Origin of the sequence: Campylobacter concisus, from assembly GCF_003048555.1 — a bacterium.
In the GTDB taxonomy this organism is placed as follows: Bacteria; Campylobacterota; Campylobacteria; order Campylobacterales; family Campylobacteraceae; genus Campylobacter_A; species Campylobacter_A concisus_AO.
In genome coordinates this window covers 1-57,671 of the sequence record NZ_PIRR01000001.1, presented here as the reverse complement: position 1 = coordinate 57,671, position 57,671 = coordinate 1, and the positions used below count along the sequence as shown (strand labels likewise).

The following is a 57,671-nucleotide window of genomic DNA, read 5'->3' as shown; positions in this document are numbered from 1 at the left end:
ATTGAAGATGTTTGCACTGCAAATTTTACGATTCACAGTGGCAAAAGAAGTGCGATAGTGGAGCAAGAGAGTAAATTTTGCGATCTAGTAGTGGCCGCTGTGCCACTTGATGGAAAGATCACTGGAACATTTGAGTCAGCTGTTTTAAAAAGCGGTAAAAATGCGATTGTAATCCCTAGAAAAATGCGTGAGTTTAAAGCCGATAATATCCTTGTTAGCTGGACTGGCACGACGCAAAGCTCAAGAGCATTAACAGGCTCGATCGATCTTTTAAAAAAGGCAAAAAAGGTTCAGTGCATTACCTCAAAAGCAAGCCTTGGCGATAATGCTGAACTAAATCTTAAAAAGCTTGAAGAGTACTTTAAAATTCATGGCATATCAGCCACTTTTGAAGTGATTGCTACTACGATGATACCTGGCGAAGCGCTTTTAAAAGCAGCTATTGATAGAAATGCTGATCTAATCGTTGCTAGCAGATATGGTGAAAATGGTCTTATGGAAATGGTGCTTGGTGGCACTTCAAGATTTTTCTTAGAACACACAAATATCCCAGTTTATCTATAATAGATTGCGGCTTAGTCCGCGATCTAATTCTTTTTCACTTTATAGATTTTAAAATTCCATTCACTCATAAGAATTGACTACTAAATTTTGGCTTCACTGACCGCTTAACTCAAATTTTAGAGCCGAAATTACTCGTTTAAAATTTACAAGACCTTAATAGCATAGTGCGTCAGATGACAGCGCGCTTCGTTCTTAGCCACAGACTGAAAAATATCTAAATTTTAAAGTTCCCATTAAGATTTCATCAAGCACCTTATTAGCCAAAATTTTGTAAAATCCACTCATTAAAAAAGGATAAAAAATGAGTGAAAATTCTAGCTTTACGCACCTGCATTTACACACCGAATACTCCCTTCTTGACGGAGCGAACAAGATAAAAGAGCTAGCTCACGTGCTTCATGATAGAGGCGACACAGCAGCGGCGATTACTGATCACGGCAATATGTTTGGAGCGATAGATTTTTACAAGGCGATGAAAAAAGAGGGAATAAAACCGCTAATTGGCATCGAAGCTTACGTTCATAATGGCGAGCAGCTTGATGACAAGAGTACTAAGCAGCGCTTTCACCTTATACTAATCGCCAAAAATGAGACTGGCTATAAAAATTTGATGTATCTTAGCTCCATGAGCTACATCGAGGGCTTTTACTACTATCCTCGTATAAATAAAAAAATCTTAAAAGAGCACAGCGAGGGCTTGGTTTGTAGCTCAGCTTGCTTGCAGGGCGAGGTGAGTTGGCATCTAAATTTAAGCGATCGTAACGTCAAATTTGGCGCAAAGGGCTACGAGAGGGCAAAAGAGGTCGCGCTTGAGTATAAAGAAATTTTTGGAGATGACTTTTATCTTGAGATCATGCGTCACGGCATCGGTGATCAAAAACGCATTGATGATGATATTTTGCGCATCGCCAAAGAGACTGGCATAAAGGTCATCGCCACAAACGATACTCACTACACTTTTAAAGAGCGAGCTGACGCGCATGAGGTTTTTATGTGTATCGCGATGAACAAAACGTTAGATGATCCAAACCGACTTCGCCACAGCGTCCATGAGTTTTTTGTTAAGAGCAAAGAGCAGATGAGCGAGCTATTTTTAGATATCCCTGAAGTGATAGAAAACACCCAAGAGATCGTGGATAAGTGCAATCTTGAGATCAAGCTTGGCAACCCAACTCCGCCAAATTTTAAATTTACACTTGAATATGCTAAAGAGAGAAATTTGACCCTCCCAGAGCCAGAAAACAGATATAGTTTTAAAAACGATGCTATATTTTTTGAATATGAATGTAGAAAGGGCCTTGAAGAGAGGCTAAAATTTGTCCCTGAAAATTTACACGAAGAGTATAGAAAGCGCCTTGAGATAGAGATTGGTATCATAAATAAAATGAATTTCCCAGGCTACATGATGATCGTTTGGGACTTCATAAATGAGGCCAAAAGTAGAGGCGTACCAGTTGGTCCAGGACGTGGTTCTGCAGCTGGTAGCTTGGTCGCTTACTCGCTAAAGATTACTGACCTTGATCCAATCCCATACAACCTACTTTTTGAGAGATTTCTAAACCCAGAGCGTGTTAGCATGCCAGATATCGACGTGGATTTTTGCCAAAGCAGACGTGGCGAGATCATCGACTACGTCACGCAAAAATACGGCAAATTTAACGTTGCTGGCGTCATTACATTTGGTAAATTGCTCGCAAAAGGTGTCATTAGAGATGTCGCTAGAGTCTGCGACATGCCTTATGCGGAGGCTGATGCGATGGCAAAGCTTATCCCTGATGAGCTAAACATCACGCTAAAAGACGCCTACGAGAAAGAGCCAAAGATAGCTGAGCTAATAAGTCAAAATCCAAAGGCGGCTAAAATTTGGAAATTTGCCCTTGATCTTGAGGGGCTAAACAGAAACGCCGGTCAGCACGCAGCAGGCGTTGTCATCTCAAACGAAGAGCTTTGGAACAAAACTCCGCTATTTCGCCAGCCAAACAGCCCAGAAGATCGCTTTGTCACTCAGTATAGCCTCAAATATCTTGAAGACGTTGATTTAATAAAATTTGACTTTCTTGGTCTAAAGACGCTAACGGTTATCGATAATGCGATCAAGCTTGTTAAACAGCGCACTGGCAGAGACATCATCTGGGAGCAGGTCGATAAAAACGACTCTGGCGTTTATAAAATGATACAAAGTGGCCAAGCCATCGGCATCTTTCAGATAGAGGGTGAGGGTATGAGAAAGCTAGGAACTAGCTTGCGCCCAGACTGCTTTGAAGATATCGTCGCGATGCTAGCACTCTACCGACCAGGACCGATGGAGAGTGGCATGCTTGATGACTTCGTCAAAAGAAAACATGGCGAGGCGGAGATAACATACTCATTTAAAGAGCTTGAGCCGATCCTTGCGCCAACATACGGTGTCATCGTCTATCAAGAACAAGTTATGCAAATCGTTCAAGCTATAGGTGGCTTTAGCCTTGGTGGGGCGGACCTTGTGCGCCGTGCGATGGGTAAAAAGATCAAAGAAGAGATGGACAGACTAAAGGGCGAGTTTGTAAAAGGCGCTGAGGCAAAAGGGCTAAATGGACAAAAAGCAGACGATCTTTTCGAGCTAATTGTAAAATTTGCAGGATATGGCTTTAATAAATCTCATTCCGCAGCTTACGCCTACGTCACATTTCAGACGGCTTATCTTAAGGCCTATTATCCGGCTGAATTTATGGCGGCACTTCTTACAAGCGAGGAGAGCAACGTCGATAAGATCGTTCGCTATATCGATGAGATAAAGCGCATAAATATAGATACTTTGCCGCCATCTATCAACAAATCAACTAAAGAATTTAGCGTCGTTAAAAATGGTGATCATGACGGTATTATCTTTGGGCTTGGTGCGATTAAAGGCGTTGGCGGAGCGGCTATTGAAAACATTATCACTGAGCGTGAAGCAAATGGCGAGTTTAAGAGTATGGACGACTTTGTCTCAAGGATCGATCCATTTAAAGTAAATAAAAAGGTCTTTGAAAGCCTCATAAAAGCTGGTTGCTTTGATGAGTTTGGCTTTAGTCGCAAGATGCTTATGCAAAATGTAGAAAATATCATAGAAGCTTGCAAAAGTGCTGCTCAGATTCGTAAAAATGCTGTTGAGAGCTTGTTTGGCGAAGATGAGAGCATGAACGATGTGAAGATAAATTTTGTCACTATAAATGACGAATTTGACATCAAACAGATCTTGAAATTTGAGCAAGAGAGCGTTGGTATCTACCTCTCAGGCCACCCGCTTGATGATTATAAAGACGAGATCAACAAGATAAAATACACTCTAAGTTCAGAATTTGAGAGCTTGCCGCAAAGCGCTGAAATTTTAGTCGTTGGCAAGATCGAAGACTTTAGCACAAGGATAACCAAAAGTGGCAAGAAAATGGGCACTATAAATGTGCTTGATTTTCATGGAAATATCGAGATCGCAGTCTTTGAAAGAGAGCTTGGCAACATCGAAGATATAGTAAAAGATGAAGCAAAACGCGACCTGCCTTATGCTTTTAGGATAAATATCACAAAAGATGATCAATTTGTAAGGACAAATTTAAACGAGGTTTATAGCCTAGAAGATGCGCAAAATTTAGACTTTAAGACAAGAAAGCTAAAACAAAATTCTAAATTTTCTAAAAATGAAGAAGCTAGCACACCTCAAAGAGCAAGAGAATATGCCGAGCTAGAGGTGCTTTTATGCCTTAGTGAGCTTAGCAAAGATAAGATTACCAACCTTTATAATCTTGGCTATAACGAACATATAAAAAGTGGCACGAACAATGATAAGCGTCTTGTTATTAAGATAAAAAATGAAAATACAGCTCAAATTTTTGTCTATAAGACAAAATTTGTTGTAAATGACAGCTTTAAAGAAAAAGCACTTCAAGCAATAGCTTGCTAAGACCTCGGTGAAGCGATGTTTTTAGATAAGCTTGGCGTAGATAAAAGTAACTGGAGCGAGCTTTTTAGCGCATGTGTTGGCAAAGCGACATTACTTCAAAAACGTGCATTTAAGCTACTTGTTGAAGGTAGCAACTGGCAGGTCGATTTTGATAGCGGTAAAATTTACTTTGATGAGCATGAGTTTGATATGCAGTTTATCGGCTCTGAAAGCTTCTCGTCAAATACGTGGCTTTGGGGTTATGAAAATATAAATGGCTTTGATGAGCGGTTGCTCGAGCTTGCAAATAAAGCACGCGAGTTTGGTGAGAAATTTGGACTTAGCGCATTTGGTATGCCACAATTTGAGCTAGATGAAAATTTTAATGGTCACACGATTAGTATGATCCTTTGCACCGCTTTTGATGAGCAAAATTATTATAGGATAGAGTACGAGGGCGGAGCGGCGTATGTGGCTTTTAGATCAAATATGGTCTTTGAAGAGCCAGTGCTAGCAAATGAGCTTTTAAGCGTAGTAAATGAGTGTTTAAGCTCTTACGAGCTAGATCACAAAATCTTTATAAAAGGACTTTTGCTAAGCTGTGATATGAAATTTAGCGAAAGTCCTAATGAGATCATAGTGAATAAAAACGAGCTTAGCTTTAAATTTGACGAGCTAAATAGGCTCATAAATATTTCAAGCAAGCTTTAAAATTTAATACTCTTTACCACATCAGCGCCAAGTGCTAGCTTCATATGAAGAGAAAACATCTCGTGGTAAAAATCGCCATTGTGTCCTGGTATATCGTACGTTTGTGTAAGATCAAACGGTACGATAACTCTTGCTTTTTTATTGTATTCATTGGCTCGTAGTTTAAGATAACTAACGCACTGATAAACGCACATATCAGTGCAATCTCCGGTGACTATAAAGGTGTCTAGCTCCGGACGCTCTTCTAAAAATTCCTCAAATTCTTTATTAAACGCAATGCTTAAAGAGTTTTTATAAAATGTCTTGAACTCTTTAAAAAAGCTTAGATTTTCTATCTCTTTTACGGTTTTTATCTCATTTGTATCAAGTATGGCATGTGGCAAAAAGTTCTCAAATTCTTTTGAATCACTGGTGTGTCTATCTTCTATAAGGATAAAATTTCTAAAACCAAAATCTTTCCATGCTCTATCAAAAAGTGTTGCGATCCCTTTTGATAAGGCGGCCACTCTTTGACTAGCGAGCGCGCCACTACCAGCAAATGCTTCTATCATATCGATACAGATAAATGCAACGTTTTTTACTCCATCGTTTGAAATTTCTCTCAAGTCAAGCATTTGAAGAGAATTTTTAAATGTCTCAAGTTCGTTTTGTATATTCATTTTTACTCCTTTATTGGTAAATTTATGCAAAATGTTTTTGGATTTAGTGTGATCTCGATACTGCCTTTGTGAGCCTCTATGATCTGCAAGCAAAGGTGTAGTCCAAGGCCGTTTCCTTTTAGCTTGCTACTTTTAAATGGCTCAAAGACTATGGCTTTGTCTTTGATAGGCTCGCCACTATCGTAAACGATAAATTTATGCTCACTCGGTGTTTTTTCATAGCTTAAAATGATCTCTCCCTCATCATCATCGCTCTCTTCGATAGCATCAATGGCGTTAAATAAAATGTTTTGAAAGACAATGGCTAGTAGATCAAGATCGCCCATATATTTGCCATCTGGAAATTCTAGGCTAAATTTTATATCCTTTGAATAGTCGTAAAAATTTATAGCCTCTTCGCACTCTTTTTTAAGCTGCGAAAAGTCAAAAATTTGTGCATTTATGTTAAGACCCTTTGTGAAAAGTAGAGTGGCTTTGATTATGCGTTCGACTCGCCATGTAGCTTTTTGTATTTGATTTACGATAGGCTTTGTGCGCTCATCAGCTCTTTTAAGTAGAGTTGAAGCTAAAAGTGAGATAGAGCCCACTGGATTTCTGATCTCGTGGGCTAGGTGAGCTGCTACTTGGCCCATAGATGCAAGACGCTCGGTGCGTTTTTCTACTGTTATGTTTGTTGCAGAGATTATTAGTTTATTGTCTTTGGAGCTTGTTTTAAAAAGATAAATTTTCCCATCTACATTTATCTCACCCTCTTTTTTTGGTATCTCTTTAAAAATTTTACCAAGTCTTACTGCTTCTGAGTTTTGTAAAAAAATCTCATCATTTTCATCCAACACCCAGATAGCATTAGGCAGAATTTCCACAATATCTTTAATGAAATTTTGCAAGTTTGCATAAGATGATGTTAAATTTTTATATTCGTTTTCTATCAGATAAGTCTGCTCTATCAGGCTTTTTAAGCCAGCTTGGATATCGTGTTCGTTCATTTTAAAAGTTCCTCAAAATCGCTAATTTCATAAAGCCTTAGCCTTTCATCCTTTAGATTTCTTAGCTCGCTACTAAATCCACTCTTTGAAAAAAGAGCAATAATATCTGGTCTGATATTTAGTTTTTCGCATTTTTTTAATAGTAAATTTAGCACGTTTTTACAAACCTTTCTCTCTTTGTATTTTGCCTCGCCGACTATTATTTTGCCACCTATATTTAATAGCATATCAAGCTCTATATTCCTGCTCCAAAAGCTACTTAAAAATATACCATTAATCAGAAATTTTTTTGCCATGAGTTCACCGCATAAAATTTCAAATCCAAGGCTTGCATATTCGTCAAATTCTTTTTTTATAATGGCTAAAATTTCATTATTTTTGCCAGCTTTTAGCAAGCTTAAATTTGGCTCTATAAATCTAAACCAAAACCTTGAAAAATTGCTATTAAAATGTATTTTATCCTCAACTTTATAGCCCCTTTCTTCTTTTTTTAGCATTTGATTTTTTGATCTTTTCGGAAGTACTTCTCTACTTTTTTCAAGCAGTAAAAAATTCTTTTCAAAAAGCTTTGCATAGACTTTGCTGGCTAGGCTTTGAGGTAAAATTTTATGTACGTTAAATTTTTTTCTATCGCTTCGTGCGAGTTTTATGAGGGCAGATTTTATAGCATCGTTTGTATCGGATTCGAAGTAAAATTTTGGCATCAAGGCTAAGAAGTTGTTTAGAATTTCAGCCTCGATCGCTTCAAAAACATCATAATATGAGTGCTTTAAATCAAACTCATCAAAGACGAGATGAAATTTAATAAGTTCATTTATATCAAGGTGTTTCATTCGCTCAAATGTTGATTTTAAAGCTTTTATACTGGATCCTTTATTTGGGCATTGTAGTATATTTTAGCTAAAGTAATCTATAATGCTACGCAAAAAACAAGGGTTGTGATTTGGTAAATTTAGAGCATATTAGAGAAAATATAATTTTAAAAAATGGCATTTATTATTTTGACTTTACAGCTTCAGGACTAGCTTATAAACCTATCGAAGATGAGATGGCAAAAATACTTCAAACATACGCAAATACGCACTCTATCAGCTCATCAAACGCCTATAAAACCGCTCAAACTTATGAAGATTCAAGACGTGAATTAAAAAGCTTACTAGGCCTTGATGAGAGCTTTTGTCTTTTTGCTTGTGGCAATGGAGCTACCGGTGCGATAAAGAAATTTCAAGAAATTTTAGGAATTTATGCACCACCAGCACTCAAAAAAAGATATGCCCTAAAGCCAGATGAAAATTCTCCGCTCGTGGTGCTTGGCCCTTATGAACATCATTCAAATGAGATAAGCTTTAGGCAAGCACTTTGTGAGGTTGAGCGTATCAGGCTTGATAAAAATGGAGGGATCGACTTTAATCATTTGGAGCAAATTTTAAGGATAAATATCGGTCGTGAGATCATCGCAACTTTTAGTGTGGCTTCAAATGTGACGGGGGTTTTGAGCGATTATAGAAAAATTTATACTCTTGTAAAATCTTATGGTGGCATTGTGGCATTTGATGCTGCAAGTTTTAGCGCTTATGGAAATATTGATTGTGACTATTTCGATGCTCTTTTTTTATCTCCTCATAAATTACTTGGTGGAGTTGGAAGTTGTGGGCTCCTTGCTATAAAAAAGATATTTGCAAACTCAGATGAGCCGACATTTGCTGGTGGTGGAACGGTAAGTTATGTCAGCAAAAACTATGCTATTTTTGTAAAAGATAGTGAACAGCTAGAAGAGGCTGGCACTCCGCCTATTTTAGGACTTATAAGGGCAAATTTGGCTTATAGGCTAAGAAATGAGATAGGATTTGGGACAATATATGAAAATGAGAGCGAGCTTGGAGAGTATTTGGAAAAAAGACTAGCAGAAATTTCTGAGCTTACGTGCTATCATCCAAATAACATAAAGCGTTTGCCGATATTTGCTTTTAATGTGACTGGTGTTTCGCCTTATGAATTAGCCAAAGTTTTAAGCAAAGAATATGGCATTCAAACGCGTGCAGGATGTTCTTGCGCTGGGCCATATGGACATGATTTGCTTCATTTAAAAGAAGATGCGCTATTTACCCATAAGCCAGGCTGGGTAAGGGCTGGACTCCACTATACGCATACGCTAAAGGACGCGGATTATTTAGTAGATGCATTAAAAAATAGCATTAAGAAGTATTCAAGTAGTTGGAAAGTCGATGATCCTTTTAGTGTTGATAAAATTTCAGGTTGTATGGGAGATAGATGAAAAATATATTAATCATTGCAGGAAGTGATAGTGTCGGCGGCGCTGGCGTACAGGCTGATATTAAGACATGCGAGGCATTTTCTTGCTACGCAGCCACAGCCATTACGGCTCTTACGGCACAAAATACAAATGGCGTTAGCAATATCTTTGCTACAAATGTTACAAATCTAAATGAGCAGATCAAAATGGTAGATGAAGAGCTGAACATAGATGCCATAAAGGTTGGTATGCTTTTTAATAAAGAGCTTATATCTTGCGTTGGTTCTTGGCTTGAAAAATTTCATAAGCAAGGCATTAAAATAGTAATAGACCCAGTTTGCGTAGCAAAATCAGGCTCAAAGCTTCTTGAGGATGACGCGATAGCAAGCTTAAAAGAGCTTTTTAAATTTGCAGACATTATCACGCCAAATATCGATGAAGCCAAAGTTTTGGAGTTTGATAGTAAAAATTTACCTTGCGATATGATCTTAAAGCGAAGCATGGTTGCAGAAATTTGTGAAGATACTCTTTATAAAAAAAATGGTGACGTAATTAAATTTAAAGAGCCACTAATAAAACCAGAGATCATGCATGGGGCTGGGTGTAGCTTTGCAAGTGCGCTGGCCTGCTTGCTGGCAAATGGATACGCCAAAGAAGAGGCTATAAAATTAGCCAAAAAATATATTTTAAATGCTATTAAAAATGCAATTACTACAAAATTTGGCAAACGTCTACTAAATCATAAAGTTGGCATAAGTGATTGAAATTTACGCGATTAGCGACGATGTGTTGATGCCTGAAAATTTAGCCTTGCAATATACTAAAGAAATTTTAGAGTGTGGGGTGAAATTTTTTCAATTTCGCTCTAAAAAAATACCCAAAGATGAGAGGCTAGCTGGTGAAATTTTCAACCTATGCGAAAAATTTGGAGCAAGATTTATCGTAAATGATGATATTTTATTTGCTGCTCATATAGGAGCAAAGTCCGTGCATTTGGGAAAAGATGATGCGAGCATAAAAGAGGCGTTTGAAATTTTAGGAGATGATGCTTACGTGGGGGTTAGCTGCTATGATAGCTTGGAGCTTGCCCTTAGGGCAAAACAAAATGGTGCTAGTTATGTGGCTTTTGGAGCGATGTTTAAAAGCCCAACAAAACCAAATGCGCCACTTTGCAAGACCCAAACCATATCACAAGCAAAAGAAATGGGAATGAATGTGTGTGTCATAGGGGGTATAAATTCTAGCAATATTGCAAGTGTCGCTAGAGTAAAGCCAGACATGATCGCCTTAATATCTGCTATCTATGAAGATGGCACAATAAAGAAAAATATAGAAAATTTACAAAGAAATTTATTGCTTTAAAAGATACTTGTTTTGCAAGATTTTTTATGAAAATTTAATTATAATCCCTGCTTTAAATAAAAGGAAAACATTGCTAAATATCGATGAAGTAAGAAAAAATATCATTTTAAAAGAGGGCCTTTACTATTTTGACTACACGGCTTCAGGTCTTGCTTACAAGCCCATTGAAGATGAAATTTTAAAATTTTTAAAAACCTACGCAAATACTCACTCAGATAGTAGTTCAAGCGCAGTGCTAACGCAAAAATACTATGAAAATGCAAGAGCTGAGCTAAAAAGCTTATTGGGTCTTGATGATAGTTTTTATCTTATTGCGACTGGTCAAGGAGCGACGGCTGCGATAAAGAAATTTCAGGAGATAGTGGGAATTTATATCTCACCAGCTACAAGAGCTTTGATCGGCGAAGCAAATTTAAGAAATTTAAACTTGCCATTAGCGATCATTGGCCCTTATGAGCATCACTCTGTTGAAGTTAGCTTAAGAGAAGGGCTTTGTGATATAAAACGTATAGAGCTTGATGAAAACAATGAGATAGATTATGCGATGCTTGAGAATACATTAAAGCAAAATGCAAAAAGAAAGATAATAGCTAGCTTTAGTGCCGCCTCAAACGTCACTGGCGTTAAAACCGATTATAAAAAAATTTACTCGCTGATTAAAAAATATAATGGCATTTTGGCACTTGATGTGGCTACTCTTAGTGCTTATGAAAATGTCGATTGCAGATATTTTGACGCACTGTTTCTCTCGCCTCACAAGCTGCTTGGCGGAGTTGGGAGTTGCGGGCTTTTGGCTATCAAAAAAGAGCTTTGTAAAAATTTGCCTACATTTGCAGCAGGAGGCACAGTCAAGTACGTAAGCAGGACATCGCATATTTTTACTAATGAAGTTGAAAATTTAGAAGAGGGCGGCACGCCACCGATAATGCAGCTAATGCGTGCAAATTTAGCCTACAAGCTAAGAAATGAAATCGGACTTAATAATATAAAAGTGGCTGAATGTGAGCTAGGCGAGATGTTTTGTAAAGAGCTAGAAAAGATAGATGAGGTGATAAATTATTGTCCTGAAAATTTAGACAGATTGCCTATTTTTGCATTTAATGTAAAAGGCATTTCGCCTTATGATTTTGCTGCTAGTTTAAGTAGCGAATTTGGCATCCAAACACGTGCAGGCTGTGATTGCGCTGGGCCGTATGGACATGATTTGCTTAATCTAAAAGATAATACCATTTTTGAAGCAAAACCTGGCTGGGTACGTGTTAGCATTCACTATACGCATACAAAAGAGGATATAAAATATCTTATAAATGCCATAAAATCTTGCATCAAAAAGCACAAAGAAGGATAGAGCAAAAACTATATGCTTGATATTTGCGGAGAAAATTTTAGAAGTGAATTTTTATAAAGCTATAAGTTCTATCAAATCTAAAAGTTAGCAAATTTTGCAAAATTCCAAAAAGCACCATAAATGTAACAAAGCTACTTCCGCCATAACTAAAAAATGGTAGCGGCACACCTACAACTGGTGCAAAACCGATCGTCATTGAGACATTTACACCCACATAAACGAAGATTAGTGCAGCAATCCCCGTGGTGGTAACTTGCGTAAAATAGTCGTTTTTTAGACCATAATTTAAACTTAAAAGATGTGTTATGAGTGCTCCATAAAGTCCAAGCAGAAACAATCCACCATAAAAGCCAAAACGCTCGATATTGTAGGCAAAGATGAAGTCACTAGTGGCGATTGGCAAAAATTTAAAGTGCGTCTGGGTCGCTTCATCTTTTGGCTTGCCTTTGAGTCCGCCGCTACCTATGGCGATGATGCTTTGTTTGACATGATAGCTTGGCTCCTCAGCGATAAAATCGTGAATCCTCTTTTTTTGATAGTCATGTAAATTTTCATACAAAACTGGCGCCAAAAAGCCTATCGCAAGGATGATAGTGATCCAAATTTTCTTATTTACTCCGATGACAAAAAGGATGGTATAACCAACTATTAAAAGTATGAGTGCAGTGCCAAGATCAGGCTCTTTCATGATGAGCACAAATGGTAAAAGTATATAAAAACTAAGTCTTAAAAAATCTTTTACTCCGTATCCATCAGCCTCTGGAGGACGCTGTTTGATGAGATAAGCTAACATCAGCAAAAAGGCTGGCTTCATCAGCTCTGATGGCTGAAGTGTGAAGTGAACGAAGGGAATTTCTAACCAGCGCCTAGCGCCTAGTTTGCTAACGCCAAAGAGATCTACGCTTAAAAGTAGCACGATACAGACCCAGTAAAACATAGGAATGATCCAGTCGATACGTCTAATGGGCAGTAAAAATGCTACGCAAAATGATGCAAAACCTATGCCAAAATAGATAAGCTGTTTGTTTGCTAAAATGTCGTTTGCTTCGGAAACCAGGATGTATGAGATGGCTATGATTGGGATGATCAAAAACGGCTGAATAAAATCAAAATGTGTTAAAATACGCCGATCTAGTTTTATCAAGAAGCAAACCTTAATTTTTGGGCTAGATTATATCACAAACAAGGCTTTGATTTTGGTTAAATTTAATGTTTTAAATAGCTCAAGACTCGACGTTGCAGTGGCCAAAGAGCTTCAAATTTCACGTAATCAAGCTTTAAATTTGATAAAAGACTCCCTTGTAAGCGTAAATTTAAAACCAGTCTCAAAACCAAGCTTTTTACTGAGTGAAAACGATGAAATTTGCGTAAATTTTGCCCCAAAAAAAGAGGTGCAAAACGAGTATGAAGTAAATTTTGACATCCCGATCATCTACGAGGACGACGATCTCATAGTGCTAAACAAGCCCCCGCAAATCGTCGTTCACCAAGCCCCAAGCGTCAAAGAGGCGACACTTGTTGAGTGGCTAAACAAAAAGGGCTTTATGCTCTCAAATTTAAACGGCGACGTAAGAGCTGGCATCGTCCACCGCCTAGATAAAGGTACTAGCGGCGCTATCGTCGTTGCTAAAAACAACTTCGCCCACGCAAAACTAAGCGAGCAGCTAAGCGATAAGAGCATGGGACGAATTTATCTAGCGCTGATCGACCTACCGCTAAAAGAGGACGTCATCATAGAAAAGCCAATCGGCAGAAATCCAAACAACCGCCTAAAAAAAGCGATCGTCATGGACGCTAAATTTGCAAAAAGCGCTTTTGTAAATTTGCTAAGTGAAAATGGCATAAATTTAATAGCAGCAAAACTTTTTACAGGTAGGACGCACCAGATAAGAGTGCATCTTGCTAGCATAAATCGCCACATTTTAGGCGATGATTTATACGGATTTAAGAGCCAAGGCGATAAAATAAGCAGGGTTATGCTTCACGCTTATATGCTTTATTTTATCCATCCACGAACTGGCAAAAGGGTAGAATTTACCGCAAAAACGTATGATGACTTTAACCAAATAATTTACAAAAAAATTCCCAAGGAGATTTTTGATGAAAAAATTTGCCCTACGCATATTGACACCATTTTTGGCAGCTTTCTTAGCGGGATGCGGCTCTAGCGTACCGACTCAGCAAAGTATGTCACTGCCTACGATTACAAGTTTAAAAACTATTTCAGATATGACAGAAGTTGGCTTCGAGTGGAATCCAGTGACCGATGAGAGCGTCGTTGGCTACTATCTTTATCGCTCAAATCCAAATGATGCAAACTCAAAAATGCAACTAGTTGCAAACATAAAAGACCGCTTTGCAACGCACTATGTGGACCGCAATCTAGCTCCAGAGACAACTTACTCGTACCAAATGAGAACCTACTCAAGTAACGCCATCTCTCAACCGGGCACAATCGCAACAGCAACTACAAAGCCACTGCTTGACTCAGTACCATTTTCGCAAGCTATTACAGGGCTTCCAGGACGTGTAAAAGTGATCTGGAGACCACATCCTGATAGCACCGTGGCAAGCTATATTATTCAAAGAAGTGATGCAGGAGCTAATAAATTTAGCCAAATTGCAGAGGTAAATGGCAGACTAAATGCTGAATATATCGACAGTGAGGTAAAACCTGGCAAGTCTTATGAGTATAGAATTTTAGTTAAAACTTCTTCAGGTGTTGTCTCAAAACCAAGCCAAAATATCAGTGCAACGACAAAGGAGTTACCCTAAATCAGTAACAAACCTTCAGGCAACAAAAAATGCACCAAAAAAGATAATTTTAACTTGGGATTACGCGCCGGCTGAGGATTTTGCTTATTTTAAGGTTTATAGGACAGTGAGTAAAATTTTGCCTTACACATATCTGGCAAAAATGACTAGCAACACCTATGAGGATCTCATAAATACAAATGCAGCGACGAGGTATTACAGAGTCACAGCAGTCGATAAAGACGGCCTTGAGAGCTTAAAACAAGAAGAGCCAATTGTAGGGATAACACTTGGTGCGCCAAAGACTCCAAATATTAGCGCTAGCTACGATAGTAGCGGAGTAAATGTAAATTGGAGTGCAGTTGATAGAGCTAGTTCGTACACTGTTTATAGAAGTGGTGCAAGTGAGAAAATTTTTAGTGGCATAGATGGTACTGGACTTAGAGATGATAGCGTGCAAAAAGGAGCTAGCTATTCTTACAGCGTCGTAGCTATCGATGAGTATGGCATCGCCTCTGATAAGTCACCAAAAGCAGAAGTTAGCATAAAATAATGCCAAATTTCATCGCTTCGTCTTTAAAAGAGCTCTCGTTTCCATTTGGTAATGACAAAGTCAAATTTCTTTGGCAGGCAAATGGGCGAAACGAGAGGCTCATCTACACAAAAAATGAAGAAGAGAGCTTTTTTCTAGTTGTAAAGTCTGGTAAAAATGGCGTCGTTGTAAAGGGAGAAAAGCTTACAAAGCCAGCTAAAGTTGGTCTTTTGCAAGAGGCACTTGAGCTTTTTAAAGAGCAAAATTGCAATGATGTAATCAGTCAAGCATTTGCCGTAAAAAAGACAAATTTGACTAAAAAAGTGAGTGAAATTTTAAGCCTTGAAGAATTTGCGCCAGCCTTTAGTGAACTAAAAGATAAATTCGATCAAATTTTTATCGAGATCGGCTTTGGCTCCGGCAGACACTTGCTTTATCAAGCTAAAAACAATCCAAATGCCCTAGTTATCGGAATAGAAGTCTATAAACCAAGCATCGAGCAAGTAGCAAAGCTAGCTAGGGCAAATGGCCTAGAAAACGTACGTCTAATCAATACTGACGCCAGACTTTTACTCTCACTTATTGGCTCAAATTTAGTTGATAGAGTCTTTTTACACTTTCCAGTGCCGTGGGATAAAGCAGAGCATAGACGCGTGGTCTCATCGGCGTTTGCACTTGCGTGCGAGAGGATACTAAAAGTAGGCGGTAAATTTGAGCTAAGGACTGATAGCAAGGAGTATTGCGACTTTAGCTTGAGTAAATTTTTAGAGCCTACAAACTCAAAAATAGAAGCTTTCAAAAATAGAAATTTAGAAGTAACTAGTAAGTACGAAGACCGCTGGAGACGCCAAGATAAGGACATCTACGATGTTATCTATACTTGTGAGGTTGAAAGTGGCGAGAGTATTTTAGCTGGGGATTTTAGCTTTAAAGAAAAGACAAGCGTAAAAAATATCATTAAAAATTTCAAAAATTTCATCATCAAAAAAGAGGATTATTTTTTACATTTTGAAGAAATTTACACCATAAATGAGGGTGAAATTTTGCTAAAAGTTGCTTTTGGAGCATTTAATAAACCTGAGCAGTGTTTTATCAAAATAAGCGATGAGAAAAGCGAATATTTTATAAAAAAACCGATCTTAATTCGTGAAAATTTAGCGGCACACGAGCTTTTGAAGGAGTATTTGGCTGATGCAAGAGATAATTAGTGCAAGAAATTTGAGCCTAGCTTATGAACGCGATGAAATCGTAATTAATAGCGTCAATTTAGATATTTACGCAAATGATTTTGTCTTTATCACAGGCAAGAGTGGAAGTGGAAAAAGCACGCTTTTAAAATCATTTTATGGAGAAATTTCACCTCTTGCTGGAGAGCTAAATGTCTGCATGACACAAATGGATGATATCGATGACAAAAGACTTTGTGAGCTTAGGCAGCGAGTTGGCATTATATTTCAAAATTATCGCTTGATAAATGAATGGAATGTGGAAAGAAACGTCATGCTGCCCCTCATCATCAAAGGCATCAATCAAAATGTGAGCAAAAAGCAAGTGGCTAAACTTTTAAAACATGTAAATATGCTTCATAAAGCTGATAAATACCCTCGTGAGCTAAGCGGTGGCGAGCAGCAAAGAGTGGCGATGGCAAGGGCTCTAGCGCACAATCCAAATTTGCTCTTATGCGACGAGCCAACTGGAAATTTAGACGAATACTCGAGCGATGTCATCTGGTCGCTTCTAAAATCAGCTAGGGAATTTTTAGGCACGAGCGTAGTAGTTGTCACGCACCATATCCCATCGACACTTCGTATCCCATACCGTCACTTTGTCATAGAAAATGGAGGCGTGCATGAGATCGCTTAAAAACCACCTTGGATTCATCTTGCCGCTGATCGCGCTTTTGTTCTCCGTGCAGTTTAGCCTAACTGCTGATAAGGTTGTGAGAGATTATGAAAGACTTATGGGAAATGACTACAACATCGTCATAGTTTCAAGCAAAGAGCTAAGCGAGCCCGTGTTAAAGCCGATTGTGAGTAATCTATCTAGCCTCGAGCCACTAAGTCCGCAAAAGATCATCGACCGCCTCTCAAATGATATCTCGGCTAAAAATTTGTCCATACTGCAAAATGCACTACCTAAGTTTTACTCACTAAAACTTAGTGAATTTCCGACACCGCAGTACATGGATGAGCTAAAGCAAAAACTTTTAAAATTTGATGGCGTCACAAAGGTCGAGACATTTTCAAAGACTCACGATAAGGTCTTTAAAATGCTAAATTTAGCCAAAAGTATATCGTATGCTTTTATGGCGATACTTTGTGTGGTTGGGCTTATGCTTATGCTAAAGCAGGCTAAAATTTGGCTATTTGAGCATAGGGAGCGCATCGAGATCATGACGCTTTTTGGAGCACCTTTTTGGCTAAAATCAGCCATGCTTTACAAATCAGCCATGGTTGATAGCCTAGTTGCTACCGTTGTAGTCGGTGCATTTTTCTTTTTCTTGCCCAGCATTGAAATTTTTAGAGAAAATGCCGCAAGCATCGATGTAGTTTTGCCTAGCCTTGATCCTTCAAGGGATATTTTTATTTTATTTGGCGTGGCTATGTTTTTAAGCATTTTTGCTGTTAGTTTGGTGATGAGTAAGGCTAGAAAAAGCACGATATGAGAAAAGGAATTTTTACATTTTTGCTAGCTTTTAGCTTAGCCTTTGCGTCAAACACCAAAGAGAAGATCAAAGACTCCAAAAACTCGCTAAGATCGAGTCAAGCGATGAGCGAGCAGCTTAGTAAAAAGTTAGATGATTTGGCTGGTGATATTGTAAATGGCGAGAAAAAACTTCGCGGTATAAGTGGCGATATCACAAATTTAAAGGGTCAAATTTCTATACTTGAGACAAATGCTTCAAAGGCACTTATTGAGCTTGATGATCTAACAAAACAAAACAAAGAGCTAGAGCGCACACAAAAAGAGCTTGAGCAAAATATGATAAGGATCATCGCAGAAGATTTGTCGTTTGATCTTTTGATGTCTGCAACTGAGGGCAAGCAAAGCGAGGAGAGCATCATCTCGTCTCAAATTTTAACCAAGCTAAATGCTATTACAAAAGAGGATTTTAAAAGACTTAGCCAGAACTATGAAGATACGATCGAGAAGATAAAAAATAAATCAAATAAAATAAACGAGATAAACTCAAGCATCAAAAACTATAGACGCAAGCAAAGTGACTTGCAAAATTTAGAAAGTACGCAAAAAAATACCATAAACGGACTAAAACGAGATAAAGAAATTTACAGCAAAAAGCTAGCCAAGCTTCAAGCCCAGCAAGATGAGCTAAGAAAGACGCTAGAGCAGCTCGCTATCATGCAAAAACAAGAAGATGAAGCCGCACGTGCTGCTAGAGAAAAACAAGAAAAAGCAGCTGCAAGCAAAGGTGGTAAAAAAGGTGAGAAGAGCCAGCCAATGGGTGGAGGCTATCAAACAAGCTCAGTCAAAAAATATTCAGGTACAAAGACAATCGCTCCTCTTGATAGCTACACTGTAAAGCAAAAATTTGGAAACTACGTAGATCCAATATATAACATCAAAATTTTTAATGAGTCAGTCACGCTTCGCTCAACCACACCAGATGCCAAGGTCAAAAGCGTACTAAATGGCAAAGTGGTCTTTGCAAAAGCAACTCCGATGCTTGAAAATGTTGTCATCATTGAAAACGAAAATGGCATCCACACGATCTACGCTCACCTAAGTCAGATCGCACCGACGGTCAAAGTAGGCTCAGTCGTGCAAAAAGGCTACGTTATAGGTCGAGTTAGAAACGATCTAACCTTTGAAGTGACACAAAGAAACTACCACATCGATCCACTTGAGATGATCTCAAAATAGCCGCTTTGCAAGTACTATTAACTAAATTTAAAGCCTTTTTGGCTAGAATGCGTGAATTTTAAGGAGCAAGACAATGAGTAAAAGAAAACGCGTATTGGTTAAATTTTCAGGCGAAGCTTTAGCGGGAGAAAATGGTTTTGGCATAGATACGGCGGTGCTTAAATTTATAGCAAATGAGATAAAAGAGCTTGTCGAAAATGGTATCGAGGTTGGCATCGTTATCGGTGGTGGCAACATTATACGCGGTGTGAGTGCCGCAAAAGATGGTATCATTAAACGAACGAGTGGCGATCACATGGGCATGCTAGCAACTGTAATAAACTCAATCGCGATGCGTGAAGCTTTAGAGCGAAGTGGGCTAGAGGTAAGAGTGCAAAGTGCAATCAAAATGGAAGCGATCTGTGAGACTTTCATCGTTGGACGTGCGCAGCGCCATTTGGAAAAAGGCAGAGTCGTTATATTTGCTGCAGGTACTGGCAATCCATTCTTTACAACTGATACAGCAGCCACATTAAGAGCTATTGAAATTGGCTCAGATATGATTATAAAAGCTACAAAGGTTGATGGCGTTTATGATAAAGACCCTAAAAAATTCAAAGATGCAAAACTTTTAAAATCACTAAACTACGAAAAGGCAATGAGCGATGATATCAAGGTTATGGACGATACTGCTATAGCTTTAGCAAAAGATAACTCACTGCCTATTTTGGTTTGTAATATGTTTAAGGCTGGAAATTTATTAAAAATAATAAATGAAGAAGAAGCAGCCCTATATTCAGTAGTAAAATAAATTTTAAAAAGGATAAATATGAGAACAGAACAAATAACAGCAAGAGCGTTAAAGCAAGTTGGTGATGATAGATATAAACTTTCACTTATCGTAGCAAAGCGTGCAGAAGCACTAGCAAATGGAGCAGTAGTGCTTGTAGAAGCCGATACTTCAAAGATGAAATTTGCTGACATTGCGCTACTTGAAGTAGCTGAGGGCAAAATAGGCTTAGAGGCAATAGTTGAAGGAAAATAGTCTTTTTTTAGAGCAGCTAATAGAACAAATTTTACCTTGTAAAAATGTTTCAGAAGCTATAGCACTGCTCTTTTCTCTTTGCGAACGAAGCGAGAAATTAGATAAAGCTATAGATAGCTGTGTCACATCTCATGCTGGTCAATATCGCAAAAGTGGCGAGCCATACGCAATCCATCCAATATTAGTAGCATCAATAGTAGCAAATATGGGTGGAGATGAGAGTATGGTTATAGCTGCACTACTTCACGATGTAGTTGAAGATACTGAAGTTACACTTAGCGAAGTTCAGGCTGAATTTGGTGATGAAGTGGCGAAGCTGGTTGAAGGACTTACAAAGATAGTTGCTATAAGAGAAAACAAGCTTGCAAGCTCAAGTAGTAACGAAAAACTAGCTAGCTCAGCACTGACATTTCGGAAAATGCTTTTAATCTCCATTGAAGATGTTAGAGTTCTTGTGGTTAAGCTTTGTGACAGACTTCATAATATGCTAACCCTTGATGCGTTAAAGGTAGAAAAACAAAAACGAATTGCTGAAGAGACGCTTATGGTCTACGCTCCGATCGCTCATAGGCTTGGAATTTCATCGATTAAAAATATACTTGAAGATCTAAGTTTTAAATATGCGATGCCAGAAGAATACGCCAAGATCGATAGCTTTTTAAATAAAAATAAACAGCAGCTTAGCCTTAAGCTAAATGCCTTTTACGAGAAAGTAAATCAAATTTTGCTTGAAAATGGCTTTATTGAGGGCACTTTCGAGATTCAAAAACGTATAAAGCATTACTATTCGATTTATTTAAAAATGCAAAGAAAAGGTATTTCGATTGAAGAGGTGCTTGATTTGCTAGCTATTAGAATTCTTGTGCAAAAACCGCTTGATTGCTATCTTGCGCTTGGAAATTTGCATATAAATTTTAATCCTCTTATTTCGAGATTTAAGGATTATATCGCTCTTCCAAAACAAAATGGCTATCAAACGATACATACAACTATTTTTGATAATAAGAGTATTTTTGAGGCACAAGTTCGTACTTACGATATGCACAAAACCGCCGAATACGGTGTCGCAGCTCATTGGAAATACAAAAACGGCGAGGGCAGTTTACTAAATCCAAAACTTGACTGGCTAAACGACATTGGTATGCAAAATAATGAAGCTGAAAGTAATGTCGAAGAGCTTTATGAATATGCAAAAGATAGTCTTTATATAGAAGATATTGCGGTCTATTCGCCAAAAGGTGAGGTTTTTACACTTCCACGCGGGGCTACTGCACTTGATTATGCTTATGAGATTCACACAGAGATCGGACTTTATGCAAAAGAAGCTTATATAAATCGCGTCAGAATGCCACTTTTAACAGAGCTAAAAAACGGCGATATTGTAAGGATCGTAACTGGTGAAGAGGCAAAATTTCGCTGTTCGTGGATAAATAGTGTTCGAACTGGTAAAGCAAGGGCTACGATAAGAACATACTGCAAACAAAAGATAAAAGATATAAATTATAAAATCGCAGTTGATATTTTAAAGTCAGTTTTTGGCGTTTCAAAAGATAGAATTTTAGACTGGATAGAGCATGAAAATTTAGGCAAAAAAGTTTTTCGTGCCGCAACTGAAAGCGATTTTTTGCAAGAGGTCGTAAATATGCTTAAAAAGTATATAAAAAAAGAGCGTCCTTTTATGATCTCTTTGGGCGATAAATATCAGGTTAAAAAGCAAAAATTTGAAAATATCGTAATCTACTCAAATCATAAAATTTCAAATGTCGAGTTTGACTATTGTTGTAACCCAAAAAGAGGCGATAGTATAGTTGGCTTTAAAAATGGGCACAATGTGACAGTGCATCACAAACTTTGTGAGCGTGCTGGAAAGCTTATGGATAAGGGCAATGAGATCATCTTTGTCAAATGGACTAGAAATGCCCCACATAGATATAAAATTTTATTAAATCTTGAGAACCGAAAAGGCGCGTTGGCTGAATTTTTAACGTATCTTGCTAGACTAGATGTAAATTTGGCTACAATCTCGCTAAATGAAGCAAATGACCTTAGCGGTGACACATTTGAAATAAGTGTTGAGATAGCCGAAAATATCGATGCAAACGAGCTAAGAGAGAAGATCAAAGATAGATATAAGATTATAGATTTCGTTTCGCAAAGCGATCCATACCATAACTAGGAGAAAGATAATGCAAGATATAGCTAAAATTTTACAAGAGATAAAACGCGGTGTTGCCGAGATTATTGACTTTGAAAGAGTTGAGAATTTAATAAAAAACTATTATGAAAAAGGTGAAAATTTCTATGTAAAGGCTGGCTTTGATCCAACTGCTCCAGACCTTCACTTGGGACACACAGTCGTTTTAAACAAGATGGCACTTCTTCAAAAACATGGCGCGATCGTGCAGTTTTTAATAGGCGATTTTACCGCTCAAATAGGCGATCCAACCGGCAAATCAGCCACCAGAAAGAAGCTAGATCAAGAGACGGTTTTAAAAAACGCTAAAACCTATGAAGAGCAAGTTTTTAAAATTTTAGATCCAAAAAAGACCGTGATAATGTTTAACTCAAAATGGTCAAATGAGCTTGGAGCTGCTGGAATGATAGAGCTAACTAGCACATTTTCAGTCGCTAGAATGTTAGAGCGCGATGATTTTGAAAAAAGGATAAAATCTGGTAGTCCAATTTCAATTTGTGAATTTATGTATCCACTTCTTCAAGGTTATGATAGCGTTGCGATGAAGTGCGATATCGAGATGGGCGGTACGGATCAGAAATTCAACCTTCTAATGGGTAGAACCTTGCAGAGAACTTATAACGTCGGCAAAGAGCAAGCTGTCATCATGATGCCACTTCTTGAGGGGCTTGATGGTGTAAATAAGATGAGCAAAAGTCTTGGAAACTACATCGGCGTAACTGAAAACGCAAATGATATGTTTGCAAAAACGCTTAGTATAAGCGATGAGCTAATGTGGCGTTGGTACGAACTTTTAAGTACAAAAAGTCTTGGCGAGATAGAAAATTTAATGAACGATGTAAAAAACGGCAAGTATCATCCAAAAAAAGCAAAAGAGGACCTTGCTTACGAGATAACAGCAAGGTATCACGGCGAGGAGGCTGCAAAGGCTGCAAAGGCTGAGTTTAACAGCGTACACTCTCAAAATCAGCTCCCAACTGATATCAAAGAATTTAGCCTAAAAGCACCAGTGTGGATAGTGGAAGCTTTATCGCAGTGTGAGCTAAGTGAGTCAAATTCTCAAGCAAGACGCGATATAAAGGCAAATGCGGTTAGCATTAATCAAGAAAAGATCAGTGATGAGCAGTTAAAATTAGAGGCAGGTGAATATATCTTGCAAGTTGGTAAGCGTAAATTTGCAAAAGTAAAGGTTGAATAGATGGAGTTAAAGCCATTAAAAATAGGAAAATATGAGATAAAGTATCCGATATTTCAAGGCGGTATGGGACTTGGTATCAGCTGGGACAAACTAGCTGGCAATGTCAGCCTTGAAGGCGGTCTTGGAATAATCAGCTCAGTTGGCACAGGATATTATGAAAATCGTAAATTTATAAACAAAGAGCTAAATGCAAAGCCATTTGGAAGTGAAAATTTCTACTCAACAAGAGGTCTTAGAGCAATTATTGAGAATGCACGAAAAATTTGTGGAGATTTGCCACTTGGCGTAAATATAATGTATGCTGCAAATGACTACGCAAGAGTGGTAAAAGATGCTTGTGAAGCCGGTATAAATATCATCGTATCAGGTGCTGGACTACCTACGAATTTGCCAGAATTTACACAAAATTTTAAAGAGGTTGCGCTAGTTCCTATTATCTCAAGTGCAAAAGCACTAAAGATCATCTGCAAGCGCTGGCTACAAAGATATGATCGCTTGCCAGATGCTGTTGTGCTTGAAGGACCACTAAGCGGCGGACACCAGGGCTTTACATACGAGCAGTGTCTTGACCCTGAGTTTTCACTATTTAATCTAATCCCACAAGTAAAAGCTGAGATAAAAGAGTGGGGCGACTTTCCGCTCATCGCAGCTGGTGGAATTTGGGATAAAAACGACATAGAAAAGGCAATATCACTAGGCGCAGACGGCGTTCAGATGGGCACACGCTTTATCGGCACTCATGAGTGTGACGCAGATATTGGCTTTAAAGAAGTGATACTAGCAGCCGAGGAAAAAGACATTGAGCTTATAAAAAGTCCAGTTGGCTATCCAGCTCGTGGGATTAGAACAAATTTGATAAATTTGGTAGAAAAAAGGATGGGACCAAAGATCCAGTGTATAAGCAACTGTGTGAGCCCTTGTCAAAGGGGCAAAGGTGCTAAAGAGGTTGGATATTGCATCGCTGATAGGCTGTTTGACTCATTTAGTGGCAAAAAAGAGACCGGGTTATTTTTCACGGGAGCAAACGGATATAAACTAAAAGAACTAATAAGCGTAAAAGAGCTAATGCACAAGCTGGTACATGGTGAATGAAACGAGCGATAATCCTCTTTTTTATTGTTTGTAATTTTCTTTTTGCTGCGACAAATTCTGAGATATTTGTAAAATTTGATAAAAATTTTGCCAGCTCAAGCAGAAGTGCAAAGATTAAATTTCACAACGATATAAAAGATATCTATGTCGACGCGATCATTAAAAATGACAAAAATATAAAAAAACAAGCACTCACAAGACTCATAACCAGCTCAAAATCGCTTGGTTTTGACTCAAGTGGGTATATAAAAGATCTAAATACACTAAATGGCGTAAAGAGCGCCAGTACGCCTAGTGATACTACTTTGACGCTGCTTAGTGCAACCAAGGTAAATGATACTTTGGTGCTTAAGTTTAATACAAAAATCGATACTGCAAAACTAAAAACATCCTTTTTAAAGCAACAAAATACATATAAAAACATTATGGATATCGATGGTAGATTAAACGGTAATCCGCTAACTTATAAAAATTTTATATCTGATTATATTCACATCTCGCAGTACAATAAAAACACTGTTAGAGTTATTTTTTCTGATAAGGTCCAAAAGACTATAAAAGCAAATGCAACAAGTGATCTGCTTGTGATCAGCGCTCAAAATTTTATCTCAAACGAAAATGTAAAAACGCCACTTCACAAAACTAAAAACAAAAATGAAGAAGTGCCACACAAAGAGCCTGAGCCAAATTTAAAGCCTCAGCCTGCACAAAGTGAGCCAGTGGCAGCACCTTTGCCACCAGTTGCGACTGGTAAATTTTCACGCAACAAAACGATCGTCATCGATCCAGGCCATGGTGGTACTGATCCAGGTGCAGTAAATGGCAAACTGCAGGAAAAAACCGCGGTTTTAGGTGTAGCCAAAAAACTTGGCGACATACTAAAAGCACGTGGCTACAAGGTCTTTTTTACCAGATCAACCGATGTCTTTATAAATTTAAGAACAAGAACAAAATTTGCAAATGATAAGATGGCTGATCTTTTTGTTTCCATTCACGCAAATGCCGCTCCAAATGCCACAAAGGCAAAGAGCATGCACGGCATTGAGACATTTTTCTTATCGCCTGCAAGAAGTGAACGTAGTAAAAACGCGGCTGCGCTTGAGAACAAATCAGATATAGAAGAGATGAACTACTTTTCGCAGCAGACGTTTCTAAACGTGCTAAACCGCGAGAAGATTATCGCATCAAATAAGCTTGGCATTGACATCCAAAAAGAAATTTTAGCAAGTGCTAGAAAGGTCTATGCTGCAAGTGATGGCAGTGTGAGAGAGGCGCCGTTTTGGGTGCTTGTGGGCGCTCTTATGCCAGCAGTTCTTGTTGAGATCGGCTATATCACGCATCCAGTCGAGGGTGAAAAGCTCTTTAATGATGCCTATCAAAACGCTCTTGCAAACGGTATCGCGAATGGCATCGATGGATATTTTGCAAAAAATAGATGAAAAATGCAAATTTAAGCTTTAAAGAGCAAATTCCATTTAACGAGGAGTTTGGCGACATCTATTTTAATACCGACAAACCTTGGCTTGAGAGTGAATTTGTCTTTGCAAGCGCGCTTGATGAAATTTGGCAGAGTAAAGACAGTTTCATCGTCGCTGAGACTGGCTTTGGTGCTGGACTAAATTTCTTTACACTTTGTAAGAAATTTAAAAATAGCTCTAAAAAACTTCACTTTGTTAGTATTGAAAAAAGTCCCATAAAAAAAGAAGATCTTTTAAAAATTTATGAAAATTTAGGCATTTTTAAAGCTTATGCTAAAAAGCTAGTTTCGCTCTATCCGCCTCTTATTGAGGGCATACACCGTATAAATTTTGCACCAAATATTACACTTGATCTTTGCTACGGCGAGGCTAAAGAAATTTTACCTGAGCTTGATTTTAGCGCTGATATTTGGTTTCTAGACGGCTTTGCTCCAAGTAAAAATGGCTCAATCTGGAGCGAAGAAATTTTTAGAGAGATCGCAAGACTAAGCAAGGTTGGCACGATTGCTAGAACCTACTCGTGTGCAAAAATAGTAAAAGACGGGCTAAAGGGCGCTGGCTTTTTGCTAAGCCTAAAAGAGGGTTACTCTAGAAAACGCCAGATGAGTAGCGCCGTGCTAGAGAAAAAGGATGAAAATTTAAAAGATGCTTGGTTTGCGAGGTGCGAGCCACTGGCTAAGCCAAAAAACAAAACAGCGCTTATCATAGGAGCTGGCGTGGCTGGACTTGCAACAGCTGGCGAGCTAACCAAAAATGGCTTTAAAGTGGTGATCGCCGAGGCAAAGGGTGAGGTCGCAACAAATGGCTCAGGCAATCACTGTGGTGCTTTGATGCCACTAGTTACAAAGCCTGGCGTAAATTTAGGCGGCATGCACTTAAACGCATTTTTGCAAGCAGTGAGATTTTACAAGGCAACTTTGCCAAAAAGCCTTATCAAATTTAGTGGCTGCATCGACTACGCATTTGATGATGAGCTCATCAAAAGATATGGCTCGTGGCAAACTCAAGGGGTAGAGGATATTTTTAAATTTGATGAGAACTTAAAGCCATATCCTGGGATGTTTATAAAAGAGGCAGCATACGCTAGACCAAGAGAAATTTGTAAATTTTTATCAGGTAGTTTTGAAATTTTATTTAATCACGAGTATGAGAGTAGGGCACATCTACAAAACGGCAAGATAAGCGTTAAATTTAAAAACGGCAAAAGCTTGGAGGCTGACATCTTGGTCTTTTGCACTGGCAGTAAGAGCAGTGAAATTTTTAATGGCTACGACATGCAAATAAGCAGTGTCCGAGGCCAAGTCACGCACCTAAAACCAGTGCTTAAAAATACTATGCCACTAAGCGCAAAAGGCTACATATGTCCAACCGTAAAAGGTGTGCAAGTTATCGGCGCAACTTACGCCAGAAATGAAATTTGCAATACGCCTAAAGATGAAGATAATGCTAAAAATTTAAGCGATGTAAGCGAGTTTTTTGACATCAAAAAAGTAACAATTATCGGTGCAAAAGTAGGCTACCGAAGTTATAGTGGAGACAGATTTCCGATAATTGGCGCCTTGCATGACGAAGAATTTTACAAGCAAAACTACAAAGGGCTATTTTGGAGTAAAAATAAAGATAACAATCCAAAAGCAAGCTACGAAAAAAATGTCTTTGTAAATTTTGCTCACGGCTCACGAGGTCTTGGCACAGCGATACTTGGAGCAAATTTGGTAGCTGATCTCGTGCTATGTCGTCCACTTTGCATAGAAAGATCGCTATTTCACGAGCTTCATCCAGCTAGATTTTTGATAAGAAAACTAAAAAAGGGATTAAAATTTTAAGAGAGAATTAGTAAAAATTCCTAGCACAAGATACTAGGAATTTCTTGTAAGTTTAGGCCTAAAGCCTTGTTTTCATCTTTTCAAATTCATCTTTTATGACTTGCTCGTGAGGTTCGCTCGTCATTTTATTTATCGCATCGCCCCAGATACTTACGCTAATGATTGCTATACAAGAAGCTATGATGCCAGGTAAAATTTCATAAACGTAAGTGTTTAGCCCTGAAGTGATCCAAAATATTACGGTCGCACCTCCAGCTATCATACCGGCTAATGCTCCAAGTGCACTCATACGCTTCCAGTAGAGGCTAAAAAGCAGCACTGGTCCAAAGCTCGCACCAAATCCTGCCCAAGCGTTGCCAACGACATTTAGAACATTATCTGTCGAGATAAAAGCAAGTATGGTAGCAACTATGGCTACTACTACAACAGCATAGCGACTGATCGCTGTTTGTGTATTTTGACTAATCTCTTTTTTATAGAATGCAAAGATAAAGTCCTTTGTTACCGAGCTAGATGTAACTAAAAGCTGACTTGAGATAGTACTCATGATCGCTGAAAGCACAGCTGAGATGATAATGCCTATAAAAAATGGTGGGAAAAGTAGCTCACCAAGCTTTAAAAACACCGTCTCAGGATCGCTAAGTCCGCCTCTTTGACTAAAGTAGACAAAGCCGATAAGTCCGCTCATAATCGCACCAAGCAGTCCAATACTCATCCAACCAATGCCTATTCTTCTTGCTTTAGCAAGCTCTTTTGAATCGCGTATCGCCATAAATCTAACAATGATGTGTGGTTGACCAAAATAGCCAAATCCCCAAGCCATAAGTCCTAAAATTCCCCAAAAAGTTTGATCTCTAAATGGATTTAGGTGATTTGCATCAAGCTTGCTTATCTCTTTTATCAAATTTGTATCACTTGGCAAGTCTAAATTTAGATATGCCACGACTGGGATCGAGACTAGGACACAAAACATCAAAAGCCCCTGAAATGCGTCAGTTATACTAACTGCTTTAAATCCACCAAAAAATGTGTAAAAAACTACAATAACAAGTGTGAAGACCGCTCCGTAGGCAAATTTTAAACCAAAAAAGCTCTCAAATGTCTTTCCGCCAGCGATGATGCCGCTACTTACATAAAGTGTGAAAAAGATTAAAATGATAAGACCAGAGATGATTCTTAAAATTTTAGTCCTATCTTTAAAGCGATTTTCTAAAAAGTCTGGTATCGTGATGCTATCACTCGCAACTTCAGTATAAATTCTAAGCCTCTTTGCTAAAAATAGATAGTTGCAGTAAGCTCCAATGATAAGGCCGATTATCATCCACACATTTGCTATGCCAGTTGCGTATAATGCTCCGGGCACGCCAAGTAGCATCCAACCACTCATATCAGAAGCACCAGCACTAAGTGCAGTAACCACTGGACCCATTCGACGATTATCTAGCAGATACTCGTTCATACTTGCATTTTTATCGTAGAAATATCGTCCGATAAAGAGCAAAAAGCCAAAATAGATGGCGATGGCTAAATAAGACCCAAAGCTCATAAATTTCCTTTCAAATTAAGATAAATGGCTTATGTTAATATAAATTTTTTTAAATTACAACATTTAGTGCCGATCCTTAAACACTTTTAAGCAAAATGATATAAATTTTTTCGTATTATTTAAAGCCATATTTTAAAGAGAAGGACAAAGTTGAAGGCTCAAAATTTAGCTAAATTTCTATTTTTTATAATAATCGTCTCACTTGGAGCATATTTTTTCTATCCAAGAGATCTTAGTGAGGCTCAAGAGATTGCTTATATCAAAAGTTACGGAGTGACTTTAGGGCTTACTATAGGCGGTATTGTCATAGGCATAACACTTGGATTTACCTTGGCGTTTATTAAATTTTTAAATATCAAAGTCTTAAATTTTATAATTGATGAATATATCGATATCTTACGTGGAACACCTGTAATACTTCAACTTTTAATATTTTCAGTTGTCATTTTTGCAACATGGAGTGATAATTTTTATGTAGCTCTCATCGCACTTGGACTAAATAGCTCTGCTTATGTGGCCGAGATCGTACGAAGTGGTATAAATAGCGTCGATAAAGGACAAATGGAAGCGGCTCGTGCGATGGGCCTAAACTACTATGTTTCGATGCGCGAGATAGTCTTTCCACAAGCTACGAAAAATATCTTGCCAGCTCTTGCAAATGAGTTTATCTCACTTTTTAAAGAGACATCAGTCGTGGGCTATATAAGCGTCGTTGATATCACGATGCAAAGTAAGAGCTTGCAAGCGGTCTTTTATAGTCCAGAGCCAGTCATTTTTACAGGTATTGTCTATTATGTGAGTGTTAAATTTTTTACACTTTTGACAAAACTACTCGAGAGGAGATTAAACCGCCATGATTGAGATTAAAAATTTAAACAAAAGTTATGGCGATTTGCGAGTTTTAAATGATATTAGTGTAGATATAAAAAAAGGTGAAGTTATAGCTATAATTGGTCCAAGTGGTGGTGGCAAAAGTACATTTTTACGCTGCATAAACCGCCTTGAAGAGCCAGATAGCGGGCACATAAAGATAAATGGTGAAGATATTTTAGACAAAAAATCAGATATAAATAAAATTCGCCAAAAAGTGAGCATGGTTTTTCAGCACTTTAATCTTTTTGCAAATAAAAACGTCTTGCAAAATTTAACTCTAGCCCCGATAAAAGCGGGAATTTTAGATAAAGCAAGTGCAGAAAAAATAGCTGATGAGTTGCTAAAAAGTGTTGGGCTAAGTGATAAGAAATTTGCCTATCCGCACAAGCTTTCAGGCGGACAAAAGCAACGTATTGCGATCGCTAGAAGTCTAGCGATGGAGCCAGAAGTGATACTTTTTGATGAACCGACAAGTGCACTTGATCCTGAGATGATCGGAGAGGTACTTGATATTATGAAAGATGTTGCCGCAAGGGGTATAACGATGCTTGTGGTTACACACGAAATGGGTTTTGCAAGAAACGTGGCAAATAGAATTTTCTTTATGGATAAAGGTAAAATCGCAGTTGATGATACACCGAAAAATGTCTTTACAAATCCGCAGCACGAGCGTCTGCAAGAGTTTTTAGGCAAAATTTTAAATCATTAAAGGAGTAGAAAATGAGTAAAATTTTAAAATTTTTGATGGCAAGCTTGGTTTTATTTTTACTAGGTTGTGGCGATGATGCTAATAAAAAAAATACAGTAAATAATGCCGAAGAAGCTAGTAAAAATGTAGTTTATAAAGTTGGCTCGAGCGCTGATTATCCACCTTTTGAATATCTTGATGAAAACAATAAAATTGTTGGCTTTGAGATAGATTTATTAAATGAGATCACCAAAAAAACTGGAATAAAATTTGATGTTGCAAATATGAGCTTTGATGGACTGATATCAGCATTAAAAACCGGTAAAATTGATATTGCCATAAGCGGAATGAGTGCAACTGATGAGAGAAGAAAATCGGTTGATTTCACCAAGCCATATTATTTTTCAGAGAATTTATTTATCCGTAAAAAAGGCTCAGATGTAAATAAAGACAACCTTAAGGATAAGAAAATTTCAGCTCAAGTTGGCACACTTCAAGAAGAAGCAGCCAAAAGCATAACCACTAAGTCGATACCTGCTGAAAATGTAGCAGCTGCCATCATGTCACTAAACGCTGGTAAAATCGACGTTGTATTAACTGATAGTCCGATAGGGGTTGAATATTTAAAACAAAATCCAGATTTAGAAGAATTTTTAAGAGTTCCTGATGGCACGGAAGGATTTGCAATGGCGTTTGATAAAGGCAAACACACTGAGCTTATCAAGAAGATAGGCGCAGCGATCGATGAGCTACAAAAGTCTGGTGAATTTGACAAAATGCTAGATAAATATGGATTAAAGAAATAAATTTAAATACAAAATTTGCAGAGAAGCAGGAATTCTCTGCAAAAACTCACTTTTTTCTAATTTTTAAAATTTAACATCTTTTAAAAGTAAAATTAATAAAATGACTTAATTATTTTCAAGGAGAAAAAATGAAGCTTCTCAGGATGAGAACGGCATTTATTTTAAATGTGCTATTTTCTATTTGCATGTATCACAATTTTGTTAAAAAATTCCTACTATTTAATAACGCTAAATATAAATTAAAATTTTACATAAATAGGCTAATCAATATTTTTTATAAAAATAACCAAAAGCATTTTTTGGTTGATAAATTTTAAGTATTAAAGTCGTATGGCTTTATTTTTTGAAGCAGATATTTAAGAAAAACTAAAAGGAGAGAAAATGAATAATCTAGGTATTAAATCTAAGATTATGGCGATAGTTATCGTCAGTCTTATTGGCCTTGGTATCATGAGTGCATATATGCTAAATGGTATCTTAAAGACTCGCTCAAAAGCAGAGTTTAGCGAGAAAATCGTGGATACAATAATAAATCAAAACAATTTTATCCATGAGATGCAAAAAGAACGCGGATTTAGCTCAGGTGTGTTAGCAGGAGGGGATAATAAAAATTTATTAGAGCAGCGTAAAAAAGTAGATGCTGCACTTGATAAGCTTGAAGAGAAAAATGAAATAGTTTCAGAGATAAATAGCATCCGCTCAAATGTGGATCAAAAAAGTGGCAATGATCTAATTAGCCGTATAACAAAAATTTTAAGAAAAGAGGTTATTGCTATAAATGGATATAGCGATAAGCTCGAGCCTAGCTTGGTAGATGATCTAAAGCGTATCATTATTGTTGGTGAGATAAAAGAGTCTTTTGGTATTTTGCGTGCTACTTTAAATGGGGTTTTTACTAAAAAGAGCATAAGCAAAGAGGACTACAATAAAGTAGTTGCACTAAATAGCGTTATAAATAAATTTATGCAGGATTTTGACGATTACAATCCAAAAGAATTTAGTGACGAATTTGATGCTATCGCTAGAAAAAAGGCTGATTTTATAGATGCGATGAATATTATTAAAAATGTAGTTGCTACCGAAGATGCATCTTATGATGCAGCGAGTTGGTTTTCAAAGATAAGCATTTCAATAGATGCGATGAGAGAGCTTGAGCTTAAACTACTTGATAGTATGCAAAAAGATGCAAGACGCATTAAGGGCGATGCAAATACCGAACTTATTATAAGTTCTATTGTGATTGCGATTTGTATTTTGCTTATGTTGCTAGTATCTACATTGATAGGTAAAAATTTGATATCTGGCATAGATCAGACTAAAAATGGCTTAGTTAGATTTTTTGACTTCTTAAATTATAAATCTAATAAGGCTGAATTTTTAGATCGTAGTGGTAGCGACGAGATCGGACAGATGAGTGCACTGATAAATGAGAATATCAAACAAATCGAGGCAAATTTATCTGAGCAAAATAATTTCATCAAAGAAGCAAATACTTTTGTAAATCAAATCGGAAAAGGTAACTACGTAGCTCAGCTTAACGCAGATACTTCAAATCCTGCACTTAGCCAGCTAAAACAAACTTTCAAAGACTTACAAATCGCACTAAAACATGCTATTGCGGAAAATGGCGATGATGTGTTAAATCTATTAGAAAGCTTTAAAAAACAAGACTTTACTAAAAGGCTTGAAGATGATGGCAAAATGGCGGTTGGTATAAATGCCCTTGGTGAAGAGATAGCCAAGATGTTAAGGGCAAATTTAGATCAAGCTCATGTGCTAGAAGAAAAGGCTGAGTCTTTAAGTCAGTCAATGAAAGAACTAACTCAAGGTGCAAATGTACAAGCAAGCTCGCTTCAAGAGTCTGCTGCCGCAGTAGAGCAAATGTCAAGCTCAATGAATGCAATATCTCAAAAAACATCTGATGTTATTAGACAAAGTGATGAGATCAAAAACATCATAACTATTATTAGAGATATAGCTGATCAAACAAATTTACTAGCTCTTAATGCTGCGATCGAGGCAGCACGTGCAGGAGAGCATGGTAGAGGCTTTGCGGTCGTTGCAGATGAGGTTAGAAAACTAGCAGAGAGAACTCAAAAATCTCTAACGGAGATCGAAGCAAATACAAACGTACTAGCTCAATCAATCAATGAAATGAGTGAGTCTATAAAAGAGCAAAGTGAAGGAATCAATATGATAAATCAATCAGTTGCTCAAATAGACACACTTACAAAAGAAAATGTAGTAATTGTCAATAAAGCAAATGAAGTAACATCTGATGTTGACGACATGGCTAAGGCAATAGTAAACGAAGTTAGAAAAAGTAAATTTTAATCTTTGACTTACTCTTAGAGCTCCTACTATTCTATCCCTTAAGATAATTAAGGGATAGAACTTATCTATAAAAATTTATATGCTACTTTGCTATACGATTATTTATAGCATTTTTCTTTTATCGTAAATTTAAACAATTTTTAATAGAGAAATACTGATAATTAAGCCACTAAATCACCTTAAAGGACACTATTATGAAAAAGATCTTTGCTCTTTTACTCACAGCTTTTGTTGCTCTTTGTGCAAATGAGCTAAAATTTGGCACAGCGGCGAACTATCCTCCATTTGAATATATCGATGAAAATAACAAAATAACAGGCTTTGATATCGAGTTAATTGATGAAATTTCAAAGCGTGCAGGCTTTTCATATAAGATCATAAATATGAGTTTTGACGGCCTTATCCCAGCGCTTAAAGCTGGCAAAATAAATGGCATTATAAGTGCGATGAGTGCGACTTCAGATAGATTAAAATCGATTGATTTTACAAAGCCATACTATCTAACTGAAAACCTCTACCTAAAGAAAAAAGGCAATGACGCATTAAAAGCTAAAGATGAGCTAGCTGGCAAAAGAGTTGGCGTGCAACAAGGCACCGTCCAAGAGCTAGCAGCAAATGCTATAAATGGCGTAAAAGTAGTGCCTTCAGAAGATACTGTGCCACTTATCATGGGATTAAAAGTTGGCAAATTTGACGCAGTCATCCTTGATAGCTCTATCGGATATGGCTTTATCAAGAAAAATCCAGAACTTGAAGCATTTTTCAAAGAAGTTGATGGTAGCGAGGGCTTTTCAATAGCTTTTGATAAAGGAAAAGAGAGTGCGTTAATAGAGAAAATAAATCAAATTTTAGATGATATGAAAAAAGACGGAAGCTACGAATCTTTACTTAAAAAATACGATCTAAAATAACCTTCTAGCCTGCAAATTTGCAGGCTTATGCTAAATTCTGCTTTGTCTATCGATTAAAATTAAAAGGGAAAATAATGAGAAAAATTTTGTTGCTTTTTTGCCTAGTAATGGGTCTTTTTGCGCTTCAAAACGATAAAGATATGTTAAATGGAGAGCTAAAAAACGGGCTAAAATACTATATCAAAGAGAATAAATTTCCACAAAAAACAGCTATTTTTTATCTTGTTATAAATTCTGGTTCAACTGATGAAAAAGATGGCGAGCAAGGTCTTGCTCACTTTTTGGAGCACATGGCGTTTAATGGCAGCCGTGACTTTAGTAAAAATGAGCTCATTAAACAGCTTGAGAGCCTTGGTGTGAAATTTGGAGCTGATCTAAACGCGCAGACGAGCTACGATCAGACGAGTTATGTCTTAACGATTAATGTAAATGAGAAAAATTTACAAGATACATTTAAGGTATTTTCGAATTGGATAGATGGCGTTATAATCGATCCTAAGGAGCTTGATAAAGAGCGTGGCGTCATAATGGAAGAGGAGCGTCAGAGAAATACGCCAGGATATAGGCTTTATTTGGCTCAAACAAAGGATATTTTTGAGGGCAGCATCTATCTAAAAAGAGTGCCAATAGGCGACATGAACGTCATCAAAAGCATAGATGCTAAGCATATGCAAGAATTTTACGAGAGGCTTTATCAGCCAAGGTTTATGAGCTTTGTTGCTGTTGGCGACTTTGATAAAAATGATATAAAAAGCTTAATCGAAAAAAGCTTTAGCCAAGCAAAAAATACAAATTTTTACATTCATCCAGAAAAAAATATCAGCTTTAAAAGTGGTTTAAATATTTTTAACTATGACTCGAATGAAACTGGAATGGAGCTAGTTAGACTTAGCTATTTTGATAAATTTAGCCCGGTTGTAAATGAAGCTGATGCAAAGAGGAATCTAGAAGATGCACTTATCGCAAGCCTGATAAATATGCTTTATGAGCAAAAAAATGCAAATAATTCATCAAATTTAAGCACTGATTTTATAGCTCAAACACTTCAAGCAAAGCAGAAAATTTATAGTTTTGAAACAAATGTACTTGGAGGCGATTTTAACGCAAGTCTTAAAGATATGCTTGGCGTTATAAAAGGCGTTAAAGAGTTTGGCTTTAATAAAGAAGATTTCGAAGATGTTAAAAAGGCGTTTGTAGCAAATGTAGATGCAAAATTTAAACGCTCAAAGACTAAAAAATCAAGTACTTACGCTGGACAAATTTTAAATATGATAGAAAATGGTGGCTTTGTGTTAAGCGACGAAGACGACAAAGAGCTTGGTTTAAAGCTATTAAACGAGATTACGTTAGCTGATGTGAATGCTAGATTTAGGCAAATTTTGGCCATTTCTGATGAACGTGTAAGAATTTTTAGCAAAGATGGTTTTAGGCTTAGCAAAGATGAGTTTTTAAAGCTTTTTGCCAAGGCGCCTGCTTATAACACAAACCTATCTGGTAGCAATAACGACAAGAGTCTAGGTAATGAAAATTTAGAGCCAAAAGAGATAAACTCAAGAAGCTTTGATGAAAAAAATGGAATTTATACCTACAAAATGCAAAATGGCTCGCAAGTTATCTTTAAGCCACTAGCTACTAAAAAAGATAGTATTTTGTTTGCGGCCATCAGCAAAGGAGGCACATCAAATTTGACTGATCCAAAGCTTGGTAGCTTCGCGGTGGCGCTCACAAATGAAAGTGGCGTTGGTAAATTTAATAACTATGAGCTCTCAAAGGCACTAAATGGAAAGATCGTAAGCTATGAAAAAGGTATAGAAGCACTCACACAGGGCATTTATGGCTCATCAAGCACAAGCGATCTTAGCTCGCTGCTAGCTGTTATAAATTTAGAATTTAACGCTCCAAGAGCCGATGCAAACGTGCTTGAGAGGATAAAGCAAAGAGCAAAAGATGAGCTAAGCAAAGAGCAAAATTTGCCTGAATATAAATTTAGCACCGAATTTAGCAAGTTTTTTTATGAAAACAATAAACGTGTCACGCCACTTGAGATGGCTGATATCGACTCTTTAAATCTAGAAGAGCTTACAAAGATCGTGCATGATAAATTTACAAATGCAGCCTCATATACTTTTGTAATCATCGGCGATACCGATGAAGAGAGGCTTTTGCCACTTATTAAAAAGTATATCGCCACCTTGCCAAAGCTTGGCGAGGCTGAAGAGTTTAAAGACGATGGCGTGCGAAGTATCAAGGGTCAGCACACCTTTAAAAGGGAGTATCAAAGCACAAAAAGAAGCGATGTTGGCATAAATATCATAAATTCTGATGCGAAATATAGCTTTGAAGGAGCGATTAGGTTAAGGGCGTTAAGTGAAATTTTAAAAACGGCGCTTCGAGAAAAGATCAGAGAAGATAAAGGTCAAACATACGGCTTTAGCCTAAATGCCAAGCTTTCACGCTATCCTTTTGAGCATTCAGATATGCTAATTAGCTTTACTTGCGATCCTGCAAACACGGACAAGATCATCGCTGAGATAAAGCAGATAATAGCTAGCATCAAGAGTAGTGGCGTGATTTTGCCAAAGCATTTGGAAGATTTTAAGGCTCAGAGTGAAATTTCTATAAAAAAAGATTATGAAAAGCCTGAGTTTTGGCAAAAGCTCATCATCTCAAATAAAATTTTTAACACGCCACTTTATACGGCTGATGAGTATATAAGCGCGATAAAAGCCATCACAAATGACGAGATCAAAGAGGCTGCTAAACTCTATCTTGATGAGAAAAATATGGTGATAAGCATAAATAATCCAAAGTAGAAAATTAAGGGCAAAGCTGGCCGGCTTTTTAAATTTAACCTGAGTAGAAATTTAGTGAGCCAAGCTGGCTTTATAAATTTAAGCCTAATTAGAAATTTTGGAGCCAAGCCAGCCCCTAAAATTTTAGCCTAAAGCCAAAGCTAAGCGAGAATATCCTTTGGCTTTAGCTTGTTTAGCTTTTGCACTAGATCATCAAAACTCGCTCCATTTTCGACCTCGCGCCTAATAAATTCCTCAAAAAACTCACGTTTTATATCTTTATCGGTGTAGGTCACGCTCTTTTTGGTAACTTGCATAGGCTTAAATTTCTCTTCTTCCATCTCTTCATCGCCATTTTCTCTAACTGGCGTAAGAGCGATATTTTGCAGCACATCAGCGATGCTCTCGCCCTTTTCATAACTTGTTTTTAGAAATTTTAAAAACTCATCTTTGCTATTTTTATCAGCGTAGCTTACGCGGTGCGACATAGGCTGACCTAAGAATTCTATACGTTTTTTATCCGAGCTTTGCTCATAATGTAAAGCCCCATCTTTAAAAGAAATTTTTACATTTGCGTGCTCGCCAAGTATCCTTTCGGCGGTAAATTCCAGCCATTTATCTTTAAACTCATTGATACTTAGATCAGAGTCTAATAAATTTGTAGCTTCACGGCTTAGATGAAGTGTGCCATTGTCGTGATTGTTGATTAGAGCGCCAAGAGTATTGGTAACGTTAGTAGATATTTTGTAGGTTTTGTTAAACTCATCTACGCTAAAGCCGTTTTTCTCGCTAGTGATGATGGAATTTAACCTCCAAAGCTTCGTGCTATCAACGAAATTTTTAAGGCTAGCCACTTCATCTTTACTCATCGTGCTATCGATGCCATTTATCTTGCCCCAGATAGAAATTTTATCATTTGACGAGTAGCCAGAAAGCGATAGATGCTTGATATCCGCAGTTTTGGTGGGAATTTCTACTTTATTTAAATTTGCGTTTGTGGCTTGGCGCTTACTAAAAGCGTCTTGGTAGTTAAAGCTTTGATTAAATCCATTTAGTGCGTTTATCATGTCAAATCCTTTAACACAATATCGGCAAACAGATTTAAATTTTAAGTGGATTATTTTTTATTGCGGTATTTTTCAAAAATGGCGATCATTTGGTATGAGTTTTGAGCGATTTTAAATTTATTTGGATTTTTGCCAAGTAGCTCTTCTCTTAAAGAGTCGATAAATTCCCTATCTTTTTTGCAAGCCTCAAAGCTCACTCGCCCCCTAAGTACGGCCATAAATATAATATCAGCAGTCGCATTTATCATCTCAAGCATTTTTTCTTCGCTCATTTTTGTGGATTTTGCCCTTTTTAAAGCAAATATTATTCCTTTACGCTCACAAAATTTACTATTTTTACCTCTTGGCTCTCTTTGCAAGCCTCCAACGCGGCTGCATTTTTCACCATATGAGCGCTTTTCATATGCTCTTTTTGGCTTGCAAGATCTTCCCAAATTTCCATAAAACAGTATTCATTTTTACCGCCCGCAACTATGCCGCACTCGTAGCTTATGCAGCCTTTATCTTTCCTTGAAGCTGGCACGATCTCTTTTAAAATTTCTTCAAATTTCGCATCACACCCAGCTTTTAACTTTACATTTACATAAAATCCAATCATCTGCCCATCCTTTAAAAATTTTTGGCTAAAATAGCGCAATTTAGACGCAAGTTTGCGTATTACATTACAAGGCCTTTAAACGATGAAATGATACAAAACCCTAAATTTATAATTTCTAAAACCAACCAAAAACAATAAATTTAACCAAAATTGGAGAGAAAATGAAAAGACGAGACTTTTTAAGATTGAGCGCATTAGGCGCGGCTAGCCTTCAAGCAAAAGAGCTTGGAAGCGCAGAGCAAGCGTTATTTGACAAACAAAGCGGACTAAGCGCAAATAAATTTGGCCCATTTTACGTAAGAACTATCGCAGGGCGCGTGGTTGAGACCGTGCCATTTGAGGGCGATGCTTATCCAAACGAGCTAAATAACGCAGTCATTGACTATATCCAAAACGAGAGCAGAGTAAAATATCCATTTGTTAGAAAGAGCTTTTTAGCCAATCCAAACAACCCAAAACCAGAGCTTCGTGGTAAAGAGGAATTTGTGCGTGTGAGCTGGGACGAGGCTATAAAGCTAAGTGCAAAAATTTTAAAAGAAAATTTTGATAAATACGGTGCTGAAGCAATCTACGGACAGGTTTATCAGTGGGGTAGCCTTGGCAAAGTTGGCCACAGCCAAAAGACCGCAAAAAGGCTACTTAACGTGCTTGGTGGCTACGTAAATGAGCTAGGTGGCTACTCATACGGCGCAGCGACTGTCATCATGCCTCACGTCACTGGCTTTGTCGATCCTGCGCTAGCGCCAACAAAGTGGGAGGCGATCTTAAAAAATGCCAAAACGATCGTATTTTGGGGCACAAACCCAGTAGTTTCAAATAAGATCGCCATTGGCGTGCCGCTTCACAACTCATATAAATACTATGATGAGATCAGAAAAAAAGGCGCGAGTGGCGAGATGAAAATTTATAGCGTCGATGTTTATCACAACGATAGCGCAAAATACTTTAACTCAAAATACCTTGAAGTCGTGCCTTGCACCGATACAGCGATGATGATAGGTATGTGTAACTACCTTTTTGAAAAGGGACTTTACAGCAAAGAATTTATAGAAAAATACACCGTTGGCTTTGATAAATTTAAAGAGTACATGCTTGGCAAAACTGACGGGATCAATAAAAACCTAGCTTGGGCAAGCAAAATTTGTGGCGTGAGCGAGCAAGATCTTGCTAAATTTAGCGAGGATCTAGCTAAAAATGACTCAGTGATAATTAGTGGCTACGCCATACAAAGACAAGATCACGGCGAGATGGCATACTGGGCGCTTGTGACGCTAAATGCGATGCTTGGTCATATCGGCAAAGAGGGTTGTGGCTTTGTCACAAATGACGGCATGCACAAAAATGCTGATGAGAGCTTCATAGCGCCTAAACTAGCAGCTTTTGAGACAAAGGTACCTCAAAAATTTATTGATAGCGGGCTGGTGCCAAAGACAAAGGGCTACGAAATGCCAAACTCAAGGCTCATAGACGCGCTTCTAAGCCCAGGCAAGGAGATAACAAGAAATGGCAAGAGCTATAAACTGCCAAAGATCAGAGTGATGCTTAACGCAAATGGCTCAACTTTTACAAGGCATCCTGACGCAAATAGAGCTGTAAAAGCTATGCGAAACGTTAATGCTATCATCACTTGCGAGCCGTTTTGGACAAGTACGGCTAAATTTAGCGACATCGTCTTGCCAGCTGCGCTTGAGTACGAGCGAACAGACATCGAGATGGCAAACTCGACAAGTGAGTATCTATTTGCGATGAAGCCACTTGTTAAGCCATTTGGCGAGAGCAAAAGCGACTTCGAGATCGCAAGGCTGATCGCTAAAGAGTGGGGCAGGGAAGAGGCATTTAGCGAGGGTAAAAGTGAGCTAGAGTGGGTCAAGACAATATATGAAGATGCCGTTAAAAAGGCTGCTGAGCTTGGGTATGAGAGCATGCCTAGCTTTGAGGAATTTTGGGAGAAGGGATATTTTAGATTTGACAAGATCGATGAGAAAAAACGCTACTTTACAAACTACAAGAAATTCCGCGACGATCCAGTGGCAAATCCGTTAAAAACACCATCTGGCAAGATAGAAATTTACTCTGAGACGGTCGCTGGCTTTGGCTATGATGACTGCCCACCGCATGCAGCTTGGCTTGAGCCATTTGAGTGGCTTGGCGCAAAAAATAAAAAATACCCTATCGCAATTAGTGGTGCACACTCTAAATTTAGGCTTCACTCACAGCTAAATAACTCCGTGCTTCGCAACTTTAACGAGATCGCAGAGCGCGAGCCAGTGCTTATAAATCCAAAAATAGCCGAGGCTAGAGGGATAAAAATGGGCGACGTGGTGCGTGTGTTTAATGATAGAGGCGAAATTTTGTGCGGTGCCTTTGTCACCGAGGACGTGCCACAAAATGTCGTAATAGTAAGCGAAGGCGCATGGTATGACCCTGAAAAACCGGGTGAAAAGAGCCTTTGCTTGCACGGAAATTTAAATGTGCTCACAAAAGACGTGCCATCAAGCAAGATGAGCCAGAGCAACACCGCTCACACAAGCCTTGTGAATGTTGAGAAATTTAAAGGCGTGCCAAAGCGCGTGACAGCATTTGACGCACCAAAGATCGGTGTAATGCACGCATAAAATAAAAGCTATCCTTAAATGGATAGCTTCTAAGCTTTAAAAATTTTTATTTATCTTAATAGCAATGAATTTTCACAAAGCTCTTCGATCTTTGAAATTTGCTCTTTAACTCTTGCTTTTAAGTCATCAAGCATTGCTATTTTTAAAGTATAAATTTCATTAAAATCGCTTTTTATATCAAGCAAAATTTTATTTAAAAACGAGCTGTTTGAGCACATTAAAGCTTCAAACTCATAAAGGCTAAACGCATCAAGCATGCGCTCATAGACATCTTTTGCACTTGGAATATAAAGTGGTGTATTCATCTGCAGGTGCGACTCTAGCGTCTTTTCTATCTTTTGTTTTATAAAATAAACCGCGAGTTTGAGCGCGTTTTCATAGTTTGAGGCTAGCTTTATATCAAGCTTTTCGAAAAATAAAGAGACCTTTTGTATAGCCTTAAATTTGGCCGTTTCATACTCTCTTAAAAAATTTTCATATGTCCGTCCGGCATAGGTATTTATGGATTTTGTTTCGTAAGCCAAGACTTGATCATCAAAGCTAGCGTAATTTTCATAGCGAGATTTGTATATTAAAAATTTATCCTCTAAATTTTTATAAAGCTCATTAAATGCTGAGGTTATTGCATTTTCTAGCTCTTTTAGATCTTTTTTGTAGCGTTTAAAAAATTTATTAAAAACCACATCTTCGTAGATAAGTTTTGAAAAGACTTCGTCGCTATCAAGACTTATTACCTCAAAATTTTCACGCTTATAAATTTCTTTGTTTAAAAGCGTCTTTGAAGCGTTAAATTTTGTCTTTGAAAATGGCTTAAGTAGCTTAAATACTTCATCGGCGGCAAGTTTTATAACTTCACTCATTTGACTATAACTTAAAGCGATCTTTGGCTTAAACTCCTCTTTTATCGCCTCCAGCCTCTCATCTAATGAGCCACTAAATTCATCTAAAATCAACTGCGCATTATCATAAATTTCTAGATGTTTTTCTTGCTCGTTGGTTAGGAGTTTTACGATCTTTTTTGCCCTTACTTTTATGAAATTTTCTTTAAAGCTCTTGTCTAAAAAGCACTCTTTAATAGCCTTTAGAGCTTCGTTAAAATTTGAAGCTTCAAGTGGGCTTTTGTCATTATTTGTAATGCCAAGAAGAGCTTGCTTTGATGAGATAGCGATGATGTCCTCAAAAAGCTCGCCATAAGTTTGCCTAGCGTGTTTTAGCAAACTTTCAAGCTCCTCCTCACTTAGCTTGTCTTTTTGGTTGATTAGGCAGATCGCTTTTAGATCATTGGCTTTTAAAATTTCTTTGATACTTTCAAGCTCGCTTGCCTTTGCGGCGTTATTTGCAAGGCTTAGCCATATCGCGCCACTAACCTTTTTTAGCGTATTTTTTGTCTCTTTTGTGTCAGCATCTCTTAGCGAGTTTAGGCCAGGAGTGTCGATGAAATTTATCTCTTTTAAAATTTCACTTGGCGCATAAAGCGTCATACTAGAAACTTGCTCGCCTAACTTATTTAGCTCGGCTAGATCGCTACTTGCTAGCAGGCTTTCGCTACCGTTTATAAATTTCACGCTTAGAAGTGGCATCTTTGCAAATTTTAGTCTCACAGCCTTTGCGGTGACTGGAGTTAGTCCTGATGGCAAGATATCTTGGCCAAGAAGTGCGTTTAAAAACGTTGATTTCCCACTTGAAAATTGACCGATAACAGCTATTAGTGGTGGTTCATTTAGAGTGTCTATTAGTAAATTTAAGCTCTCTTTTATCTGCTCGCTTATATGCAAACTAGGATCGTTTAGATTATTTACGAACCTAGCTAGCTCACCCTTAAAATCATTTGTAAAGACCTTAAAATATCTCGCTTTGTAGGCATTTATAAACTCATTAAACATTTTTAATATCCTCTAAAAGTGAGTAAATTTCATCTTGCAAGGAGGTCTTTTGTTTAAGCTTTGAAATTGAGCTTTGATTTTGTAAATTTAGCTCATTAAGTTTTTCATTGAGCACTAAAAGTCTTTTGCTTAAAGCCTCTTTTTGGCTCATCTCATAAGCTTTTACTCGCTCTTTTAGTAGCTTTTTTTCATGTTCTGCTAGTATCTCACAAAACTGCGATATGCTTTTATTGTTAAGTAAATTTTGTCTTAAACTTGAAAGTGCCTCATCTGGCTCATTTTTATTTAAAATTTTAGCCTCAAGCTCATCTAAAAGCTCACCAAAATCAAGCTCTACGCCCATTTGCTTTAAAAAGTCATTTATACTAAAAATTTTATTTTCACTCACACTAAAGCCATCAAAACTTAAAGCGATATTTTGCTCGCATGACTTTGTCTGCACTAAAGTTTCATTTCTGGCCTCTCTCATGAGTGCCGCAACTCCGTCACAAAGTGTAGTTTTTGCTATTTGTGTAAGACGTTTTAGATTTAAATTTTCTCTTTTATTTTTGCAGTAAGTGATCTCGCTCTTAAGCTTTTCATTTAGATTTTGTAGTAGTGCTTCAAGCCCCATTTTATAGATATCTTTTGCATTTTTATCATCGAGTTTTTTTAGCTCGCTTTCTAAAAGCCTTTCAAGTTTTGTGAAATTTTCATTAAGAGAATTTTTGATATTTGCTTGCTCGTTTTGCAAAGCTTCTAGCTCTAAACCAAATGCTTTAAGCTCTAAAATTTCAGCCTTTGTGGCTTCGAGTTTTGTTTTTAAAATATTTTGCAATTCTTTTTGATATGAGCTTAAAATGAGAGCTGATTTTTTAGAGTCTTTACCAAAAAGCACATCGTAAAGATACTCTTTAAACTCCGGCACGCCACTATTTAAAGCACCATCAAGATAAGCCTTTGCACTAAGGGCAAAATAATCTATCTTAATATCATTTATCTGTTCACCGATCGCCTTTTTTACGTAGTTAAGCGTTTCATTAATACCCTTTGCGTCTAACTCGTCAGCATGAGTTAGCACGATAGCAACTCTTACGATGTGTGAGTTTTCAAGGCATTTTTTCAAAAATAGTGCGTCCTTTTGCGTAGCGCTTTGTGAGGCGTTCATGAGGTGGGCTAAAAGGTCGCACTCTTTCATAAAATTTGTAGTTATTTGCTCTCTTAAAACGATCGCATCATCTATGCCCGGAGTGTCTATAATGCAGACATTATCTCTTAAAAGCTCCAAGTCATCATAAAGCTCAACGCTTTTTACGAGATTTGCCGTTTTTGAGCTTGAAGATGTATAGTTTTTTATCTCATCTAGGCTGATCTCTACGCTACTAGCTGGTAAATTTTTGCTTGAAAGTCCAAGCTTTTCTAGCTCGTCTGGGCTATAAAAATTTACCTTTGCATGGCTATTTGATGCGTGCTTTAAGATGGTTAAATTTATGGTCTCAGGCACATTTGAAGTGCCAAGGACAGATTTATTTAAAAGCGCATTTAAAAGGGTTGATTTGCCAGAGTTTATGATGCCGCTTACTGCGATGTTAAAAAGCGTTTCGTTTGATCTTTTTTTGGCGTTCTTTAAGGCTTGTAAAAATTCTTTATCTTCATCAATCATACTTACTTTTTCATTTATCTCATTTAGAAAGTCCAAGCTCTTGTGAAAATGATCTTTTGGCTTTACATTAGAAATTTCAGCCTTATTTTGATTTGAGTTTTTGCTTATAAATTTTATTAAAAAATCAAATTTTTCATGGCTAATTATCTTTTCATCACATAGCTTTTGTAAGTAGATTGCGAGTTCATCACTTGAAATTTTTGCTTCATTTAGTGCTTTTAGTGTGGCTAGCTGTGCACTTTGTATGCTAAAGATATCAAGTCCAACGCCTAACTTTTTTAAGATAGTTCTAAACTCGGTAAGAGCCATAAACTCATCTAAATTTTTCTCATCACAAGATAAAAGAAGCGCCAGTAGATCTGGGTAAAAAGGTACGCTTGCATCAGTGTTGGCATAAATTTTATTTAAATGCCAAGCGTGATTTAAAAACTCGTCCATTAAAGATTCTTTTTTTGAAATTTTTTAGATTTTATTACGTTTTTACTTACGAAGCTATCAAGATTTAGGCGCAAAATTTATGTTTTTTAAAAAGTTTAATTTAACTCAAGCTTTTTAAAGCTAACTCTTGGATTTATATTTAGCTCGCTATGGTTTACAAACTCGCCTTTTAGGTACTTCTCACGCCCAGCTCTTGCTATCATCAAGGCGTTATCAGAGCAAAATTCAAGTGGAGCTAGCAAAAGCTCGCACTCATTTTTTTGGCAAAGCGTTTCAAGCCTTTTTCGTAAATTTAGATTTGCGCTTGCACCGCCAACTACGCCAAAACGCTTAAAATTTCTTAAACAAAAGACCTTTTCAAGCTTGTTTAAAATGTGCTCACAGGCAGTATTTTCAAATGCGTAGCAGATGTCAGCGATATCCTTTTGTGTGATACTTTCTAGCTTAGAAATTTCAACTCTGACTTGGTTTTTAAGCCCTGAAAAACTATATTCAAGGCGCTTGTCGTGAAGAAGTGGAATGGTAAAAAGAAACCTCTCTTTGTCGTTACAAAGTAGGGCATTTTGTTGAACTACGGCACCGCCTGGATAGCCAAGATTAAGCATTTTAGCAACCTTGTCAAAGCTCTCACCAAAGCTATCATCGCCAGTGCTTGCAAGCTCCAAAATTTCATCATTTTCGTCAATCTCTAAGATCATCGTATGCCCACCACTTACTAGCAGGACGCCAAGTGGAAAGGTGGCTTCGCGATCTAAAAATAGTGAGTAGATGTGACCAACTAGATGATTTACAGCGATTAGCGGGATACTTAGAGCCACGCTTAATGCTTTTGCCATGCTGACGCCGCCTATTAGGCTCACGCTAAGACCTGGCTCATTTGTCACAGCGACCGCTTTTATATCTTTAAAATTTGGCAAGATATCCTCTAAAAGTGCTGGCAATGCCTTCGTATGAAGCCTAGCTGCAAGCTCAGGAACCACGCCACCAAAGATAGCGTGCTCCTCTTCTTGAGAAATTTTTTTATAATAAATCTTCTCTAAAGTGCGTTCATCTATTAGTGCGACCGAGCTATCGTCACAGCTACTTTCGATGCCAAGTATCATCTAAACTCCGCTAAGATCATGCCGGCAAATTTATCTTTGCCGTCTTCGCTTTTATAAAACTCTACTCTATAAATTTTGCCATCTTTATCGATGCTGTAGCTTTTATTTAGGCTATTTTTAGTCACTTCTTGCTCGCTCTCATCGATACTTTTTGTACCGTATCCTATGACATTTACGCGTACGTTTTTGAGTGCTTTTACTTTAAAGCCCTTTTTCACACTAAATTTATCGCCACTTTTTAATGTAAGCTCACTGCCATCGCTTGTTAGCGAAATTTCATCAAGCGGCTTTGCAAACTCAAAATATTGTGGTTTTAATCTAGTAACAAAGCGGTTGCCGTACTGCACTTTGAAGCTACCATTTTCTTTTATGACCGCTATTAGCGGATTTGGTGAGCTGTAGTTTAACTCGCCTTTTTTAAGTGGGACAAAATTTATTAAAGGCTTTAGATTTTTAAGACTTATCGCGTATGAATTTTCAAGTTCAAGTCTAATTTCTTTTTCGATTGCCTTTTTTACACTTTTAACATCAAGGTTAAACGGCCTAGTAAAGCTAATGCCAGCCTTTTTCATATATTCTTCAATGGCGATTAGATGGTAATAAGTCCTTTGCTCGGCATTTAAATTTTTACTAGCTTCGTTTGCAAAAGCTGATTTATTTTGCGTGATAGCATAGTAAGTTAGGCTTTTTAGCATCTCTTTGTCACCCATCGCAGTGTGCGTGTTTTTGATGTGATACTGGTGTTTTTGATCTATTAGATGCTTATTTAGCACATCTTTTACGCTTGAAGCGATACTTTCAAGCTCTGGATATTTTGAACCAGGAAGTGTGCTTTGGTCTATTATGCAAGTATTGCCCCATTTATCTGGATTTTCATCTTTATTTATAAATTTATCTCTGTAATATCCGCTTCCATCGTGTAAATTTAAGATGAGCGTGACGTTTTTATCAGTGATGACATCTTTTATCTTCATTACTGAGTTATAGTCTGGATCGTTTTTATCGACATGGGCAAATTTTCTATTCATATCGCCTTTTGTGCCACGACTTCGCTCGATTATGCTTGGGAAATTTAAATTTGGCACGACCCAAAGCGAGCCTTTTGTGATGTTATAGTCGGTGGCCACGATAGAGGCTGCCAAAAAGCCACCCGGCTCATCGCCTTGAATACCACCGATTAACAACATCGTGTTTTCGCTTGGTTCACCTTTTTTGATAAGCGCATAGTCTAAAGTATTAGCTAAACTAGCAGTGGTAAAGGTTAGTAAAAAAAGTAAAAATTTACGCATTAATATCCTTCGTAATGCTTTGTCTTTGGTAAAAGCAAATTTAAAACTATGCCAGTAACCGCGCCAAGCCCTATACCTGAAAATTTAACCGCACCAAGGTCAAGCACCATGCCGCCGATGGCAAAGATGAAGATGAGGGCTACGATTATCATATTTCTAGGGTCCGCAAGATCGACTTTGTTTTTTATAAGTGTCTCCATGCCAACGCTTGCGATGATGCCAAAAAGTAGCAGCATGATACCGCCGATGACTGGGGCTGGGATAGTTGAGAGTACAGCTCCTAGCTTGCCAACAAAGGCTAGCACGATAGCAGTGATCGCTGCAAAGGTCATGATTGCTGGATTATAAGCTTTTGTAAGGCTAACTGCGCCTGTGACCTCTGAGTATGTAGTGTTTGGCGGGCCACCAAAAAAAGCAGCAAGCGAAGTGGCAAGACCATCTCCAAGGAGCGTATTTTTAAGGCCTGGATTTTTTAGAAAATCTTCTTTTGTAACATTTGAGATAGCAAGCATATCGCCTATGTGCTCGATTGCTGGAGCGATGGCAATAGGTATCATATAAATGATTGCTTCAAACTCAAATTTTGGTGTAGTGAAATTTGGCATTCTAAACCAAGGTGCATTAAAGATAGGGGTAAAATCAACCATGCCAAAGCAGTAAGCTACGATGTATCCGGTGATAATACCAAGCAAAATAGGTATAAGCCTAAACATGCCACGTCCAAGCATCATCACTAAAATAGTAGCCACTAGCGAAATGCCAGCGACGATCATCGCCTCATTTTGAGTATAAATTTCAGTGGCTGATGTTGCCATTTTGACGGCATTTGGAGCAAGGATTAGGCCTATTGTCATGATGACCGGCCCAACGACAACTGGAGGCAAAATTTTATGCAAAATTTTCTCTCCACCAAATCGGACCACGAGGCTTAAGGCAACGTAGAAAAATCCAGCAAATATAACGCCTCCCATCGTCACGGCTATACCCCATTTTTCGATACCGTACTGAAGTGGCGCGATAAAAGCAAAGGAGCTTGCTAAAAAAATAGGCGGAACATTTTTCCTAGTGATTAGCTGAAAAAGTAGCGTGCCAAGACCGGCTGTAAAGAGAGCTACATTTGCATCTAGTCCCGTAAGTATCGGCACTAATACCAGTGCACCAAAGGCGACAAATAAAAACTGAACGCCGATTAAGCTTTGTTTGGGATCAAATTTATAACCCTCATACCTTTGCATTTAACATCCTTTTTGCGTAATTTCTAACTTCTTTATCAGCTTCAAAAATTTCATCAATATTTGAAATTTTAATATTTCTAAAATTTTTAACAGAGCTTAAAACGAGCCTTGAGATATCCAAAAACGAGCATTTTTTCTCTAAAAAGCTAAATACTCCAACCTCATTTGCAGCATTTATCACTACACCTAGATCAGAGTTTGCTAGTACTTCATCTTTTAGCGAAAAAATGGGATATTTTTTAAGGCTGATCTTATGAAATTTTATATTTTTTAGATCAAGTAAATTTGCGTGTGAGACAATATTTTCACTGATATTTTCAAACATAGCATGAGCGATAGCTAGTTTCATGTCAGGTCGCGAGAGGTGCATCGTGCTTGAGCCGTCTATAAATTCAACTACGGCATGTATCGCAGAAGTTGGCTCTATCACAGCCTCGATCTCCTTGATGCCATAAAGCCAGTAAGCTTCCATCACCTCAAAAAGCTTATTTGTCATCGTCGCACTATCAATAGTGATCTTTGCGCCCATATCCCAGTTTGGATGCTTCAAAGCATCACTTGGCGAGGCGTCTTTTAGAAATTTGATCGGCTTTTTATAAAATGCGCCGCCACTTGCTGTGATGACGAGTTTTTTTGGTGCAGTTTTATTTTCAAGTAGAAATTTAAGCCCAAAATGCTCGCTATCAATCGGCAAAATTTCTCTAGTCTTTAGAAATTTGCCACCAACAACAAGGCTCTCTTTGTTTGCAAGCGCAAGCCTTTTTCCAAGAGCTTGTGTCTTTAGACTAGGAGCAAGGCCAGCAAAGCCAACAAGGGCGTTTATTACCTTTTTTGAGCTTGAAATTTCTAGCATTTGTAGCAGTCCAGCCTCGCCAAAAAAGATATTTTTAGTTTCTATATTTTTTACGTTTTTAGCTAGCTTTTCATCGCCTACGCAGACAAATTTTGGTTTAAATTTTAAAATTTGCTCATTTAGTAAATCTACATTTTTAGCGCAGCTTAACGCCTCAACCTCTACGCCAAATTTTTCGCAAAGATTAAGGGCGTTTTTGCCGATTGAGCCAGTTGAGCCAAGTATTACCACGAGAGCGACCAAAGTAGGGCAACTACACCAAATAAATAGCCATCTATCCTATCAAGCATACCGCCGTGTCCTGGGAAGAGTGAACCACTATCTTTGACGCCGCAAAGTCTTTTTAGGTAACTCTCAAACAAATCTCCCCAAACCGCAAACACGCAAACTAAAAAGCTTGAAAATAAAATTTGGAAAAATCCTTCAGTTACAAAATTTCCAACAATGCAGCCAATCACTGTGCCTATCGCCACACCGCCTGCTGCACCTTCGATTGTTTTGTTTGGTGAGCTTGGGCTAAATGGATGTTTGCCAAACATTTTACCAACAAAAAATGCACCGCTATCGCTTGCAACTACACTTAAAATAAGCCATACAAGATAGCCTACGCCATACTCTGAGTAAAGCATCCACATCATAAAGATTGGCGTGGTCGGATAGACAAAGGGTGCGACTAGCTTTAAATTTTCACTTTTTATGTGAGCCAGGATCGAAGCAACTAGCATGATAGCAAGGATCGCTATGAATATTGGATTTGTAAAATATGTAAGCACGTAAAAAGCAAGTGCGGCAAAAACTAGCTGTTTGTGATCGATATTATAAAGCTTGAGCGACTCATTAAAAGCAAAATAAAGCACAGCGCCGAGCAAGATAAAATTTAAAATATAATTATCAATAAAAAAAACTACCAAAATAGCAACAAACATCAAAACGCCAGTGATTATGCGAGATTGCATATCCTCTCCTTAAAATCGTTATTTCGCTGTAATTATAACACTTAAAATTTAGACGGCGTTTAGGTGATAAAATTTTAATAATTAACTTCTGCAGATGGGTAAAATTTGCTTTTTAATTTATTGGTCTAAGATTTATTTAAGAAACTTAATAAGTATTTATTGAAATTAAATTATATGTTAATGGCACCTTTTTATAATCTCCGCACGAAAATAAAAAATAAGGAGAAAACATGAGAAATGTTAGCAAGGTTTACAATCCAAAAAGCTCGCACTGGGTGGGTGATGGATTTTTAGTATATCCGCTTTTTACACATATGGATGAAGTTGATAAAGGAACGAATCCTTTTTTGATGCTTGATTATGCAGCACCGCAGTATTTTGAGCCAAACAATGGACGACCTCGTGGCGTTGGCGAGCATCCGCACAAAGGTTTTTGAGACGGTAACTATCGCTTATGCTGGTGAGGTCGAGCATAGAGACTCAACAGGTGGTGGCGGTGTCATAAAGCAAGGTGACGTGCAGTGGATGACGGCTGGTGCAGGAGTAACTCATCAAGAATTTCACTCAAAAGAATTTAGTCAAAAAGGTGGGCTTTTTGAGATGGTGCAGCTTTGGGTAAATTTACCAAAAGCACATAAAAATACGCAGCCTAAGTATCAGCACCTACCAAAAGAGCGTATCCCAGTGGTTAGTATAGGAGACGGTGAAGCTAGGATAATAGCTGGTGAGTATGAGAACACAAGGGGTGCTGCAAGTACATTTACGCCGCTAAATGTCTGGGATATAAGCGTAAAAGAAGATGGTAAGATAACGCTAGACTTACCAGCAAGCCACAATCTAAGCTTGGTCGTCTTGCGTGGCAATGTGATAATAAATAACTCACAAAAAGCAAGTGAAACACAACTAGTAAGGTTTGAAAACGCTAGCGGTGCAGTAATCATAAAAGCTATGGGTGGTGAGGCAAAGATACTACTTCTCTCAGGTGAGCCGATAGATGAGCCAGTAGTAGGATATGGACCGTTTGTGATGAATACAAAAGAGGAGATTAATCAAGCAATTGATGATTATCGCAGAGGAGAATTTGGGCAGATACCGGTGGAAAACTAAATAAAACGCACGTGGTTAAGGCCGCGTGCGTATTTTAGAAATTTTGTTATTTTTAGTCTTGGTTTATTTGTAAAGCTTTGTAAGATAGAGTTTTGCTAAGCTTTATAAAAGTAAAATCTTAAAAATTAAAGTGTTTTTGTATAAATTTAATAATGCCGCAAAGCTTGCTTTTACTGTTTTGTTTTAAAATTTAAATGACAAAAGATAATTTCAAATCAACGCCTTAAAAATTATTTTCCTCAAAAAAGTCGGTGTCGATTTTGCAAATTTCATATATTTGGCTTGTTTGAACGCCGACTTTGTATTTTATCATTAGCTCTGCAAGCTTGTCACCATCTATCAAAACCACACTAAAATTTTGATTATCTTTGGCGAAATTTTCAGCTTCTTTAGTAAATTTTGCCGTAGTGATAAAGACACCTTTTTTAGTATTTTTATTTGAGATGGCGCCGATAAACTGCTGAATTTCTGGCCTACGGATATTACTGCCGTCTTTGTATCTTTTTGCTTGGATATAAATTTTAGAAAGCCCAAGTTCATCTTCGTCTATGATGCCATCTATCCCGCCATCTGGGCCTTTGTTTGTGAGATTTCCAGCTCCATAATTCATCTTTTCAAGTAGCTTTGTTACAAGGTATTCAAAAAATCTTGGCTCTTTTTCTAAAATGCTAGATAAAATTTCACTTTTTAGCTCTTCTTTTATTTTGCAAAGCGCTTCATCTATATTGTCATCTGGGGTATTTTCCGTGGCTTCTTTTTTCTCTTGCCTTATCTCTTGTTTGTAAATTTCATCGTACCAAGTGAGAAATTTGCTCTTTTTGTCCTTGCTACTTACTAGCTCTTTGCCAAAATTTGTTATGGCAAATAGGCTTCTACCAACTTTTTGAAGCGGCACTTTTTCTGACCTTGATTTTACTTGAGCTGTTGTAGCCAGATAGGATAAGGCCCAATCGGTACGATTTATATAAGTTGGCGTTCCTCTTTTTATTTTTTGCAAAAGATCTTCGTCTTTTAACTTAAAATGCTTAATTATAAATTTAGAAATTTCAGCTCTATTTGCCTCTTTCTTTTGCGCAACAAATTCTAAAATAGGTAGCATCATATCTTTATAGCTTGGTAACATTTTATATCCTTAAATGAAGCAAATTTTGAAATTATATAAATTTTTTGGCTTAAAAGCTATAATCAAAACATGAGATATCTTGGCCTAACAAATTTTCTTTTAGAAAATATTAGCTTATTTGTAAACACCTTTGCTACGATATTTGCGCTAATTTTTTGTTTTATTTCTGGTGTCGGAATCGTCTTTATATTTGTCGCATTTCCACTTGGTTATATAATGGGCGCACTCTTATCAATCCCATTTTTGATATTTTTATTTTTCTTATTTGTATCTATTGATATCTTTTTATGCCTTTTGGCATCTATTTGCAATCTTTTTTAATAAATTTAGAAGTAAATTTGGGGCTTTTACAGCCCCTTGGCTACTTTATGGCAGCCATTTTTCTACGCATATAAGCTATGCGGCTTTGAAGTGGTAAGTGTTTAGGGCAGTTGTCTTCACAGCCTAGCAAAGTCATACAGCCAAATACGCCGTCATCGTCGCCGATAAGCTCGTAAAAGTCCTCGTCGGTTCGTTTATCAAGCGCGTCGATTTTAAATCTAGCTACGCGGTTAAGTCCGACCGCACCGATGAAATCAGGCCTCATGATAGCCGTACCGCACGCAGCCACGCAGATACCACACTCAATGCAGCGGTCAAGCTCAAATACTTCCTGCGCCACTTCAGGCTCAACCTTTTCCTCAAGCTTAGAAATATCTGTCTCGTGGTCTGTATGTATCCAGCTCTCCACACGCCTACTCATCGCGTTCATCCAGTTACCGGTGTCTACGCTTAAGTCTTTTAGTAACTTAAATACTGGCAAAGGCATAAGCTCAATTACTCCGCTTTCAAAATCCTTAGTAAGAGTTCTACAAGCTAATCTTGGCTTACCATTTACAAGCATGCCACAACTTCCACAAATTCCAGCACGACAAACAAAGTCAAAGCTAAGATCTGGGTCAAATTTCTCGCGAATCATATTTAACGCGATAAATAACGTCATACCATCAGTCTCTTCTAGCTCGTAGGTCGCAAAGTGCGGCTTTGAAATTTTGCTTAACGGATTATATTTAAATGCTTTTATGGTTATTTTTCTACTCATATCCTATTCCTGCTCTTTCGTTTGGTGCTTTATATTTTGGTTGAAGATCATAGTGCATTAAAGCCTCTTGAATTTCTTGTCTGCTCTTACCTTCAGCTTGCATTTTCTCACGAATTTCATCAACCTCTTTTTGGCGGATGGCACTATCTGGATGCTCAATAATATTACCTTTCGCACCATAGCCTCTAAATGCTGGTGGCATCTCCATTTTCATAATATCAAGCGGCTCATACACGATAGTCGGTAGTGTATCGCCCTCTTTCCAGCTAGTTAGAGTTCTGTTTAGCCAGTTTAGGTCGTCTCGTTTCGGATAGTCTTCGCGGCAGTGCGCTCCGCGGCTTTCTGTGCGATCAAGCGCGCCTTTTGCGATACAAAGGGCTAGTTTTAGCATCTTTGGTACGCGGTAGGCTTCCTCAAGCTCAGGGTTGCCAAATAGCGCCTTATTGGTGACTTTAACATCTAAAGATTGCTTATAAAGCTCTTCAAGCTCTTTTACCGCTACGGCTAGACCTTCGCCGGTTCTAAAGATCGCCACATGCTCCCACATAATGTCTTTCATCTTATTTTTAATCTCAAATACGTTAAATTTGCCCTCTTTTTCGACAAGGCTCTTTAGATAGTCTTCCTCTTTTTTAACGAATTTTTCGATATCTGCGGTATTTATATCTATCTCGTGGCTGCCACAGTAGTCGGCAAAATAGTCCCCAACGATCATACCAGCTACGACGGTTTCTGAAACGGAGTTGCCGCCTAGGCGGTTAAATCCGTGCATATCCCAGCACGCAGCCTCGCCGGCGCTAAATAGACCCGCTAGCGTCGGACTCTCGCCTGTAGGCTTAGTTTTTATGCCACCCATAGAGTAGTGCTGCATAGGTAGGATCGGCGCCCAGCCTTTACCGCGTTGGCGTCCGTTTTCGTCGGTATATACTTCGGTGTCGGCAGGGTCGATACCGTTAAAGATTTCGCAAATTTCTTGAACGTCGCGTAAGTTTTTCTCGATATGCTCGCGTCCAAGGATAGAGATATCTAGCCAAACATGATATCCGTACGGGCTAGGTACGCCCTTGCCTGCGCGGATATGCTCCATGATGCGGCGGCTTACGACGTCGCGGCTAGCTAGTTCTTTTTTCTCAGGCTCGTAGTCGGGCATAAAGCGATATCCGTCTACGTCGCGTAAAATTCCGCCGTCGCCGCGGCAACCTTCTGTTAGCAAGATACCGCTTGGAACGATCGGAGTCGGGTGAAACTGCACTGCTTCCATATTTCCAAGCTGAGCTACACCAGTCTCAAGAGCGATGGCTGCGCCGATACCTTCGCAAACTACTGCGTTTGTAGTGTGTTTATAAACCCTACCGTAGCCGCCCGTAGCGATTAGTGTGCCTTTTGCGACGTATGCCGTGATCTCGCCGTTAACTAGATCGCGAACGATCGCGCCGTAACAGCGGTTGTTTGCGTGGATTAGCGCGATAGCTTCTTTTCTGTCGTGGATTTCTACGTTGTGCTTTAGAGCTTCGTTCGCTACGGCAAAAAGCATAGTGTGACCGGTGGCGTCGGCAGTAAAGCATGTTCTCCATTTTTTAGTTCCGCCAAAGTCGCGAGAGTGGATGAGTCCGTGGACCTCTTCTTTTTCTACGATAGTCGTTTTTTGAGCGTTGATGATAGCGCTTCTCTCGCCTTTTGTTATACGAGTCCAAGGCACGCCCCAAGCCGCTAACTCGCGAATCGCTTTAGGCGCTGTTTGACAAAACATACGTGCAACTTGCTGATCGCAGCCCCAGTCGCTACCTTTTACCGTGTCGGCAAAGTGTACATCCTCGTTGTCGCCTTCGCTCATTTTTGAATTTCCCAAAGAAGCTTGCATACCTCCTTGTGCAGCCGCAGAGTGCGAGCGTTTTACAGGTATTAGGCTTAAAACGACGGTGCTTAACCCCTTTTCTCCAGCAGCCACAGCAGCTCTAAGACCAGCTAGACCGCCTCCGATAACTAATGCATCATAATATTTTACATTCATCTTCTAGCTCCTTTTTAATGGCTGATCCACACGAAATCGGCGATTAGCGCAATTATAGCAAGTATGCCATAAACGGCAAATACAATTGTTTTTGCCTTATTTCTTTTGGCAAACATTTCGTGCTTATTTGCACCATCAATGCTTATCCATTTGACATACAAGCGGTACATACCGATACTAGCGTGAACGACCATAAAAACAAGTAGTACGAAGTAGAAAATTTCTAGTTGATGAAATGCAGCCGCTGATTTGTCGGCAGTGATGTGTCCGCCAAAGACTATATCCACTAGGTGTGCGCTGGCTGCGAAAAATAGCGCAAAACCGGTTAAAAACTGAAACCACCAAAGCGTAGTATCAAGGTGCTTCATGCGGTCTTTGTGGCCTCTAAACATTAGATATTGTCTGTAGTTTGCTGGAAATTTTCTCATAGCTAAAAATGCATGAGCGATAAAAATGGCAAATATTACCGCAGCTATGACGTTAGTGATCCACCATGTAGCTTCTCCAAATAAAAATTTAGCCTCCGCAAACCCTACGACAGCGTTAAATGCGTCTTTGCCAAGTAGTATAGTAGAAGTAAAAACCATATGGCACAATATAAAACAGGCCAAAATAAACCCTGTAATACTTTGCCATCTATCCCAAGCGGCTGGAGTGCGACTTTTTTTGTCGTCCGACCGTTTTCCCAAAAAACCTTCTATAAGCCCGGTCATGAGCCCTCCTAAGAAATTTGAAATAAATTATCATTTCTTAATACTAATTTAAATATTAGTATTAATTGATAAAGCTAATGCTAGCAGATTTTTACTTTAATATTTTTTAAACACTTATATTAGAGCTTTGAAAATTTTTTATAAAGCATGGCATAAATAAAAATTCCAAAACCACACATGATAAGTGATAAAATTTGACCCATTGAAAGACTAAAAATAATAAATCCAAGCCCTGAGTCAGGCTC

The 57,671-nt window shown here is 38.0% G+C and carries 49 protein-coding genes and 1 pseudogene (1 of these 50 running past the window's edge); 30 read left to right on the top strand and 20 right to left on the bottom strand.

Translation table 11 applies throughout. From position 1 onward, the window contains the following. From CVS92_RS00260 to CVS92_RS00245, 3 genes are all read left to right on the top strand, one after another. Positions 1-564, top strand: partial view of a universal stress protein gene (locus CVS92_RS00260; protein ID WP_021091781.1) — the 3' portion only. The gene continues 288 nt to the left of window position 1, outside the view; the window shows 564 of its 852 coding nt (coding positions 289-852); its start codon lies beyond the left edge, outside the window; its stop codon occupies positions 562-564. Positions 565-865: 301 nt separating this feature from the next. Then, complete coding sequence (gene dnaE, locus CVS92_RS00250; RefSeq protein WP_107788100.1) at positions 866-4,483, top strand: DNA polymerase III subunit alpha; 3,618 nt, start codon at positions 866-868, stop codon at positions 4,481-4,483. A gap of 15 nt (positions 4,484-4,498) precedes the next feature. After that, complete coding sequence (locus CVS92_RS00245; RefSeq protein WP_103649144.1) at positions 4,499-5,173, top strand: DUF6882 domain-containing protein; 675 nt, start codon at positions 4,499-4,501, stop codon at positions 5,171-5,173. On the opposite strand, the gene CVS92_RS00240 is transcribed toward CVS92_RS00245, so the two are convergent. The 3 genes from CVS92_RS00240 to CVS92_RS00230 are packed head-to-tail and all read right to left on the bottom strand — an operon-like array spanning position 5,170 to position 7,651. Further along, positions 5,170-5,832, bottom strand: a complete 663-nt coding sequence (locus tag CVS92_RS00240; protein ID WP_107788099.1) for a cysteine hydrolase family protein — start codon at positions 5,830-5,832, stop codon at positions 5,170-5,172. The genes CVS92_RS00245 and CVS92_RS00240 overlap by 4 nt on opposite strands. A gap of 2 nt (positions 5,833-5,834) precedes the next feature. Then, positions 5,835-6,818 carry a sensor histidine kinase gene (locus tag CVS92_RS00235; protein WP_107788098.1) on the bottom strand — a complete coding sequence of 328 codons (984 nt, stop codon included), beginning with the start codon at positions 6,816-6,818 and terminating at the stop codon, positions 5,835-5,837. Continuing rightward, positions 6,815-7,651: a DUF234 domain-containing protein gene (locus tag CVS92_RS00230; protein WP_107788097.1), complete on the bottom strand. Its 837-nt coding sequence runs from the start codon at positions 7,649-7,651 to the stop codon at positions 6,815-6,817. The genes CVS92_RS00235 and CVS92_RS00230 overlap by 4 nt, the downstream gene beginning before the upstream one ends. A gap of 110 nt (positions 7,652-7,761) precedes the next feature. On the opposite strand from CVS92_RS00230, the gene CVS92_RS00225 reads away from it, so the two are divergent. From CVS92_RS00225 to CVS92_RS00210, 4 genes are all read left to right on the top strand, one after another. After that, positions 7,762-9,093, top strand: a complete 1,332-nt coding sequence (locus CVS92_RS00225; protein WP_107788096.1) for an aminotransferase class V-fold PLP-dependent enzyme — start codon at positions 7,762-7,764, stop codon at positions 9,091-9,093. Beyond that, positions 9,090-9,836, top strand: coding sequence for a hydroxymethylpyrimidine/phosphomethylpyrimidine kinase (locus tag CVS92_RS00220; protein ID WP_107788095.1), 747 nt, complete (start codon positions 9,090-9,092; stop codon positions 9,834-9,836). Before CVS92_RS00225 ends, CVS92_RS00220 begins: the two co-directional genes overlap by 4 nt. Continuing rightward, on the top strand, positions 9,829-10,434 hold the full coding sequence (gene thiE, locus CVS92_RS00215; protein WP_107788094.1) for a thiamine phosphate synthase: 606 nt from the start codon (positions 9,829-9,831) through the stop codon (positions 10,432-10,434). The genes CVS92_RS00220 and thiE overlap by 8 nt, the downstream gene beginning before the upstream one ends. Positions 10,435-10,504: 70 nt before the next feature. Next, positions 10,505-11,782: an aminotransferase class V-fold PLP-dependent enzyme gene (locus CVS92_RS00210; RefSeq protein ID WP_107788093.1), complete on the top strand. Its 1,278-nt coding sequence runs from the start codon at positions 10,505-10,507 to the stop codon at positions 11,780-11,782. Between the two features lie 37 nt (positions 11,783-11,819). Here CVS92_RS00210 and CVS92_RS00205 read toward each other — a convergent pair whose 3' ends face one another. After that, positions 11,820-12,926, bottom strand: a complete 1,107-nt coding sequence (locus CVS92_RS00205) for an FtsW/RodA/SpoVE family cell cycle protein (RefSeq protein ID WP_107788092.1) — start codon at positions 12,924-12,926, stop codon at positions 11,820-11,822. 52 nt (positions 12,927-12,978) lie between these two features. On the opposite strand from CVS92_RS00205, the gene CVS92_RS00200 reads away from it, so the two are divergent. The 14 genes from CVS92_RS00200 to mnmC all read left to right on the top strand — a co-directional run bounded on the left by CVS92_RS00200 (position 12,979) and on the right by mnmC (position 27,762). Further along, the gene (locus tag CVS92_RS00200; RefSeq protein WP_107788091.1) at positions 12,979-13,950 is read left to right on the top strand and encodes an RluA family pseudouridine synthase; all 972 of its coding nucleotides are present in this window, start codon (positions 12,979-12,981) and stop codon (positions 13,948-13,950) included. After that, a complete protein-coding gene (locus tag CVS92_RS00195) occupies positions 13,883-14,557 on the top strand; it encodes a fibronectin type III domain-containing protein (RefSeq protein WP_199906389.1) in 675 nt (224 codons plus the stop codon). Before CVS92_RS00200 ends, CVS92_RS00195 begins: the two co-directional genes overlap by 68 nt. Before the next feature lie 106 nt (positions 14,558-14,663). Continuing rightward, the gene (locus CVS92_RS00190; protein WP_234398669.1) at positions 14,664-15,089 is read left to right on the top strand and encodes a hypothetical protein; all 426 of its coding nucleotides are present in this window, start codon (positions 14,664-14,666) and stop codon (positions 15,087-15,089) included. Next, positions 15,089-16,276, top strand: coding sequence for a tRNA (guanosine(46)-N7)-methyltransferase TrmB (gene trmB, locus CVS92_RS00185; RefSeq protein ID WP_107788090.1), 1,188 nt, complete (start codon positions 15,089-15,091; stop codon positions 16,274-16,276). The genes CVS92_RS00190 and trmB overlap by 1 nt, the downstream gene beginning before the upstream one ends. Next, positions 16,260-16,931 (top strand): cell division ATP-binding protein FtsE, encoded by a 672-nt coding sequence (locus tag CVS92_RS00180; protein ID WP_021091805.1) that lies wholly within the window; start codon positions 16,260-16,262, stop codon positions 16,929-16,931. The genes trmB and CVS92_RS00180 overlap by 17 nt, the downstream gene beginning before the upstream one ends. Beyond that, entirely contained in the window at positions 16,918-17,733 is an 816-nt protein-coding gene (locus CVS92_RS00175) for an FtsX-like permease family protein (RefSeq protein ID WP_107788089.1), read from the top strand. Before CVS92_RS00180 ends, CVS92_RS00175 begins: the two co-directional genes overlap by 14 nt. Beyond that, on the top strand, positions 17,730-18,950 hold the full coding sequence (locus tag CVS92_RS00170) for a murein hydrolase activator EnvC family protein (RefSeq protein ID WP_107788088.1): 1,221 nt from the start codon (positions 17,730-17,732) through the stop codon (positions 18,948-18,950). The genes CVS92_RS00175 and CVS92_RS00170 overlap by 4 nt, the downstream gene beginning before the upstream one ends. Before the next feature lie 73 nt (positions 18,951-19,023). After that, positions 19,024-19,740, top strand: coding sequence for a UMP kinase (gene pyrH, locus CVS92_RS00165; protein WP_054196984.1), 717 nt, complete (start codon positions 19,024-19,026; stop codon positions 19,738-19,740). Positions 19,741-19,758: 18 nt separating this feature from the next. Beyond that, complete coding sequence (locus CVS92_RS00160) at positions 19,759-19,974, top strand: DNA-directed RNA polymerase subunit omega (protein ID WP_021091717.1); 216 nt, start codon at positions 19,759-19,761, stop codon at positions 19,972-19,974. Then, positions 19,961-22,150: a RelA/SpoT family protein gene (locus CVS92_RS00155; protein WP_107788087.1), complete on the top strand. Its 2,190-nt coding sequence runs from the start codon at positions 19,961-19,963 to the stop codon at positions 22,148-22,150. The genes CVS92_RS00160 and CVS92_RS00155 overlap by 14 nt, the downstream gene beginning before the upstream one ends. Positions 22,151-22,160: 10 nt before the next feature. Then, the gene (gene tyrS, locus CVS92_RS00150; protein WP_107788086.1) at positions 22,161-23,366 is read left to right on the top strand and encodes a tyrosine--tRNA ligase; all 1,206 of its coding nucleotides are present in this window, start codon (positions 22,161-22,163) and stop codon (positions 23,364-23,366) included. Next, positions 23,367-24,458, top strand: coding sequence for a nitronate monooxygenase (locus tag CVS92_RS00145; protein WP_021091713.1), 1,092 nt, complete (start codon positions 23,367-23,369; stop codon positions 24,456-24,458). After that, positions 24,455-25,897, top strand: a complete 1,443-nt coding sequence (locus CVS92_RS00140; protein WP_107788085.1) for an N-acetylmuramoyl-L-alanine amidase family protein — start codon at positions 24,455-24,457, stop codon at positions 25,895-25,897. Before CVS92_RS00145 ends, CVS92_RS00140 begins: the two co-directional genes overlap by 4 nt. Continuing rightward, the gene (gene mnmC, locus CVS92_RS00135; RefSeq protein ID WP_107788084.1) at positions 25,894-27,762 is read left to right on the top strand and encodes a bifunctional tRNA (5-methylaminomethyl-2-thiouridine)(34)-methyltransferase MnmD/FAD-dependent 5-carboxymethylaminomethyl-2-thiouridine(34) oxidoreductase MnmC; all 1,869 of its coding nucleotides are present in this window, start codon (positions 25,894-25,896) and stop codon (positions 27,760-27,762) included. The genes CVS92_RS00140 and mnmC overlap by 4 nt, the downstream gene beginning before the upstream one ends. 58 nt (positions 27,763-27,820) lie before the next feature. Here the strand turns inward: mnmC and putP are convergent, their stop codons facing one another. After that, on the bottom strand, positions 27,821-29,308 hold the full coding sequence (gene putP / locus CVS92_RS00130; protein ID WP_072595136.1) for a sodium/proline symporter PutP: 1,488 nt from the start codon (positions 29,306-29,308) through the stop codon (positions 27,821-27,823). Between the two features lie 150 nt (positions 29,309-29,458). Between putP and CVS92_RS00125 the strand changes: the two genes are divergently transcribed. The 6 genes from CVS92_RS00125 (at position 29,459) to CVS92_RS00095 (ending at position 37,733) form a co-directional block, all read left to right on the top strand. Then, positions 29,459-30,169, top strand: coding sequence for an amino acid ABC transporter permease (locus CVS92_RS00125; protein ID WP_085658195.1), 711 nt, complete (start codon positions 29,459-29,461; stop codon positions 30,167-30,169). Further along, entirely contained in the window at positions 30,162-30,890 is a 729-nt protein-coding gene (locus CVS92_RS00120; protein ID WP_107788083.1) for an amino acid ABC transporter ATP-binding protein, read from the top strand. Before CVS92_RS00125 ends, CVS92_RS00120 begins: the two co-directional genes overlap by 8 nt. An 11-nt stretch (positions 30,891-30,901) precedes the next feature. Further along, complete coding sequence (locus CVS92_RS00115; RefSeq protein WP_107788082.1) at positions 30,902-31,675, top strand: basic amino acid ABC transporter substrate-binding protein; 774 nt, start codon at positions 30,902-30,904, stop codon at positions 31,673-31,675. A gap of 381 nt (positions 31,676-32,056) precedes the next feature. Further along, the gene (locus tag CVS92_RS00105; RefSeq protein ID WP_107710017.1) at positions 32,057-34,009 is read left to right on the top strand and encodes a methyl-accepting chemotaxis protein; all 1,953 of its coding nucleotides are present in this window, start codon (positions 32,057-32,059) and stop codon (positions 34,007-34,009) included. A gap of 194 nt (positions 34,010-34,203) precedes the next feature. Then, positions 34,204-34,920 carry a transporter substrate-binding domain-containing protein gene (locus tag CVS92_RS00100; protein WP_107788080.1) on the top strand — a complete coding sequence of 239 codons (717 nt, stop codon included), beginning with the start codon at positions 34,204-34,206 and terminating at the stop codon, positions 34,918-34,920. Positions 34,921-34,994: 74 nt separating this feature from the next. Continuing rightward, a complete protein-coding gene (locus CVS92_RS00095) occupies positions 34,995-37,733 on the top strand; it encodes a M16 family metallopeptidase (protein WP_107788079.1) in 2,739 nt (912 codons plus the stop codon). A gap of 140 nt (positions 37,734-37,873) precedes the next feature. On the opposite strand, the gene CVS92_RS00090 is transcribed toward CVS92_RS00095, so the two are convergent. The 3 genes from CVS92_RS00090 to CVS92_RS00080 are packed head-to-tail and all read right to left on the bottom strand — an operon-like array spanning position 37,874 to position 39,377. Next, the gene (locus tag CVS92_RS00090; RefSeq protein WP_107788078.1) at positions 37,874-38,779 is read right to left on the bottom strand and encodes a hypothetical protein; all 906 of its coding nucleotides are present in this window, start codon (positions 38,777-38,779) and stop codon (positions 37,874-37,876) included. Positions 38,780-38,829: 50 nt separating this feature from the next. Beyond that, a complete protein-coding gene (locus tag CVS92_RS00085) occupies positions 38,830-39,051 on the bottom strand; it encodes a hypothetical protein (protein ID WP_021091847.1) in 222 nt (73 codons plus the stop codon). Between the two features lie 32 nt (positions 39,052-39,083). Further along, positions 39,084-39,377 (bottom strand): putative quinol monooxygenase, encoded by a 294-nt coding sequence (locus CVS92_RS00080; protein WP_107788077.1) that lies wholly within the window; start codon positions 39,375-39,377, stop codon positions 39,084-39,086. Positions 39,378-39,538: 161 nt separating this feature from the next. Here CVS92_RS00080 and CVS92_RS00075 point away from each other — a divergent pair, with 161 nt between their 5' ends. Further along, complete coding sequence (locus CVS92_RS00075) at positions 39,539-41,992, top strand: molybdopterin-dependent oxidoreductase (protein WP_107788076.1); 2,454 nt, start codon at positions 39,539-39,541, stop codon at positions 41,990-41,992. A gap of 50 nt (positions 41,993-42,042) precedes the next feature. Here the strand turns inward: CVS92_RS00075 and CVS92_RS00070 are convergent, their stop codons facing one another. The 7 genes from CVS92_RS00070 to CVS92_RS00040 form a co-directional block, all read right to left on the bottom strand. Further along, positions 42,043-43,875, bottom strand: a complete 1,833-nt coding sequence (locus tag CVS92_RS00070) for a dynamin family protein (RefSeq protein ID WP_107788075.1) — start codon at positions 43,873-43,875, stop codon at positions 42,043-42,045. Further along, the gene (locus CVS92_RS00065; protein ID WP_107788074.1) at positions 43,868-45,955 is read right to left on the bottom strand and encodes a dynamin family protein; all 2,088 of its coding nucleotides are present in this window, start codon (positions 45,953-45,955) and stop codon (positions 43,868-43,870) included. Before CVS92_RS00065 ends, CVS92_RS00070 begins: the two co-directional genes overlap by 8 nt. A gap of 95 nt (positions 45,956-46,050) precedes the next feature. Next, entirely contained in the window at positions 46,051-47,058 is a 1,008-nt protein-coding gene (tsaD, locus tag CVS92_RS00060; protein WP_107788073.1) for a tRNA (adenosine(37)-N6)-threonylcarbamoyltransferase complex transferase subunit TsaD, read from the bottom strand. Further along, the gene (locus tag CVS92_RS00055) at positions 47,055-48,347 is read right to left on the bottom strand and encodes a M99 family carboxypeptidase catalytic domain-containing protein (RefSeq protein WP_107788072.1); all 1,293 of its coding nucleotides are present in this window, start codon (positions 48,345-48,347) and stop codon (positions 47,055-47,057) included. Before CVS92_RS00055 ends, tsaD begins: the two co-directional genes overlap by 4 nt. Continuing rightward, positions 48,347-49,582: a uracil-xanthine permease family protein gene (locus CVS92_RS00050; RefSeq protein ID WP_072595151.1), complete on the bottom strand. Its 1,236-nt coding sequence runs from the start codon at positions 49,580-49,582 to the stop codon at positions 48,347-48,349. Before CVS92_RS00050 ends, CVS92_RS00055 begins: the two co-directional genes overlap by 1 nt. After that, the gene (gene dxr / locus CVS92_RS00045; protein WP_107788071.1) at positions 49,569-50,678 is read right to left on the bottom strand and encodes a 1-deoxy-D-xylulose-5-phosphate reductoisomerase; all 1,110 of its coding nucleotides are present in this window, start codon (positions 50,676-50,678) and stop codon (positions 49,569-49,571) included. Before dxr ends, CVS92_RS00050 begins: the two co-directional genes overlap by 14 nt. Beyond that, a complete protein-coding gene (locus CVS92_RS00040; protein WP_084041191.1) occupies positions 50,660-51,391 on the bottom strand; it encodes a phosphatidate cytidylyltransferase in 732 nt (243 codons plus the stop codon). The genes dxr and CVS92_RS00040 overlap by 19 nt, the downstream gene beginning before the upstream one ends. A 230-nt stretch (positions 51,392-51,621) precedes the next feature. Between CVS92_RS00040 and CVS92_RS09095 the strand changes: the two genes are divergently transcribed. After that, positions 51,622-51,828 carry a hypothetical protein gene (locus CVS92_RS09095; RefSeq protein WP_234398668.1) on the top strand — a complete coding sequence of 69 codons (207 nt, stop codon included), beginning with the start codon at positions 51,622-51,624 and terminating at the stop codon, positions 51,826-51,828. Continuing rightward, on the top strand, positions 51,782-52,498 hold the full coding sequence (locus CVS92_RS00035; protein ID WP_234398667.1) for a pirin family protein: 717 nt from the start codon (positions 51,782-51,784) through the stop codon (positions 52,496-52,498). The genes CVS92_RS09095 and CVS92_RS00035 overlap by 47 nt, the downstream gene beginning before the upstream one ends. Before the next feature lie 223 nt (positions 52,499-52,721). Here the strand turns inward: CVS92_RS00035 and CVS92_RS00030 are convergent, their stop codons facing one another. From CVS92_RS00030 to CVS92_RS09090, 5 genes and pseudogenes are all read right to left on the bottom strand, one after another. Beyond that, the gene (locus CVS92_RS00030; RefSeq protein ID WP_107788070.1) at positions 52,722-53,621 is read right to left on the bottom strand and encodes a restriction endonuclease; all 900 of its coding nucleotides are present in this window, start codon (positions 53,619-53,621) and stop codon (positions 52,722-52,724) included. A gap of 361 nt (positions 53,622-53,982) precedes the next feature. Beyond that, on the bottom strand, positions 53,983-54,702 hold the full coding sequence (locus CVS92_RS00020) for a fumarate reductase iron-sulfur subunit (RefSeq protein WP_021091811.1): 720 nt from the start codon (positions 54,700-54,702) through the stop codon (positions 53,983-53,985). Further along, the gene (locus CVS92_RS00015; protein WP_072595155.1) at positions 54,695-56,713 is read right to left on the bottom strand and encodes a fumarate reductase flavoprotein subunit; all 2,019 of its coding nucleotides are present in this window, start codon (positions 56,711-56,713) and stop codon (positions 54,695-54,697) included. Before CVS92_RS00015 ends, CVS92_RS00020 begins: the two co-directional genes overlap by 8 nt. 14 nt (positions 56,714-56,727) lie before the next feature. Continuing rightward, positions 56,728-57,426, bottom strand: coding sequence for a fumarate reductase cytochrome b subunit (locus tag CVS92_RS00010; protein WP_107788068.1), 699 nt, complete (start codon positions 57,424-57,426; stop codon positions 56,728-56,730). Positions 57,427-57,545: 119 nt separating this feature from the next. Continuing rightward, positions 57,546-57,671: pseudogene (locus CVS92_RS09090) on the bottom strand (prolipoprotein diacylglyceryl transferase); the annotation flags it as partial.

Excerpts from the sequence above, each read along its gene's own strand:
- dnaE (WP_107788100.1), top strand. The coding sequence starts at position 866 with ATGAGTGAAAATTCTAGCTTTACGCACCTGCATTTACACACCGAATAC.
- CVS92_RS00245 (WP_103649144.1), top strand. The coding sequence starts at position 4,499 with ATGTTTTTAGATAAGCTTGGCGTAGATAAAAGTAACTGGAGCGAGCTT.
- CVS92_RS00240 (WP_107788099.1), bottom strand. The coding sequence starts at position 5,832 with ATGAATATACAAAACGAACTTGAGACATTTAAAAATTCTCTTCAAATG.
- CVS92_RS00235 (WP_107788098.1), bottom strand. The coding sequence starts at position 6,818 with ATGAACGAACACGATATCCAAGCTGGCTTAAAAAGCCTGATAGAGCAG.
- CVS92_RS00230 (WP_107788097.1), bottom strand. The coding sequence starts at position 7,651 with ATGAAACACCTTGATATAAATGAACTTATTAAATTTCATCTCGTCTTT.
- CVS92_RS00220 (WP_107788095.1), top strand. The coding sequence starts at position 9,090 with ATGAAAAATATATTAATCATTGCAGGAAGTGATAGTGTCGGCGGCGCT.
- CVS92_RS00195 (WP_199906389.1), top strand. The coding sequence starts at position 13,883 with ATGAAAAAATTTGCCCTACGCATATTGACACCATTTTTGGCAGCTTTC.
- trmB (WP_107788090.1), top strand. The coding sequence starts at position 15,089 with ATGCCAAATTTCATCGCTTCGTCTTTAAAAGAGCTCTCGTTTCCATTT.
- CVS92_RS00180 (WP_021091805.1), top strand. The coding sequence starts at position 16,260 with ATGCAAGAGATAATTAGTGCAAGAAATTTGAGCCTAGCTTATGAACGC.
- CVS92_RS00175 (WP_107788089.1), top strand. The coding sequence starts at position 16,918 with ATGAGATCGCTTAAAAACCACCTTGGATTCATCTTGCCGCTGATCGCG.
- CVS92_RS00170 (WP_107788088.1), top strand. The coding sequence starts at position 17,730 with ATGAGAAAAGGAATTTTTACATTTTTGCTAGCTTTTAGCTTAGCCTTT.
- pyrH (WP_054196984.1), top strand. The coding sequence starts at position 19,024 with ATGAGTAAAAGAAAACGCGTATTGGTTAAATTTTCAGGCGAAGCTTTA.
- CVS92_RS00160 (WP_021091717.1), top strand. The coding sequence starts at position 19,759 with ATGAGAACAGAACAAATAACAGCAAGAGCGTTAAAGCAAGTTGGTGAT.
- tyrS (WP_107788086.1), top strand. The coding sequence starts at position 22,161 with ATGCAAGATATAGCTAAAATTTTACAAGAGATAAAACGCGGTGTTGCC.
- CVS92_RS00145 (WP_021091713.1), top strand. The coding sequence starts at position 23,367 with ATGGAGTTAAAGCCATTAAAAATAGGAAAATATGAGATAAAGTATCCG.
- CVS92_RS00140 (WP_107788085.1), top strand. The coding sequence starts at position 24,455 with ATGAAACGAGCGATAATCCTCTTTTTTATTGTTTGTAATTTTCTTTTT.
- mnmC (WP_107788084.1), top strand. The coding sequence starts at position 25,894 with ATGAAAAATGCAAATTTAAGCTTTAAAGAGCAAATTCCATTTAACGAG.
- putP (WP_072595136.1), bottom strand. The coding sequence starts at position 29,308 with ATGAGCTTTGGGTCTTATTTAGCCATCGCCATCTATTTTGGCTTTTTG.
- CVS92_RS00120 (WP_107788083.1), top strand. The coding sequence starts at position 30,162 with ATGATTGAGATTAAAAATTTAAACAAAAGTTATGGCGATTTGCGAGTT.
- CVS92_RS00115 (WP_107788082.1), top strand. The coding sequence starts at position 30,902 with ATGAGTAAAATTTTAAAATTTTTGATGGCAAGCTTGGTTTTATTTTTA.
- CVS92_RS00105 (WP_107710017.1), top strand. The coding sequence starts at position 32,057 with ATGAATAATCTAGGTATTAAATCTAAGATTATGGCGATAGTTATCGTC.
- CVS92_RS00100 (WP_107788080.1), top strand. The coding sequence starts at position 34,204 with ATGAAAAAGATCTTTGCTCTTTTACTCACAGCTTTTGTTGCTCTTTGT.
- CVS92_RS00095 (WP_107788079.1), top strand. The coding sequence starts at position 34,995 with ATGAGAAAAATTTTGTTGCTTTTTTGCCTAGTAATGGGTCTTTTTGCG.
- CVS92_RS00090 (WP_107788078.1), bottom strand. The coding sequence starts at position 38,779 with ATGATAAACGCACTAAATGGATTTAATCAAAGCTTTAACTACCAAGAC.
- CVS92_RS00085 (WP_021091847.1), bottom strand. The coding sequence starts at position 39,051 with ATGAGCGAAGAAAAAATGCTTGAGATGATAAATGCGACTGCTGATATT.
- CVS92_RS00080 (WP_107788077.1), bottom strand. The coding sequence starts at position 39,377 with ATGATTGGATTTTATGTAAATGTAAAGTTAAAAGCTGGGTGTGATGCG.
- CVS92_RS00075 (WP_107788076.1), top strand. The coding sequence starts at position 39,539 with ATGAAAAGACGAGACTTTTTAAGATTGAGCGCATTAGGCGCGGCTAGC.
- CVS92_RS00070 (WP_107788075.1), bottom strand. The coding sequence starts at position 43,875 with ATGTTTAATGAGTTTATAAATGCCTACAAAGCGAGATATTTTAAGGTC.
- CVS92_RS00065 (WP_107788074.1), bottom strand. The coding sequence starts at position 45,955 with ATGGACGAGTTTTTAAATCACGCTTGGCATTTAAATAAAATTTATGCC.
- tsaD (WP_107788073.1), bottom strand. The coding sequence starts at position 47,058 with ATGATACTTGGCATCGAAAGTAGCTGTGACGATAGCTCGGTCGCACTA.
- CVS92_RS00055 (WP_107788072.1), bottom strand. The coding sequence starts at position 48,347 with ATGCGTAAATTTTTACTTTTTTTACTAACCTTTACCACTGCTAGTTTA.
- CVS92_RS00050 (WP_072595151.1), bottom strand. The coding sequence starts at position 49,582 with ATGCAAAGGTATGAGGGTTATAAATTTGATCCCAAACAAAGCTTAATC.
- CVS92_RS00040 (WP_084041191.1), bottom strand. The coding sequence starts at position 51,391 with ATGCAATCTCGCATAATCACTGGCGTTTTGATGTTTGTTGCTATTTTG.
- CVS92_RS09095 (WP_234398668.1), top strand. The coding sequence starts at position 51,622 with ATGAGAAATGTTAGCAAGGTTTACAATCCAAAAAGCTCGCACTGGGTG.
- CVS92_RS00035 (WP_234398667.1), top strand. The coding sequence starts at position 51,782 with ATGGACGACCTCGTGGCGTTGGCGAGCATCCGCACAAAGGTTTTTGAG.
- CVS92_RS00030 (WP_107788070.1), bottom strand. The coding sequence starts at position 53,621 with ATGTTACCAAGCTATAAAGATATGATGCTACCTATTTTAGAATTTGTT.
- CVS92_RS00020 (WP_021091811.1), bottom strand. The coding sequence starts at position 54,702 with ATGAGTAGAAAAATAACCATAAAAGCATTTAAATATAATCCGTTAAGC.
- CVS92_RS00015 (WP_072595155.1), bottom strand. The coding sequence starts at position 56,713 with ATGAATGTAAAATATTATGATGCATTAGTTATCGGAGGCGGTCTAGCT.
- CVS92_RS00010 (WP_107788068.1), bottom strand. The coding sequence starts at position 57,426 with ATGACCGGGCTTATAGAAGGTTTTTTGGGAAAACGGTCGGACGACAAA.